Source organism: Photobacterium piscicola (assembly GCF_900166965.1).
Taxonomy (GTDB): domain Bacteria; phylum Pseudomonadota; class Gammaproteobacteria; order Enterobacterales; family Vibrionaceae; genus Photobacterium; species Photobacterium piscicola.
This window is the reverse complement of the sequence record NZ_FUZI01000014.1, coordinates 1-57,671: the sequence shown is the minus strand read 5'-3', so window position 1 is coordinate 57,671 and position 57,671 is coordinate 1. Positions and strand designations below refer to the sequence as shown.

Sequence of the window (57,671 nt, the reverse complement as noted above, 5' to 3'; positions counted from 1 at the left end):
TGACCTTAAATTGCCCTATGTAATACAATATTTGCTATCACTGGCACTAATTGACCTGTTTTTACCCTGCTATAAATACTATTTTGGCACTATCCATTGCAGCAATCGCGAACTTAATCATTCTAAAACTCATGTATAAGTTCGGTGAAATTTGATGTTTGATTAATGCGTACATATACCTATCACCGTGTTCAGTATTCATTGAATATAAAACATCAAATAATACGCCTACTGGTCATCATTCTAAGAATGAACCAGACTGTAATTTTAACGTTGATAAATTACACACTTTTGTAAATGTGTGGGTAAATAAATATCAAGAAAATCGCGAGCCGTTTCTGGGGTGGTTAAAATGATTTAAATAACCTACCATGGGGCGAGGCAGTTTTATTACTTATTACTCAATCATCATATAGTTACAGAGTCTTTTCAGTATGTCAGATAGTTGATATTTTTTAAATTATCAATAGTAATTCTCTATTTTTTAACACAATATGCAGCCCCTGATGGGCTTAATGTTTGTCCTATTGAAGTACAATAAGACGCTGTCTTTGAAATTTCCCAACTTTGCCCTTGATTAAAAGAAATAATCATTAAAATAGCAATGAAAAGACATAAAAGTAATATCTTCATTTTAAACGTCCTAATATTAATATTTGTTTATTTAAGTATTAATATCTTTTTATACAGAAAAAACAAGAATGTATATATAATTAATGACTATGAATAGATAAAAATGAGGCATTGTACTGCAATTCATAATAGTTCAGATTAGGATTCTAGCGTAAAATCCTATGATCAGTAACTCAATTGGGTCATTTTTACTCATTATCTGATATAGTCTAGTTGAGTAATTGACACTCGCAAACTTAATATTTCTGTATAAAAAGATATTAATAGTTAAATGTTGGCTGCGCGGACCCTGTAAATAATTCTGTGTAATTACCTTTTACAGGTGGTCATTTGTTCAGGCTTCATGTGGACAAGCATTGATAACGAAAAAGCGTGTTATCAACATATTGACCACAATCGCCAAATATCCCCTCAATATCACGTCACCTTTTCGCTCTGCGTTTAGCAACATTTCCCATTTTATTTTCTGTATTGCTCTCTGTTGCTTTTTACTATTTTGGCTTGCTTTATGTGGTTTTTTTATTTCATGTCAGCTACGGCTGTTTTAGGTGGGTTAAAATTGATTTTTGAGGTGTTAAATGGATCGGAATCTGAAAGATTTCTATCCATTAAGTACTGGCTAAGATAAAACATCATTTTGACCAGTTTCATTATGGATGAATTAAACAATGAGAATATTCGAACAGAATTGAAGCTATTTTGGTAATAAAAGCAGATTTTGGATAGATCTACCCTGACTACGGCCTTAAATTGGCCTCTGTAACACAATATTTTCTATCGCTGACACTAATTGACCTACTTTTAATCCTGCTATAAATTTTGTAAATACCATTCGAGCACCACACAAAATACATTTGAATGGATCAACCTTTAAAAAAGCTTTCATCATCGCTGCAAAACTAAAGGTTTTGGCTGCAACGATCTCTTGCCCTAGCTTGTTTATATATCAATGGCAATAAATGTCCCCGTAAACGATTTGATAAAAAACCAAAATAACGGATCATTTTGAAGTGCTTTTCAGGCACATGGCTTAATATTCTCAGCATCATTTCTGTTTGATTTAAAGTTAAATCTTTATAACGTTTACTTCTATGGTCTAGATAAGTAAACGTTACATCACCATCTGTATAATCAGCCAAACGCACTGCTGCGATCGGTGGCTTTTTTACGTAACTCCCTAAATATTTCGCGGTATGTGACTTATGACTGGTATTTGGGGCTATATCAACATTCTAATGGCTATTATAGTTCCTGTTTAAAAAGGCATTCCAGGATTAAAGGCTAGTGCCTTCAGTCTTCAATTCTGGCGGTAAAATCAATATGGGATAATGCGTTCTTAACAAATTAATGCCCCCATAACGCCATTGCTTCATTAGTAAACCGAACTTAAAGGAAAATGTTTTTAACTTACCCTGTTGATTTAAGCCGAATTCCGCTATTGATAAATGGATATGGCAATTAAAATTTATTTGTCGGCCATAGGTATGTAGGGCCGCAAAAATACTGACAGTTAAGCCTCTCTTTTTCGCAAGACTTATCAATGTGTTGGCGGAAAGGGAAAATAGATGATTCAATAACGCTCTGTTATATTGGAAAATAATCCAAAATTCTTTTGGCATTGTGAACGTAATATGCCGATATTTGCAATCAGGGAGGATGGAGTTGATGACAGTTATCCAGCATTCTGTGGCCTTTTGGCCACAATGACGTGCACAGCTTACTCTTACAGGTATTACATACCCGTTTCTCATGAGAACAATGAGTGTTGGTGCAACCATATGCTTTAGCACCTAACTTATGCGTTTTACACGACAATACTTTGATTACAGCTTCTAGCTCTGTTTTGCGAAAAACGTGTCCGTTTTTCAGCGCATTATGAAAGCATTTATCTAAGGTAAAAAGTGCATTAATACTATTCGGGTTATACATAGCAGATGCTAGCGTGATTCTGATGACATGATTATATTAGATGAACTTACAGCGGGAAAGTCGTAACCGCAGGTTGCTGTTCTTGACTGCCGCACAGGCAGCTTAGAAGGCTTTACACAACAATAAAGATAAGGGCTATCAATATTACTGCTGTAAATCATTACGATAAGGAACTTAATTCTAATTAGTCTGTCATATTTCATTATTAATTGGGATTTAATTATGCATAAAAAAAATCTTTTTGTTATTAGTGCATTAGCTTTAACTGTTAGTTCTTTTATGTTACCAATAACGGCTAATGCTGCATTACCTATTGCGGTAAATAATCAATCGATCCCTAGTCTTGCTCCCATGATTGAGCAAGTAACGCCTGCTGTGGTAAGTATTGCCGTTGAAGGTAAACAAATTTCAAAGCAACAACTTCCTGAAGCCTATCGCTTTTTCTTTGGTCCTGATTTTCCAACAGAACAAATTCAAGAACATCCTTTTCAAGGGTTAGGATCTGGCGTAATTATTGATGCTGACAAAGGGTATATTGTAACTAATCAGCATGTAATTAATAACGCTGATAAAATTATGGTTCAGCTCTCTAATGGACATGAGGTTACCGCTAAACTAATTGGTAGTGATAAGTCATCAGATATAGCACTACTACAAATCAAAACTCCACAAAAATTAACAGCCATTAAGTTAGCCAACTCCGATAAGTTGCGAGTGGGTGATTTTGCTGTTGCTATTGGTAACCCGTTTGGTCTTGGCCAGACAGTTACTTCTGGAATTATATCAGCTTTAGGCCGTAGTGGTTTAAACCTTGAAAACATAGAAAACTTCATTCAAACAGATGCTGCTATTAATAGTGGCAACTCCGGTGGCGCACTGATTAACCTTAATGGTGAATTAATCGGTATTAATACAGCAATACTGGCACCAAACAGAGGTAATGTTGGTATTGGGTTTGCAATTCCATCTAATATGGTTAATAACCTTACTGCGCAAATTATTAAGACTGGTCATGTCCAACGTGGCACATTAGGTGTGCAAGGACGCGAACTCACTGCTGAATTAGCTAAAACATTTGGTTATGACACTAATCAAGGTGCATTTGTAAATCAAGTCATGCCGGATTCAGCTGCGCAAAAAGCAGGGTTAAAAGCTGGTGATATTATTACTACAGTAAATGGTGAACCAATACGTTCATTTAGTGAGTTGAGAGCAAAAGTTGCGACTTTAGGTGCAGGTAAAACCTTAACTCTTCAAGCGATGCGTAATGGTACATTACAACAATTTACGGCAACTCTTGGTGCAAATGTTGATAGTATTGTTAACGCTGATGATCTTCATTCTAGCTTAATAGGCGCTCAATTAACTAATTCAACCAAGGATGGAAAAGATCATGGCGTTGAAGTTACACAACTAGCTAAAAATTCGCTTGCGGCACGCTCTGGATTGCTTAAAGGTGATGTTATTATTGGCCTTAATCGAACCGTGATTAATAATCTTGGTCAACTACGTAAAGCATTAGATCACCCACCTAAAGTTATTGCTCTCGAAATTCAACGTGGCAATAATGTGTTATATATAATTATTCGCTAACCATAACTAAATTAATGCGTTAATCGTGATAATTCATGTAAAGAGTTAGTTTGAATCATAATTAGAGGGAGCTAAGCTGTTTTATTAGCCCCTTTTATTCTTCTGTTACAAAAGCAGTACACTAAGCCTTTTACTCTATTGAACGATCACTTGCCAATTTCTTAGCAACCCGTATCACCGTTCTATTCGACACATTAGTCAATTTTGCTGTATCACTAATGCTTAGCTTATTAATAACCCGCAGCTGATATATTTTTTCATGTAAATCTAAGTCTGCTCGTCGCCCAAGGTATTTTCCTTCCTCTAGGGCTTTTTTTATTCCTTCTGCCTGACGACGACGGCGGTCTTGGTAGTCTTTTCTGGATATTGCAGCCAGCATGTCCATCATCATATTGTTAATGGCTTTGATCATTGAGCGAGTGAATTCATCTGTGATTTGAGGTGCAAAAGCAATATGGCTTGTCGGTAAATCCAGGCTAATGACTTTTAATTCTTTCTGGTACAGCATTTCTTTTAATTTAAACCAACTTTGCTCATCTAGACGAGAAAGTCGATCTATTTGCTCTATGATGATTGCATCTCCAATTGCTGCGTCTTCAAGTAAGCGAAGTAATTCAGGTCTTTGCAATGAAGCACCTGATTCATTTTCAATATACCAACCCGCGATACGGCACCCTTTGTCATGAACAAAGTTTTTTAACGTGTTTTGTGCTCGTTTTGCATTCTGGTCATTGGTTGATGCTCTTAGGTAACCAAATATGTACATAATATACTCTAGGTGACATTTAGATAATGATCTAATCTAGAGTGACATTTAAGTTATGACAAAGATAGATAAATCGCCAATTTTTGATAGTGACATTTAAGTATACCTAATTGTCTCACCCCCCTCCTATTGGATTAGCACCATTAATTATGCAAACCGATTAATCGGTTTTGGAAATTGATTTGCAAACATCGATTAGTAATGTCAACTGCCGTTCAATTGGACAGCGTTCAGCTATGGTTCAATATATCCCATAATTTTCGCCGTAGGATTTATGTATCCTCCAGCTATTGGGAATAATTATTATCATTATAAATTGGTTTGTTATAGATAGTTTCTTAAATACTACAATGCGAGGTGAGAAGGAATGTGAACTGGTTTCGATGGGGTATACCCTAAAGTGACAGAAGAAAAATGCTCACTTTTATCTAGGTGAACAAAAGTGAGCCTACCTTTTGTCAAATTCCTATAGGTGATTCTTTATTAATTTCAGATACGGCATCGATAGCATTATTTTTGTCATTATTAATATCAAAAGGCAACGACGGACGTGTAAGCGTTTTATCGTAGTTTAACCTGATACTCATATCTGAATGACAAAAGCCTAAATTAACGAGCATTTGATTATCTATATCTGAAAACCCTTCTAACTGAGTCCCTAGGTTACTAAGATGACTGTACTGCTCAGCTTCACTATTAGACAACAGAGGATCTATAATTTGGAAGTTTTTCACTTGGCTAGATATAGACCAATAACCACCGTTATATTCACCAGCAATGTAATTACGCATCAATGTTCGTTTGCGTAACGCTCTTTGCTGATTAATCATAATGTCAGTCATCCTAAGTGATAAACCAAACTTACTTTTCACAGCCTTAAGCCATCCCCCCCATGGCACAGGAAGCAGTGCTCCGGCATCACAACAGAATACTGAATCATATTCTTTGTCAGCTCCATGCTTCCATATCATCTCTAGTCCCATATTGTCATAGAGCCCCCCATCACATAAATCTAAGTGCTCACGAAACTGAGAAACTTGTTCAGCAGGGATACGGCTATAAGATATGTCACTCCATGTCCAATTCCTTCCGCATAACCTTATTGGTGCTAAAAATGGAGGGAATCCACTAGATATAGATATAGCTTGCGCTAAAGTAATACCGTGTTCTGAAGCAGAACCGATATGATAATCTCGAATTTCAAGTTTTGATATTCTAACACTGGCCCCAGTGTCGAGGTTCGTACCATAAAAAATAAACTCTGGAGCTAAAGGATGATCTGGAATATCACAAAGGCGGGTGCCACCAAACAACAAAGTTTCGTATTTCTTACGAACTTCTGTTGCTGCCGTTGTTTTTGGGTTTAGTGTGTGTAAGATTATCCGAGACATACTAGTGATTGTTTGAGAACAAAATGTAATAAGGGGGTCTGCGATTACTTCTTTAAAGTTAGTTGCACGATAACGCCCTTGGCTAGCATCTATCTCCTGAAAAGTTAGCTCTTCCCACTTCAACATTAATAAGCCAGCGGTAATAGAACCACCTGATACAGATGTGATTGTATCTAATTCAGTTAATAATCCATCTTCGTTCATCCGCCATAGAGAGCCTAATGCATAGAGTGTAGCTCTAAAGCCACCACCAGATAGAGCTAAGCCTTTTTTTAGTTTGTTACTCACTATCTAACACCTTCTCGTAAACTTTAGTCTCATTTTCACCAATAATCATTTGATATGCAGGCAACCCATCTTCAGATAAATTAATTGCAAGCTCTTCGAGTTGGTTAATATCTAGTTTACTCATGCGAGCAGAAGCACCTTTTGGGTGACTATGCCATTCACCAATGTAACCCACATTATTAGCTGTGCGAGTGGCAACCTCTTCTAACGTTACTATTACACCGTTAGTTCCTCGCTGAAATGAAGTAGGAGTACCAATACTGTCGTCTGGAGCTGATAATGCATCAACAATATAAACGCTCTTCTGAGTCATATCATGGTAACCAATCAAAATTCCGCCCGTTTCATTCGGTAAATTTTGAGATCTTAATTTTCTAATGCGATCTTCTATTCCTTCATCCCAGTGAACTTTAAATTTATTAAGATTGTGATTGTTATTCATGACATCTTTACGAGCGATAGCCCTATAAAATGCACGCTCTCCGGTTTCGACTTCATCATGCCAAATCATAATCATAGGGTCATCTTGACAGCTAGCTTTAATGATCTGCTCAGATAATAAGGACGAACATGCCATTACCCGAGAATGAGACATAACAAAAGAATTATCACGACAGCTGACACCAGAACGAAATTGGTCTGATGTACTTACAAGGTGCTTATCACCAATAGGTTCATTAATTAATACCCTGTAATACTGTGCTTCTAATGAAGCAAGACGGACTTTTCTTCGCTTGTCCTCAACAAGTAAAACTGCACCGCTGCCACTCGGAATAAAAAATGCCGACATATGCCTAGGAGCATACCTATTTAGACTAATGGCTCGCGGGTAGCTTAAAGATGCACTAGCATCAATAATAAGATCTGATTTGTTTAGGTATTCGTTGACTGTTGGTATGTTGAAATTTTTTGCATCAATATTAATACCAGTAAAATCACAGTCTTGAAAATAATAAGAATAATGGGCAGCTACAAATTTAGCCTTATTTTGCCCAACGGCTGATGATGGGATGACGTGCCTAGTAAAATTATGAGGTCGAAATGAATCGTTATCAACAACAGTCCATGAGCCCCAACCAGCTTTTGCCCAAAAATCAACAAGTGCTCCTCCTAATGCTCCTGCACCAATAATAGCTCCTTTACCAAAGGATTTTATAATCCCTGACTGAAGGCGACGTTCTTTTGCACTGGTCTCTTTAAGACACTCCATAAATTCAATATTTAAATCAACATTATCACTACAAATAGGGAGCAACTTTCCATTAGCATTTGTTCTAAGATACTTTGTGGTTTCATCAGTAACATCAAACATAACTGCTAGTTCAGCTAATGATTGAAAGGCTATGATAGCTATGGTTTGACGAGTTTCAATTGGACTATCAGGAGAACGTTGCATCGGAAATGTTAGAATAAAAACTGTAGCATTTACGTCTAAACGATATGAACTTGAATTGATGATTTCTAATAATTGCTGTCGTATTAGATCAATGATTTCAACCCCCAATGGTTTTAATAACTCATTGAGTTTTGATATCGTATTTACATTCCTATTAACAACACCATGAACAATAGAAGGGGTTATAATGGTAACAACATTTATCAATGCTCCGTGTCGTGAAAGACTCTTTCTTTTCCAATTAGTTACAATAAAAGCCCCCTCTTCTATTGTCTCTTTTTTGTTATGCATCACGGCATTTAACTGTTTTCCGTGGTTTGACTCATGATCGTAATCATACGGTAAGATAATTGTTGACGATGGATTGAAAAATAGCTGTTCAATACCTTGGTCATCATGATGTAGTTTTCCAAGAGCAGCCTGTGTCAACCACCAATTAGTTCGCTTCAAATGCTTTTCAGCTGTCCATGACGCTGCTACTACATCTGTAGGTTCTAAATATAAGCATAGAGATTTTTCAGCATCTTCAGACGGACTATTCTGATGCATAGTGATAGGAAAACCTTTGCGAAGGGCAAAAGTTGACGGTAACTCACTTTCTTTGGTAAACATGTAAACAATGCGCTCTTTATAACAAATACCAACCGAATTTCGAGAGGGCACATCGTCATTGCAAATATCAACAGAAATAAATTCAGCTCTTTTACCTGAATTCACTCTCGCACGCACGTCAATGAGTGTGGTATTACGATCTTTATTAATAGCTTTGATCATGGCAGTGGAGCCGTCTAACTTCACTTTGTTCTGATCAATTTCGTCAGCTTCTATAGGAAAAAAATCAGCCATGATAATTATCCCGCTCGCGCTGGAGTGGCAGCAGCAGTGGCTAACGCGGCTGTCATTTTATAACTTCTTTTTGATAAGCCTGAAGAAGTGAATTCTATAATTACAGGCTGTGGCTTAGTTTTGCTTTCATTTTCCATCGTGACGATTAGGCTACGTCCATTTACATCACGCAAGTAACGTTCATAGCAACGTTTTGCCTGTAAATGAGGTGGTTGAGTAGAATTTAATGCTTCAGAAGTTGACTCGTCGAAAGAATTGCTTGAACAAATCATATAAGCATCTTTGTTACCCAATAAGAGAAGCTCTGCAACTTTTTCTTTGGGTTCTGTTTCGTTATCACCTTTTTCATCAGACAAAGCGAGATAGCTACAATGATGGGGGATATTTAATAGGTCCCAACGTAAACGGTCTTCGTTTTTGTAGTACTTAGTAATAGACACAATGTCTTCTAGAACTTCCCACTCTGAATCACCAATAGCGAGGAAATCAAAAGCCTCTCCTCCTTCATTGAATCGAATATTGAATATAAGAGAGGCTTGGTTACGTACTTTTTTAACCTCTTTTCCAGCTTCTTCGCAATATTTCATAAAAGGTGAATGAACAAAGAATTCGACATTGTCATTTTCCAACGAAAATGTATCAACAATAGTACCAGCATCAACAATTAGATCAGAAAGCTCATCAATATTCATCTGCCAGCTTTCGATTAATTTTACTAGTTCATCCGGTTGTGAAAATACACGAATACCAGTTTTATTTTTTAAACGATAACGGGCTTCTGAACGCCAAATAGCAAATTCAGATGAGAGTTTGTCTCGATCAACAGACTCCAATAGCATCGCAGCAGGAACCCAAAGTTGATCGATTTTAATGCGTCCGTCCCCTTGATATTTAATTGCGTGCTCAAGGTGGAAAAACTCTGTACTTCCTTCTATATGATCTTTATCGGCATGAGTGAAAGCTAGAACTTCAAGACCATCTTTTTTAGCATCTACCAATGTTTTCTTGATATCAGAAGCTATATCGAATTGAGGTTTTGTACTATCAGTAGCACTACTATGTTGTCGATAGTCCATTAATATATGCTTGCCATTTTTTGAGGTAATTAGACTTGTATCACCGTTACCAACTGGATAAAACTTTACTGTTGCCATGACCGATATCCTTATTATTACCTATTATAAGTGTGGTTTTATATAAAAACCGGAATACAATATATGCGCAAGTAAATACAATCAAGCACAATATGTAGTATTCCTTGGAGGTGTTAGATTGATTCGATTTTTGTTAAAAGCTGAGTTGCTTGCTGTGTGTGATCACTAAGCGATTCTGTCACAACTAACTTCATTCCATATCAGAGAAATTAACCACCAATTTCACATAACATCTGTTATATGTCCCAACAAACAACAACAGATAAAACTTAAGAAGCCTCCAAATTTATAATATAATTTGGAGGCAATAGTTATAAAAAATCTTATAGGGTTTGTTTTATTAATGTTACAGGTATTGTTAGAACCCTAATTTTAGGACCATTGTCTTCAACGATGATCATTGCATTGTTATCGTCTAGTTGATAAATATCAGAATAAGCAGAACCTCCCTTGACTAATTGAATCGGTCCTTGCCAACTTGCTCCCTCATCAAAACTAAACCATAAACCAAGATCTGAACGGCCATTTGAACCAGCAGGGCTACCCATAGGGTTCGTAAATAATAAATAGCTTTCACCATTTGCTGGCTTAAAACGTGTAATGGAAGCATCTACTGTACTTGTGCTGAGTTTATTAAATAGAGAACTATTATTACCTTCTGGCATTGTCCATGTTTCACCACCATCAGAGCTGATGAATTGATGTCTAGGACCGTAATTAGTCCCATTGACGACTTTATTAAAATCTAGGCGGGCAGTAAGTAATAAATCACCATTATTTAATTCAACAAGATCTGCCTCACTTGGCTCTAGGGTTTCTAAGTTATTATTCCATCTGTAAGGGATAGGAAGTGCTGAGCCTGTTGTCCATGTCTGACCTTTATCATCGGAGAATGCGGAAACCACATTAAGAAAATATTTATCAAGTGTAATAGCAGGGTAAATTAACCGTTGATTATGATTGCCTTGAAGCTCGGTTTGCTTTGTAAGTTCAATACCATGGCCTGGCCCTGGATTGATACTCGCGACACCATAAAAGTTATAAGCTTTACCTGAATGTGCTTTTTGCCACCCTTGTGATTCAGGGCTATTGGGCGATACTGAAGGGTTTAACATGGCTAATGCACTAGCATCATAGTTAATTATTGTTGCAGTGTTTTTAGTAAGAGAGAGAGATTTTATATGTAATCTTCCTTCTTGTTGAGCATCAGTTTGGCCAAATCCTACGGTGTTGCTCGTTGAAGGCATACCCGTCCATTGAGCTAATTGAACATCATTAATTAACAAACGAGCGCTTTGATCTGCAGGAGAATATTGGATTGAAGAAGCAAAGATACTTCCTACATGGTCACCTTTATTTTTAATAATGATAGGATTTTCTTGACCATTAAGATGAGCAATTAATCGACCTTGATTATCATGGGTATAATTAACTCTGAATTCATATGATCCATTTGAAATAAATAATTCGTTTTTAGTTCCGCTATAAATACTTAATTGAGTAGAAAAATCCCAACTATCAGTAGAGGTTATTTGACTACTGCGTGTGTAATATTCATGGCCGCCCCAACCAATAATCTGTAATGTGCGTTCTTTAACATCCGAAGTAACATTAACGGGTTGTTCCCATGTGTTATTTGCTACGTCATAGATATTATAGAAAACCCCACTAGGCATCCAAGGTTTAATTCGATCACCATTTTGAGCAGCATTGGTTGGCCAACGGACGTAAGAGACTAATACTTTATTTTCATCAGCAAGGTAAATAGGACGAGGATCTGAAAAGTCAAAGTCATCGCTAATATTAATCTCTTCAGTTAAATTAAGCTCATTGCTCCATGTTCTGCCGAAGTCATGAGATGTTCGAGTAATAATATCATTAGTATTTGAGGTTGAACCAGGATCACCACCACCGACTCTCTTTTCGGCGAAAATTACGACTGTTCCCGGGGGGTTGTCACTAACTACAAGTGATGGAATTCTATTTGGGGAGGAAAAAACAGCATCTCCATTTACTTGAAATACGATAGATTTATAATACGCTTCTCCTGATATTGAAGATGAACCATTACCCCACGCAATTATATTTTGGTTACTTGCTGTCCCTACCCATTGATCGCGAATTAAACGGCCATCAAAATAAAAACTTGCTGTTTGAGTATCGCCTGGATGAAAAACAATATCATAACGATGATAGTCGTAAACTGTGCTGTTTGTCGTAAGTATTGTTTCTGTTGTTTCACCATCAAATGTAACTGTTAATTCATTATTTTGGTTGATGGATATAATAGGTAAAAACCGTTTACTACCATTAGAGTAATAATTTGTTATGTAACCACCGCTAGCGACACGCATTTGTGTTGTAAGTTGCCAGCCATAATTTTGTGCTTGGCTATTTATAATTGTATCGGGGGTGATTTTCCAATTAGCGCGGCCATTATTACCATTGACATACCACTCAATCAAATCCTCATTGACAATGCTTTGTCCATAACCATGACCACTTAAATAATTTACCCAACCTTGTTCGATTGGTTCATCATGAATAGGGTTAGTAGATGGAATAAACTCCATGACTTGTGCACTTACAGAACAAGATAACAATGATGTAATAAGGGTTAATAGGTATGTTTTCTTAAATGTCATATTACGGTCCTTAAATATTAAATATGAATAGATAAATATTTAATTTGATGAGGAGTTCATAACAGGAATGATTAGTTACTTATCCTTATCAGTAGTGAAGTTATACTCCGATTATGTGTTTTTTGTGAAATATAATTTCATTGATATATTAAGAACGATAACTTGATTACAGGAAGTAAATTAAAAGAATACTAATTATTCATTATTGTATGATCGTGGTTGCAAAAAATGCTTAAATATATTTCTGTTCTAAATGAATAATGCAGAAAATATGCCTCCAGATAAATATGTCACATAGTGTCAGGGGGCTTGTTGCAAATAATAAAAGCAGGTAAATGAGTCCTACAACTGACTCATTATTACTAGAAAACAACGTCAACATTTGTTATGAATACTGACATTGTAAGTTGATGAATATCTCTATTTTTTGTGATTATCCAGTAAATTATGTCCAAAGTGATAATTTAGGATCAGGTAACATCATTAACAAAATAATAACGTTATATTGAGTCTTCTTTAAGGTGACTTTCTTAGATAAAATGAGCTGTTTCAAGGGGAATTATCACGAACGCTGATCGCGAAGTACGTGATAGATGCATACTGTTAAATACAGCCGTTTTTAGCGAAAAGTCATACTACGAGCTGAATGAACGGTATTTATGGTCTTAAAATCGTTTCTAGGATCGATTTGACGAGTATTTTGATCTCATTAGATTGATAATAGGTCTGTTGCGAATATTTCGAATACTTGACAGGTTAATTAAATAAGCTAGTATGTAGTCATTGCGAATATTTCGAAAAAAATGATTTTTTCAAAATATTAATTTTAATTTTCGTTTTAACGAAAATACCCCCACTAAGAGTGCTAAGCACTCATTGAAACATAAACGTAAGCCATCTATGAGAGAGTGGCCATATCGTTTAAATATAGAGGAATTCGTATGTCAACTAAAGCAATCCAAAATCGGCTGCCTAATGCGGAAGAGATGGCAATTGCACAACTTGGAAGTAGAGAGCTTGCTGCTGTGCTTGCCATTAAAGGAGATAGTCAAAATATACAAATAACTACGCCAGAAGGAGACACAAAAAGGATAGAAATACCTGTATCTGCTTTAAAAATGATGATTGAAATATTAACCGTGTTAAGTGATGGTAATACTGTATCAATTACCCCTATACACGCCCAACTAACAACTCAAGAAGCGGCTGATATTCTTAATATGTCTCGTCCTACGCTTATAAAAATTCTTGATCAAAATGAGATCCCATATACTCGTACGGGTAACCGACGAAAAGTAGCTTTTGTGGATATTCAAAAATACAAAGAAGAATTATATAACAAGCGTATGGAGGCATTAGACGAATTGGCATCGCTTGATTATGAATTAGGATTATAAAAATATGCGAAAATTCACAGTAGTATTAGATGCCTGTACTTTATACCCTGCGCCATTAAGAAATATGTTGATGCATCTTATCATGACGGGATTATTCCAAGGACGTTGGAGTAATCAAATACATGATGAATGGATTCGTAATTTATTAATAAAACGACCTGACATTTCAGAAGAAAAGTTAGAACGAGTTCGATTTTTAATGGATAGTCATGTTCCTGATTGCTTAGTTACAGGCCATGAGTGCTTGATTTCAGGGCTCGATCTTCCTGATGTAGATGATCGACATGTTCTTGCCGCAGCAATAAAATCTAATGCTGAGCACATTATCACTTTTAATCTTAAGGATTTTCCTGACGACTATTTAAATAAATTTGGTATTTCAGCTGTTCACCCCGATGATTTTTTATCTGATATGTATGAGTTGTCTCCAAATAAATGTTTGGAGGCGATCTCAAAATATATGAGTCAAAATAAAAATCCAAAACTAACTTATCAAGAAATGATTGAAATGCTAGAGAAGCAAGGGTTAGTAAGATTTGCATCAAAGATGATCTCATTTAGAGCCATTTTTGAATAAATAAAATAAAGCCAGCAATAACAAAAAGCTAAAATAAGCATTAATATCTAGACCTTATTGCCTTAAATTAATTGGATATCAAAGCTTAATGATAATTAAATCAAATATTTTGTTAATGCTTAGTGGATTAGCGTAAAAAAGCTGGGATTTTATAGGAAAATAGTTAATCCTTATTGGATTAACTATTTTAAATGCGGGGAATCTTTACATAAGTACTCTGTCAGTACGGATAAAAATTTCTTACGTTAAATGACCGCCCATCGAGGCGGTCTTTTTTATGCATGAAACGTTACAGCGTATCGGATCGCAAAGATTCAATATGTTTTAGGTGTACTTTTTATGTTGAGTTACATCACCTTTTCCGTACTTTTTCAATGATGTCTATATCCCTCTTCCATATGCTCTGTTACAGATAACTTTAACCTAATATTACAGGTAGTTAATGGTATGGCTGAAGATATAGAGATTAGATTAAAATATGATGTTTTAGGGCGTAAATTAAAACTGAACAGGGGAATTAAATATCCCTATGAGAATGTAATTTTTTACTCTTGCGAATTTTTGAATAAAGCTTAGGTGTTGATTTATATGAAAGACATTTTACAAAATGAACTGTTAGCTTTAAAAGAACGGTATGAGTTAGAAAAAAAATTCTGGAATGAGAATGAGGATGAGAGCGCTCGATGGGATTCAGACTCAGATAGAGAGCTTATTGGTGTGGCTAAATTTATCAAACTTGTCGCGTATAAGTCAGATTATTTAGAGTTGCTCGGTATAGCGACAAAAATTGAATTGGATGTTCAACAAGATTTAGACCAAAAAATAGAAGATATGAATTTAGATTGGGTGTACGAAGATCCATATCCACATGCAGATATGGCAAGACTTTCTTGTATAGCTTGGTTCTATGAAGAAAATCGTTATGTTGTAGATATGAGCAAATATAAAAAGATAGTAGATGATAATGAAATCATCCTTAAAAATGCTGGCTTATACGACCGTTTAGTACGGTATGTAGATGAAAAAAAAGTACTAGATAAAATATATAATGAAGTAAAACATTCATTAATGCATAGTTCTAATGAGGGCTCTCCTGATGTTATTCAGGCTGATGAGTTATTTAGTGTAGAGCTACAAGAGATTTATAGAAAAGCAGATCTTCACCTTCAAAAACAATTAGAAAAAGCTAAGCAGTACGCATAAATAGATTTGATGTTAAATGAGACTAATTTGAAAGTATGAAGGTTGGGTGCTCATTGGCAATGTAACCAAACAAAACCTGAAATGGTGAGGCATTACTGCCCCACCATTTAGGCTAGATTATCTCACTTCGTAGGCAAGTACCGCCTTAAAGAGTTTAGTACCATCTTGGTACTGGACTTCACACAAGTCATCCCTGACGAGTGCCAATGCAACTAATAATGTGAGACACACAATTAGTAATCCTGTTGGGAAGTTTCTTTTTGGCATTTTTACTTGCCTCCTATAGTGAGAGGCACTAACATATGAATTGTCTAGAGTCATTTGTCGGCCTCGTTGATTTAAAATTAACGGGGCTTTCATCTATCTGGTCTATCACAAAACATATCTGTTTGTTGCTCAAGACTAGACAGCCAAGAGCACCCGCGCTGATTATACATTAACTCGCCTATCCCCTATCATTTTTTTGTCATTTCGCTTTAATCCCATAAATTAAGTAATTTCTGCTTTTAGGCCTCTAATACTTAAAAAGATCATAGTTATATTTAATTAAACCTATGTCACAAAAAATTACACCATAAGTCATGATTAAACCTTAAATGTGAATATTGAACCAATTAAGGTTTAATTGTTTTTTTGTTTGTATTATAATGATGGCTCATCAATTAGGAGGGCCTGCAATGATTATTAAAACGCTGGAACGTGTGTCAGGACAAATGCATGTTGAACAACAATCACTAAAAGAGCTTATTGAACATCAAAAATCAATAAGAGTGACAGATAAAGATGTTGATAGTGTTGATCGCTTAATTTACAACCACAGCTTAAAAAAAGGCGAATTACAAAAGTTGTTTGGCTTATCTCGCGTTACTTTTAATTCTCGTATTGATGAAGCTGAAAAAGAAGGTTTGATTGGTGAGCCTATTACCAATGGTAAAACTAAGTTGTATAACCGCTTTGATGTTGCTGCTTTCTGTGAGTATATGCAATTTCCGAAATACAAAGAAAATTATTCATCTATTGCGATTGCTGTTCAAAACCATAAAGGCGGAACCGGTAAATCAACTACAACAGCAACGTTAGCGACGGCGACTGCACTTGATATTAATTTGAATGCTCGGTGCTTAATCATTGACCTTGATCCACAAGGTTCAACAGGCCAATCACTCGTTCGCTCTCAGTCTGATGACTCCATATATATGACAGCTATAGATATGGCTCTTGCAAACAAAGAAGTGGGTGTTTTTAGTCAATACTTATCCGCTGGATACGAGCAGAGAGATCTCATATTGAAAGCACCATTTCAAACTCATTTACCCAATTTAGATGTGATCCCTGCTTTTCCAGACGACGAACGTTTTGTTGATCTTTTTTGGCAATCTGATGAATTAGAGCAGCAAAAGCTATTAACTAAGTTACGTGAAATTATGAATGTTTATAAAGATGAATATGATTTCATTTTTATAGATACGCCCCCACAAAACTCTCCTATCTTGTGGGCTGTAAATGAAGCTTCTGACGCAATTCTGATACCTGTAACGCCCCGTGAATATGACTTTGCATCTACAACGAACTACCTAAAAACACTTTCTGGAACTTTAGGTGAGTTACCAAGCAAAGGTGAAAATATTAAATGGCTAAAAATGTTACCTGTCAATTTTAATGATAAATCTAATAGTGAAGTTAGGGTGTTTGACAAGCTCTTACGCACTGCGGGATCTATATTATTATCGACTGCAATTGAACATAGCGAAGCTTTTGTTGCTACTGCTGAATTAAATAGAACTGTACTTGATATCGTGAAATCTGAGGATGTTTGCTCTGCAAAGCAACTAGATAAAGCGTTACTTTCGGTTAGTGCTGTTTATAAACAAATTACGAACGAATTAAAACTAATTTCAAATAAGGCTGTTTAACTATGAGCTTATCACATAAAAGAACAGGGTTTGGTCAGAGAACAAACAATCTACCATCACTAAGTACCAAAGAGCTTATATTTAAAAGTGGTGCAAAAGTTATAGCAACTCGCGTTGTTATAAAAGCAAATGAAATTGAAAATAAAACAGTAATTCATCATTTGAATATTCGTAATCAAACGAACTTAACTGCTGAATCTTTACGTGACATCCTACCGTCGATTAAATTAAGCGGTGTACATACTGAAGGCTTCGCAATTGAAAAGGATGGTAAATTTTTAATTATTGAATCTTCTCGCCGTCGGATGGCATGTATTTTAAGTAATAAAGATTTGCCTCTATATGTCTTTAAAGCAGATGAAATATCTGACAATGATTTGACTGCATTTATAGAATCAACATTTACTCAAAAGAAATTATCGTATCGAGAAATTGGGGCTGTTTATCCTACCCTTATGGAAAAAAATAATTGGTCAGCAATTCAATTAGCAGAACAATTAAATATAGGTAGAGAAACATGCAGAAAACGTCTTGTTGCAGCAAGTATTAATCAAAATCTAATTGATGTTTTTCCCGATCCTGAAGGTATTCCAAATAGCTTTTATTCTAAATTAGTGAAGGTTGAGAAATATCTAAAAACTAACAACATCAGTATGTCACAATTTATTAAACAATTAATGTTATTAGATATTGATAGCTCAGAAATAGATGAAATACAGCATTCTGTTATGAAAAGAATGCTAGATATTATTCAAACTAAGCAAGTATCAAAATGGATAATCAATGATATTCAGATATTTTCTGAAAAAGATAAGTACGCAAAAATCCATGAAACTGATGATCATAAAAAACTTACTATTGAGTTAAGTGGTTTAAATGATGATTTATACAAAGAAGTAATCAAATTCGTAAATGATAAAATAAACCATGAATCTTGATTACAACCCCCATTGTAAATTTTAATTACAATGGGGGTTGTAATATCAAATGACCAAAACAGCGAAGCAGAATCATTTTGAAATTTTATCGAAACTTCTCATTTTTCCAAACCTATTTTGAAAATGTTATGGTCAGTTATAGTATTTGTAAATCAGCTCAACTTACAAGTTGAGCTAAAATACATTACTGTTTTTGTAGTAATGACTACTGGATTAGAAGTTATAAATTAGCGTAAATTCAACTCGTGAGATATCATCGCTCGAGCTGCCTACCACATCACGGGTATAGTCGCTGTCTAGAGCGTAGTACATATTCACCTCCGACTTTAAGTTACCTGTAATGTAGTTATGGAATTGCAGATAAAACTGGCTATAAGCGTATTTTTCATCTGATTCAGCACCAAACAATACATCTTGATTTAACGTATAAATCGCATCATCGGTGTTTGCTCTCCATGTCGACATGAAGCCAGCAATGATTGACTGCTTTGGCTGATATTCAATGACGGTATACGAACCAACCTGCATGGCATTACCATATGCCCCATCATGTGCGAATCCTAATGGGTCACCGGTCCATAGCGGGTTAAAGGTATTGACCTTATCGCTATTTTTATCCGAACCTGAAGCATAGTGTAGGTTCAAACCTAAACGATAGTTCCGGTCTGCCTTCCAATTGTAATTCAAGTCTACGTAAGCCATATAAGCAGAAATATCTTTACCTGCATGGTCACCAAATTGGTACACACCATCAAACATGTAACCAAAGCCTTCACTTACGAAGTCATGAGCATGAATACCCAAAACTTGAATATCAACATCACCATCAGGAGCATTAACAAAGCTTTCGTTTGTCAGCTGATTACTCATTACGTAAGCTTGCATCGTGCCGAGATCTGTTTGCCAATTCGCGAATAAACCTGTTGATTTCTTACCGTTAGTTTTGTCATCCCAATTACCACTAAAGCTACCATCGCTATAGAGCGGGAAGACTTCTTCACCGTAATAAACATCAAAATTAATACCAGAAACACTATACTTCGCGCTTGCAGCATTCCAACTAGACTGTACCGGCGTTGGTTCACGGTTCATCATTTGCCATTCATTTAAGTAAATTTCTTGACGACCAAGTCGTGTACTTAAATATTGTTGGCCATCGTCAAGGAACTTAAATTCTGCGAACAATTGTTGGAAATCCGTACCAGCATCATCCACTGGCCCAGGATTATCTAGATTAGTGTAGTTAGTGCGAATCTCACCGAATAGGCGCATCCAATCTTGATACGTCACATCTGTCGCAAACTGCATACGAGTCCGAAGCTCATTTTTTTTACGATTTTCGCCATCGTACATATGGTTCCAACGGTTATCGAGAGCCACTTTTACATTACCACTAAAAGAAATTTTCCAGTCACCGCTTTCATCAATGTCTAAACGCTTTAATTTCTCAGAGAAGCTTTTTTGGCTCTCTTTCAAATCGTCAACATAGCTCCAATCTTCATTGGCTCTGTCTCCCCAGAACACCATAGGGCTTCGTTCTGGCCAATCCGCTATTGTATTTTCACTCGCATGTAGAACGCCAGAAATGCATAGAGAAAGTAAGGTGATCACATGTTTTATTATTGTTTTCATTTTTATAATATCCATATTTCAGGTGCATGAATCCCTTCCTGTGACGCGGGGTCACAGGAAAAATCATGAGTTATAAAGCTTGTAACTGTAGGGTTACATAAGGAAATACGTTGTTAGGAATCAATACCTAAGGCTTCTTTAATACCAGAGGCTATTGTTATGACATTAGCACCGTATATCACTTGAATACCTTTATTCATCCTTACTACTCCTATAGCGTTAAGTTCTTGTTTCCAAATTTTATCGCTTGCCGCTAAGGATTCATCATGCAATGAAACACGCAGTCTAGTGGCACAATTAGCTACGTTTTCAATATTGTAGGCACCGCCTAGTGCTTTAATAATTTCAGCAGGCAGGTCTTTTGAGGTTTGCTTTTTTTTCTTTTTAAAATCTTCTTTAGAGTACAGTGCTATATCACCATTATCTTCTTCACGACCCGGAGTTTTCGAGTCAAACTTCAAGATAAAGAACTTAAAGGTGTAGAAGTAAATAACGAAATACAGAGGAACTATCCATATCAGAGCCCATGCATGCACTTTCTCTGGTTGAAGTAAGTTAGGCACCATGAACAATAGCTGATTACCATGAATAGATACGCCCATCATTTCAGTTATCACATAAGCTAAACCATTTAGAGGCACATGAATGACAAAGAATAATAAAGGCTGAACAAATAAAAATGTGTACTCTAGAGGTTCAGTGATACCAATCACTGCCGCAGTGAACACCGCTGGCACCATGATGGCTGCAACTTTCTTGCGGTTTTGTGTTTTCGCTGTCACATACATCGCATAAGCCGCACCGGTTAAACCACCAATTTGAATTGGAATACGTCCGCTAGTGAAGTTATGGGTAATGTAGCTTGTTGCCTCTGGAGAGCTTAATTGGCCATTCATAATGTTACGAACACCTTCATAAACCACACCATTAATTTCCATTACGCCGCCTACTCGCGTGTACTCAATAGGGAAAGCGATCAAATGGTGCAAGCCAAATGGTAATAAGCCTTTATCAAACACCCCGAAAAGGAATGAACCAAAGATACCAGAGCTGGTAATAAGCGTTGTTATCGACTGTAAAGCACCAGCAATTGGTGGCCAAGCGTAGTAAACGAAGAGAGCAATTGGCATGATAGCAAAGTAAGTGAAAATCACTACCGCGCGTGGGCCAGAGAAAAAGCTGAGTAACGTAGGCATTTCAAATTTGTAAAAACGGTTGTGAATCCAAGCCGTAATGCAGCCCACAAGAATACCACTGAAGATACCCATGTTATAAGCGAAAATGCCTAGAGATTCTCCCCATAAAGAGTTGAAGTTTTGTGCAGCAACTTTGTCGTAACCAGCATTATCCATCAAAGATGCAACACTGGTGGTTTCAGTCGTCCAACCGTGAAATGCAGCAATCGAGCCGATAGCTACATTGAAACACATGAACGCAGTAAAACCGGTAAAGGCTGCCCATCCTTTTTCTGATTTAGCGAGTGCAAAAGCTAAACCAATCGCGAAGAATGGAGGTAGGTTGCGCATCACCATCAAACCTAGATCTAACATCAGTTTGAAGAATGCCCAAATAACAGAGTTAGTTGCAGACATTTGATTTACAATGCCTGCACCTATACCAATAAATATACCTGCGATAACCAGTACGATGATAGATACCATCATACCTCCAGCAAGTGCTTGAACCTTATCTCTCATAATTTACTCCTAAAGTGACACGAGAACTTTTACGTATATTGTTATTGCTCTTTTTAATGATTTGATATTGAGCCTTTCGTTGGGCTCATGAACACAAGTCACATCACCAGGAAAAGTAGGTCCGAATGCAACGCCGTTGTTTAATGCTCGCGCATACGAAGCTGCGCCTTTGCTAAAACATTGAGCGTCCGTTCTTGTAACTTCGGAATAAGCTTTTCCCATAACTTGGATAAGATCACTTTCGGGTGAGAGGTAAGATAGAGGTAAGTACTGCTGTTCAATCAATTTCACTCCATATTGTTGGGACAAGTATTGGAGTTGGGTACGAATTTCATCGATAGTCAGGCCTTTAGGAAACCGAAAATCAAAATCTAAGTTGTAACTATGTTGATCGAGGTTAATAGACGAAATACAACAAGTTGTTATTCCCATTTCATCATCTTGATACTTGAGTCCTAATTTGGAAGCATCGCTTGCTTGCGCAAAGCATCCATCCAATAATTCAATCAAGCTTTGAGAATGAGCATCTAAACCGTCAACATCTCGCATTTGAAGAACAAACTGATCCATACAGTTGTCAACTTTATGCGGATTGCGGGACTTCTCCCATGGCGTCGATAATTCAACGCAGTACAGCTCCTTTTGTGAGTTATCAATATCCGCTTTATTTTCCACGAGCGTTACTTTGGCAAAAGTTGCAAACCTTGCTGCAACTTCAGCTGCTTTTTTACCAGCTAAGTACACAGTTAATTGATAGCAAGTAGATGTTCTATCACGTTCACTTTCAATACTGATTATCTGGCAATTTCCTACGTCTGTGAGAGTTGGGAGTTCTCGTTGAAATGACGCATATAGGATTCCTTTTTCTCCATTGACGATTGGGAAGTCACCATCAGGGGAAAAACCATATTCTGGCTGAGGATTGTGCTTAAAATAATGTTCTACACATTCCCAAGTTGTCTCTTCTGCACCACCGATAATGAGTCGAATCGTTTTATCGAGCTTCACATCTAGTGCTTTAAACATCTTGAGGATGTACAGACTTGCCATCAAAGGGCCTTTGTTGTCTGTAACGCCTCGACCGTATAACTCATCACCTTGTTTATGCATTTCAAATGGCGGTGTATTCCATTCATTTAAATCACCGGCTTCAACGACATCAACGTGGTGCAAAATTGCTATTTCTTGCTCACCTTGACCAAAACAAATATCTAGCGCATAACCTTGATGATCTCTCACTTCAAAGCCTTCACGCTGTGCGAGTTCAATTAAGTAGTCGAAAGCCTGTCTAATTGAGCGGCCAAATGGTGCGCATTCTTCACTTGTGGTTAAGTCTCGCACAGACGGAATAGCAATTAACCCTGACAAATCATCCAAGAACGCTTGGTGATGTTGGTCAAGATAGCCCTGAAAACGGGGTGATAAATTGCTTTCCATCATGTTTAGTCCCTAATTAATCGTTACTGAGTAAGCCTTAAATAGACTTATTATTGAGGTTTCATTATCCTCGATAACCAATGTGTTCCTTCGCTATTTGAGAACGCCATGAAATCTGCTGAACGCTGCGCAAAGATGCCGTTTTCAACCACTCCAGCAATCGCATTTAATTCTCTTTCTCGACTTTTAGGCTCAGTAAGATCTAAGCCAGAAACATCAAGGATTATGTTGCCGTTATCAGTCAAGCAGCCTTCCCTTAGCACAGGCTCTCCACCTAAACTTCGTAAAGCGTTGAAAACCGCTTTCTGTGCAGCTGGCAGTACCTCCACTGGTAACGGAAATTGCCCTAGTTGATTGACTAAACGGCCGCTATCGGCAATAGTGATAAAGCTCATTGCTAATGTCGCGAGCACTTTTTCACGCGCTAACGCTGCGCCTCCACCTTTCACTGTAATGCCGTCGGCCATACCCTCATCTATGCCATCAATATAAAAATCGACACGGTCGCACTCCGCAATTGCCAACTCTTTCAAGCCAGCCTCTGCAATCGCCTTACTCGAACGTTCAGAACTCGATACACAGTGAGAAAACTCCGTTCCACTCTGTTTCAATAACTGTATAAAGACTTCGACGGTTGCACCTGTACCAATTCCAATGACACTTGAAGGCGTTAGCGCATCAATTACATGCTCTAAGGCTACTTTCGCAGCCTTAGTTCGCAGGCAGTCATGGCTGATGTTGTCAATAAAACGCGTTGTCATTGCCATACTATCTCTCCAGAACCGCTTTAGATTTCTCTACGATGTTTTCAACCGTAAACCCAAACATTTCAAATAACTCTTCTGCAGGCGCTGATTCACCAAAGCTTGTCATGCCCACGATGTCACCTCGTAGCCCTACATATTTGAACCAGTAGTCACGAATGCCGGCTTCTATTGCAACGCGTGCGGTGACATGACTAGGCAGCACTTGCTCTTGATATTCAGTTGATTGAGCATCAAACACATCTGTTGCTGGCATCGAAACTACTCGGCAGCGTACGTTTGCTAATTGCACTTTTGCTTTCATAGCCAGCGCCACCTCAGATCCCGTAGCAATCAAAATCAACTCAGGTTCACCTTTACAATCAGAAAGGATATATCCGCCTTTTGCTACATTGGCTAACATCGATTCATCACGTTCAAACTGCACAAGATTTTGGCGAGAGAAAATCAACGATGTTGGACCATCAAAGCGTTCGATCGCCGACTTCCAAGCCACAGCCGTTTCTACTTGGTCACAAGGGCGCCATGTACTCATGTTTGGTGTCAGACGTAATGATGCGATCTGCTCCACTGGCTGATGTGTTGGGCCGTCTTCCCCCAAACCAATTGAGTCATGGGTATAAACAAAGATGCTGCGTTGTTTCATCAATGCCGCCATACGCAGTGCGTTTCGAGCGTATTCCATGAACATCAAGAAAGTGCCGCCATAAGGAATAAAGCCGCCATGAAGTGCGATACCATTCATCATTGCTGACATCGCAAACTCACGTACGCCGTAACTTAAGTAATTACCAGAGGCATCTTGAGCCGAGATTGATTTTGAACCCGACCAATTCGTCAGGTTTGATGGTGTCAAATCTGCTGAACCACCCAAGAATTCTGGAAGTAACGGACTAAACGCTTCAATTGTATTTTGAGATGCTTTTCTAGTTGCAATCGTTTGCGGGTTTGCTTGCAAGGTCTGAATCAAGTCTTGCGTATACTGCTCCCAGTTTTCTGGTAATAAGTTTTGGCTACGGCGTGTAAACTCAGCCGCTAACTCAGGGTAAGCTTGTTGGTAAGTATCAAAACGAGCTTGCCAATTAAGTTCATCAGCCTTGCCTTGCTCTTTTCTATCCCACTTATTGTAAATATCTTGTGGTATTTCAAACTCTGGGTGCTTCCACCCCAAGTTTGAGCGAACAAGTGCGACTTCTTCAGTTCCTAGCGGAGCACCGTGGCAGTCATGGCTTGCTGATTTATTTGGAGAGCCGAAGCCAATGATTGTTTTGCAACAAATCAAGCTAGGTCTATCTGTTATCGATTTCGCTTCAGTAATTGCTTTATGGATACTTTCAGAATTATGACCATCAACATTTGCTATTACATGCCAGCCATAAGCTTCAAAGCGTTTTGGCGTATCATCAGAGAACCAACCATCAACTTCGCCATCAATTGAAATGCCATTGTCATCCCAAAATGCAACTAACTTTCCAAGCCCTAGTGTTCCCGCGAGTGAACAAGCTTCATGCGAAATCCCTTCCATCATGCAGCCATCACCCATGAACACATAAGTATGGTGATCTACGATGTTATGACCATCTCGATTAAATTGTTCGCCCAGAACTTTCTCCGCCAACGCCATTCCCACGCCGTTAGTGATGCCTTGTCCTAATGGGCCTGTTGTTGTCTCAATACCCGGCGCGTAACCATATTCAGGATGACCTGCGGTTTTACTGTGTAATTGACGGAAAGATTTAATATCGTTCATCGACAACTTGTACCCAGATAGGTGCAGCAAGCTGTAGATCAACATCGAACCATGACCATTCGATAGAATAAATCTATCTCGGTCAGTCCAATTCGGATTTGTTGGGTTGTGTTTTAGAAAGTCTCGCCATAGTACTTCAGCGATATCTGCCATTCCCATTGGAGCCCCTGGGTGGCCTGAGCCTGCTTTCTGCACTGCATCCATACTTAATACACGAATCGTATCAGCAAGTTTTGAACGTGAAATCATCATGCATCTCCTACAAGCGCGCTTCGATCATTGTTTCCAATTTGCCTTGGTCGACGGCAAAATTGCGAATACCTTCCGACAACTTTTCTGTTGCCATTGGGTCTTGGTTCATTTCCCATCGGAATTCAGCTTCTGTCATCGATGCAGGTGCAGTTTTAATCGCATCACGCGCTGAAAATAGCAGGCATTGCACATCGCCTTCTTGGGCGGCTAGTTGATCTAAGATTGCTGGACCAATCGTCAGGCGGTCACACCCTGTTAACGCTAAAACTTCTTCCGCGTTACGGAAGCTGGCACCCATGACGACTGTTTCGTAACCGTGGTCTTTGTAGTAGTTGTAGATATCTGATACTGAAACGACACCTGGGTCTTCATTAGGTAAGTACTCTTTTTTCTCTGTATTGGTTTTGTACCAATCAAGAATTCGCCCTACAAAAGGGGAAATTAAGAAAGCACCAGCTTCTGCACACGCTTTTGCTTGAGCGAAATTAAACAACAATGTCAAATTACAATTGATGCCTTCTTTCTCTAACACTTCAGCAGCTTTAATACCTTCCCAAGTGGAAGCCAGTTTGATTAAAATGCGCTCGTTATTAATACCGGCCTCGTTGTACATCGCAATCAGTTTGCGTGCCTTTGCTAAGCTTGCTTCTTTGTCAAATGACATGCGAGCATCCACTTCTGTAGAGATACGTCCCGGCACCGTTTTTAAAATCTCTAGGCCAATATTGACTGCCAACTTGTCTCCAACATCAATTAATTGCTGAGACTTATCATCGCTTTTAGATTTTGCCCACGTCACTGCATCAGCAATCAAGTGATCGTATTGAGGCATCTCAGCCGCTTTTAGCACCAAAGAAGGGTTAGTGGTGGCATCTTGAGGTTGAAAAGCCGCAATCGCATCAATGTCACCGGTATCCGCAACAACGGTAGTGTACTTTTTCAATTGTTCTAATTTATTCATCTTCATTTCTCATAAGTTGATTAAGCAATTGCGGTAAGGTTTGGTCATTCATAGAACTCATCACCACGTTGGCTAACGAGACATCGAGGTGACAAGTGAGCAAGTTAGTTACCGCTACTGTTGGTATTCCTGCCGATCGAGCCGCCTGAACACCAGGAGGAGAGTCTTCAAATGCGATGGCTTGATGGGCAGAAACACCTAATTGATTTAAGGCGGCTAAATATACATCTGGTTGAGGCTTACGTTTTGCTGGGACAATGTCTTCTGCACCGACAAAACAATCAAAGAAGTGGGTGAGATTTAATCGAGATAAAATTGGATGGTAATGCTTAAATTCAGAGCTTGTTGCTAGTGCAATTTTCCAATTTTTTGACTTTGCAAACTCAAGGTATTGACGAACACCTTCGCGCTCAGAAATAGTTTCAATCAAGCGATATGCTTTCTCCTCAACAAGTTGGCGAATGTCATAATTCGACAATGCTTGATGAGATGCTTGATTAAATAATTGATAGAGAGAAGTTGCTGGTACTGAGCTCCCAACTAGACCAGCAACCTGAAGAGGCGATACTTCAACATCATAGGTTTTTAACAAAGCTTCCCAAGCTTTAAACATACAAGTCTCGGTATCTACGAGAAGTCCATCGAAATCAAAAATCAATGCTTGAACATCACTGGCAATGAATTCCTCTCTTTCCAATTTCAGTGCTGTGTTATTCGAAGTAGTGATGCTTTTTTCCATGGTCTCGTCTCCATTTTCTTTATTAATTTATTTTTAAACTCAGAGGCTCTAAACCAAACTAGCGTGTAATATTTCTTTCATTTCATCACCGCTAGTCAGCGGTAAATCAAAGCAGAAAGCAGGCTCTAGCTTAAGAACATCTTCTTGATTTACCCCTACTTGAGTTAAATTCGACTCGAGGCCAATTCGCTCAAGAAACTTCACAATAAGTGCAGCCAATGATTGAGCTTTTTCTTCAATGCTTCCCACAGCACCAAAGAGCTCAGCTACTTGCGCAAAGCGCTCCGGCTGTTTTCGCCACTGAAGTTGCACATACGCTGGATAAACAACCGCGAGTGTTAAACCATGTGGTAAGTTCGTTTTACTACTACCTAAAATCTCTCCAAGAGGATGAGGCGCTCCAGCCCCACCATTTGCTAGTGAAATACCTCCTAATGTGTCGGCTTTTGCTAATTCACAACGGCCAACTAAATCTGCTCCGTTGTCTATAACATTTGGCAAGTTTTCAACTACCAGCTTCATGGCTTCTAACGCCATTGCATCCACAAAAGGAGATGGACGTGTGCCAGTGAATGATTCAAACGCATGAGAAAAAGCATCAAAACCCGTCATTGCAGTCATACGAGGTGGTAGTGTTAACATTAACTCTGGGTCAATCAGCGCTTCGCAAGGAAAGAACTCCGGATGAAACAAGGTCAGTTTTGCGTGCTGTTCTATGTCTGTAATCACTGCAGCTTGTGTTACTTGTGATCCTGTACCAGACGTTGTCGGTACTGCGATCAAAGGAACAACTTGAGCGGGTAAATCTTGAATGTCTCCAAACGGTGAGTCATAGGTTGCGAACCAATATGCCCAGTCCAAAGACTCTGCTTTGATAGCCGCAGAAATGATTTTTGCTGTATCAATCGAAGAGCCACCACCAATTGCTAACACCACATCACAATTTGCCGAAACCGCTATTTGGCGGCCAAGTTCCACAACAGTAGTTGGTGGGTTTGGTACCACACCATCAAAATGTGTTACTTCAATTCCCTGCTCTACTAACAAAGCAAAAATACAATCATAGGCAGGTTTCACAGCATCAAAAATTGGCTCACTGACCACTAGGCATCGTTTGCCATATTGAGCAACAAGCTGCCCAATCTTTTGAATTTCTCCCGCACCAAATGTCAATTTTGTCGGCTGATAATATTGAAATTGTGTCATGAATTAATCCTAGGTAGTGGTGCCAAGCTCGAGCATAACTAAGGGGGAAGCTCGACACCGTTATTAGATTTGAGCGCGACAACGATATAAATCACTGTTACGCCAAGTGACAAAGTTAAGCTGTTTCAGCTTCTTCTTATTTCACTTCTGCTTTGTCTTCGAGTTGGTCAATTGCAGCGCGGAAATCACGAACACCAGCAGTAATGCCATCTTTGTGACCAAATATATTGGTAGAGGCAACCATTACGTCGATGTCTTCATTAAGCAGCTCTTCGATATTGTGGTTACGGATACCACCATCAACACATAGTTCACAGTTAGGGTTACGTTCGTTAATGAGTTCACGTGCTTCACGGATCATTGCAATCGCTGATTTACGCCATAACCACTCATCATCGCCATCAGTAATACCGTGAATAACAATGTGTAAACGATCTAAGTAGTAGATAGATTCTTTAACGAATGACACTGGGGTTAATGCACCAACCGTTAAGCCAAATTTCATTCCGTAGTTTTGACAGTATTTAATGATGTAACACAGAGGAGCCCCGATAAAATGCTCTGCTGGTAGAATCAGCATGTTTGCACCTGCAGCTGCAATTTTATCGATAAATAATTTGTCGCAATCTTTGAAGTAAGCATGAACTTCAATTGGCTTTTCAGTGTAAGGACGAATACCTTCAACGATTTGATGTCCACCCATTAATTGCAGATTTTTCAGGTCATGCATATCTGCAGCATCACAGTGAATGTAGTCAGCCCCAGCGTCAGAGACTTCTTTCACTACATCAGCAATGTGCCCGTAATCTACGTGAGCTAGACCTGCTGCAATTTTTACTTTTTTCATGGTATTTCCTTAATAATTAAAAGAATGTTGGTATGTTTTCTGACCTTCTTGAACCATGAGGCGAAGATACTGGCCAATTCCACAACCGTTGTTATTAGTGACAATAAGGTTTGCTAACCCTTTTAAGGAAGGGCTAGCGTTATCCATAGCAACAGGCTCTCCGACGAGTCGGAACATAAAGGCATCGTTGTCCCCATCTCCAAAAGCTATGGTATTTTGAGCGGATATATTTTGTTGTTTTAGCCACTGAGTTAATGCATGACCTTTCGTGGCTGACGTTGATGTAATGTCGAGTTTTGTTGGTGCAGATAAATCAGCTTGGCAATGAATTTGCAAAGCATCCCTTAATTGATTCAAAGCGACTTTGTCCGAGCTTGAAACAAGAACTTTGTATACCTCTCCTGTCTGTTCAAGCAGTTCACTGATAGCAGGGATGACTTGAATTGATATGTCTGCGTTGATGACTTCTGCTTTTTTGATCAAGTCTTCCGTATGCTTTGACGCTTTTTGAGTAAACACGCCACGACTTGAATAAATAGTGAAAGCAAAGTGTCCTTCATTTAGCAAGCTCACTAAATCAATAAGGAAATCACGATCCAAAACTTGGGGGTTCATTATGTTCTGGGTGATTGGGTCAAAAAGGTATGCACCGTTACAGCAGATGATAGGTAAAGACAAACCAAGTTTTTTGACATAAGGCATCATTAACTGATGCGGTCGACCACTTGCGAGACTGACGCTATAACCACTCTTTACAGCAAGCGTGATAGCTTCTTTATTATTTGAGCAGATTTGCTCATCATCTCTTAACAATGTTCCATCTAAATCAATAATGACTGCTTGATACTTCATTTTGGCCTTTAATGACTTCTTGTGACGTAAAATGACCATAAACGATCAATTGCGGTCATGTAAAGTCGTTTTTGACTTTTTTGTGACCAAAATAAGCGTTTTATTACAATAAATGCGTCATTGGAGGTCAAAATTGGTCATGATTAGATTTTATTTGCCCAAAAGTTCATAGTGCGTCAAAATAAGTCAAAACAAATTAAAGGCATGAAGAATGAATGAAGCTCAACGTCATAGAAGCTTGCTTGACCATTTAAACAGTCACACTTTTATTACGACAAATGACTATATGAAAATGTTAGATATCTCATTATCAACAGCTCGTAGAGACATCACTAAACTGGCAGAAGAAGGTAAGCTAAAGAAGATTCGTAATGGTGCAGAAGTGATCAATCATGATATTCCATTGGTTATAACGCACGTTCCAAGTAGCTTTATTCCTGAAGAAAAAGATATTGAGTGCTACGCAGCCAAACAACGGATTGCCAAAGTAGCGGCAGATATGTGTGAGGAGCACGATAGTATTATCGTTAGTGGCAGTAATACCACCTTTCTGATGGGGGAGCACCTTCTCCACAGAGATGTTCAAGTTGTGACTAACTTTATGCCACTGGCCTACCAATTGATCAGCCAAGATCATCAGAGCATCATTATTTTGGGTGGTCAATATCTGCCTGAACGCCAGATCACTATTTCACCCGATGAAGAAGCCGCAGACGACCACAAGAGCCGCTTTGTGTTCTTTACCGGAACAGGTGTAACGGCAGCTGGTATCCATACATCTGATTTATTGGTGTATATGGCAGAGAAGAAGCTTCTAGAATATGGCGATCGTATTGTTGCGCTAATTGATAGTAGTAAGGTAGGTAAGTACGGTGGAAAATTACTTGCTTGTACATCCAAGTTAGACACTTTGATTACTGATGAGGGGGCCGATCAATCGACTCTTGAGTCATTACGTCAGCAAGGAGTTAATGTTGTCGTAGTCTGATGGCGAATAACCATCCAGAAAATAAAAAAGGATTGGCAGTAATACCAACCCTTTTCTATTGAAGTTGACCTATCCTAAATAAGGTTGTTTTACAGTATTAGTGTGGTTCCGAAAATATGGCCGACTCGATTGGTCTGGGGGCACGCCTCAATAATCAATAATCAATATTGAATTTAAATAGAAATACTTTGCCCCGTCATTACGTAATAAGTTACGTTGTCATTAGTTCATCACGATAGAATCTTCGTAACAGCTCAATGAAACATACGTCAAAGTGAAAGGAAAATGGTTTTATCTGTATCACGCTATTAATAAACAAGGTGAAACACTAGATTTCTATTTTTCGCCAAAGCGTAATAAAAAAGCCGTTTATCTATTTCTTTGGTGCTGCCTAAAATATTACAGTATTGATATCAGCTTAAAACGTTAAATACAGATAAGCTTTATCTTATGCTAATACGATTGCCAGTTTGAAGTAAGGAAGGGCGATTACGAGAGGATGTTGAACTGCGACAAATCAAATATTTTAATAATGGTATCGAGTCAGATCATACTATTACCAAAAAGCTCATTGTCGCCCTCGATGGATTTAAAATACGAAAACATACCAGCCCAACCTCTTCTGAAAATGTTATAACATCCATTCGGAGTAACCTATCTATCTTACAGGTAAAACTTAGCTAGCAACCGTCACCAAAGGGCAAACAACATTAAATTAATCTTAGTTTATTTCATTAAAAGTATTTGTATCGATTACAACCCCCATTGTAATCAATATTTACAATGGGGGTTGTAATCTCAAACTGGAAACTTTTCATCAGTCCAAGCGTCATTACCAATGTGTTTGCTGATTTACATGCAAAAGGTTTTCTGAAAAATTACCGTAAAGGTTATACGTTTGTATAATCATAATAGGGTAGAGTAGTTACTTACATCAATTGTAGAGTTGCTCAATTACACGAAGATAAAAAAGGTCAAACGATGGACGTGAAAGCGGCCATTAATAATGCTATTTGTGAGCTGGAAAAATTAAAAACAGCTGCAGTACGTGATGAACCAATAAATAAACATTAATGATTTGCAGCACCCCGCCGAGGCAACCATGTCCTATTTCACTAGTGAAACTCAGCCAGCAAGCGGTCTTCACCAAAGGTAACGGTCAGGGCTAAGAAATAACATTCAATATAAGCCTGGATAAAATTTGTTCTTCCTCGCAAGCGAGGACAAATTTTTACCAGGTTATATTTCACTAACCGCATTTATTCTCCTACCGTCGAACTCACAAAGCTAGAGCTTTCACTTCTACCTGATAAGTGCTTGTAATCGCGTTTATCTGCCTCGTTAGTCATTGTTCATCCTTTTGGACGTTTCAATCTTCAATCGCTTTCTTTTTTTAATCGTCACCTATCACAACCTAACCGGCAAGGGAGGCTTCACCGCTTCGCGCCCTTGCTGGTTAGAACGATGGTATGTGTACGAACAGTCAGGCGATGACGAAGATGAAAACTTAAACCAAAAGGACTCACGACCATGACTCACTTAACAGCTAACCACTCAACAATCACTAATCAGTTTGAAGCGACCAACGTATCCCCGTTGGAGCAGTCAGGCTCCAACAAAAATGAAATTCTTAACAGCTTTAAAGCTAGTAAACATGCGAAGCAAAAAATTGAAGGAGTTATAATTTCATGAAATTTTGCGCTGAAATTGAAGTTCTTCAAGGTGATGAATATATTACTTATTATGTGAAAGGTGCAAATAAATCCATGCGAGATAAAGCAATTGATAGATTGCTAGAGGATGGCGGAGAAATAACATTTGAAAAATATTGGATAGAATAAAAAGAGGTGATTTAAATTACTGCTTTCACCTTTAACTTGGCAATAAAAATTGTAGGGTTTTAGCCCTACAAAAGGTAGGGATCATTACTGATGAATATATTGGGAAAATTTAATTATCGAAAGGGGAGGTATTGCTTTTTTAAAAGTTTAGAGCATTTTTTTAAAGGGGTATCTTTACTCTCTTTGTTGCTTTTATTCATATCAAGAACAAAGAACGGAGGTGCAGTAATTATGATTGTTTTTATTGCTATTTGTTCGCTATGTAGACATTGGTTTTAAATTTTATAGTAATAATACATTAAGGACGGAATTACGGGAATGTAACCCGTCAGGCTTAACGGGTTAAAATGTTAGTTAAGATTAAATCAAAAAGTCTTCTAGATTTTTATCAACTAAAAATTTAGGTGTGCGACCTTGGCCTGTCCATGTTTTTTCTTGGCCATCTTCATCAACATATTTGTATTTGGCAGGGCGAGGTGGGCGAGTTGACTTTTTAGGTTTTGCACTCATTAAACCTAATAGTTCTTCTGGAGCTATTCCGTCAGCGATAAGCATTTCACGGTATGCTTCTAATTTATCATTACGTTCTTTATTTTCAGCATGAAGTTGTTCTTCTTCTTGAGTTCGCTCATTAACGACTTGTGTTAATTTTTCAAGTGATTCTTGAAGCTGATCCAGTGATATTTCACGACTAACTGCACGTAAAGAGCGTAAATTTAGAAGTAATTTAAATGTTTCTGACATTATATAAACCTTACTTATCTTGCTGATTAAAAAGATTTTGTAGACATTACTGATATGTAATCGAGTCTAGTCACAATAGTAATCAATATTGTATTGATTGTCATCATAACTACGTACACATGCAAGTTCTTTGATTATTCGTCCTTGTGGTGTTTTTTTGATGAAAATTAATAAATTAATTGTTTGGGCTATCACTTTTTTATTAACGTTGCTTGAGACCTCTTCTATGCATTGCTCAAGTCGTTCAAGACCAAGTAATGCAGAGTTTGCATGGATAGTCGCGACACCGCCTGGGTGTCCTGTGTTCCATGCTTTTAGTAGGTCGAGGGCTTCTCCACCTCGAACTTCACCAACGAGAATACGATCAGGACGATAACGTAGTGTAACCCTTAATAGTTTACCCATCGTCACATTGGCTTTTTCCGATGTTCGCATTATGACGCTATTTTCAGCGGTACATTGTATTTCATTAGTGTCCTCAATAATGATGATCCGATCATCAGAATTATATTTTATCATTGAATCAATAACGGCATTGGTCAGTGTGGTTTTTCCTGAGCCTGTTCCGCCCACAATCAATATATTTTGTCGGTTAGCGATAGCTGCTTGTATGATTTCGTATTGATGTTGAGTCATCGTTCCACCTTGGACATAATCATCCATAGTAAAAACTTTTGTAGCTTTCTTACGAATAGTAAAAGATGTTTGTGCGGTAAGGGGAGGAACAATCCCTTCAAAGCGGCTACCATCAGTAGGTAATTCGCATTCTAAAACAGGGCATTCTTTATCAATTAATTCATTGTGATAATGAGCGATGGAACGAATAATAATATTGGCATCGTCAGGTGTGATCATACAATGTTTGTACATTGGCTTACCAAAGGCTTCAACCCATAGCCAGCCGTCACTGTTTAGCATTATCTCAATAACCGTATCGTCATTTAATAATGCGAGTATTCCTGTTCGTTCTAAATGAGAGTTAAGTGATTTTATTGCTCTTTGTTTTGATTCTGGCATTAATACGATCATCCTGAAGGGGGCTTATGCACATATCCATAGGGGAGTGAAGACATTAAAGCCATCGCAGCGACCCTGTGGGTATGTGTATAAGCCGTAATTAATATTTAAAGGTTAATTAGATCATGTGAAAAATAATAAGGAGGAGGCTTAATACTGAAATACAAAACGTTCCAGCACTAAAAAAAAGAGGCCAGTCTTTTTTAGTTGTTTCTGATTCATGACAACTAATACCGTTATTAAATGCATTAGGTAGGTCATTTTCTATGATGTTTTTAATTTGAGCTATTTGTCTGCGTGTGATTTTCGAATGCTCATTAATTAATTCAGCCTGTAATTCAGATGTGTTTTTTCTTATGATAGCCGTCATGTTTTTTTCAAAAAACATTAATGTATTTTCTACATGAGTATTTATTTCACTATATTGTTCACTAACTTTGTATTGCTGTTGAGTAAAGTACTTTCTAAGTTCAATAGTCAGAAAATTAAGAGCGGCAGCGTTAGCAACGGCAGTATGAATAATGGGTTCTTCACAAGCAATAACGCCATATTTAGCGGCAAGTATATCTGAAATTATTTTAGCGTATTCGGCATCATTTATAGATAAATCTTCTTTATCAATCATCTTGTTCACCATTAGAAGTAAAGCAAGATAATTCGGTATCTTCTATTGATTGGAATATTTGTTCTTTCATTTGTTTTAGTCTGTTGCGACTAAATAACTTTGAGCTTGTCATTGCTTCATCAAAGGTATGTTTCGCTCCTAGCATTAATTCTAAATCGTTTTGAAATAACTGGCTGGTATTAAAATCAATGGGGATGATCCCTGATATAGCATCACTATTATTTTTGTATAGTGACCAGCCATTGAATTTTTTATTATTCATTAAAATGTCACCAAATTTGTAATTTAGCCAAACAATTACAGAGGTTGATTGAAAGTTTTCTAATATTGACTGCAAGCCTGCTGCGGTATCTTCAAGACCTTGACCACCAGTAATAACAGTATGAATATATATATTATGTCCAGCCTCATTAAGTGCATCTATTATTTCGTTATCAGTTAGATATTTCATTAACGGCATAAAAGAACTAGCACCATTATCAATGATAATGTTTTCGTTATTTGATTCATAAACAAATTCGGCCATTTGTTCAATAACGGTTTCATCAAGAAATGAGCTTTCAGGATTATAGATATTATATTTAATAACCTTAAATGACTTATATTGTGAAAAGGTATGATTAACTGAATCAGTATCAATACACAATACATCTTTACTAATTGATTTTAAATATTGAGTAGTAAAGCTACTAATTAGAGTTTTACCAACACCACCTTTACCTTGTAAAAAGAAATGTATATTACTCATGATGTAAATCCTTATCGTTAATTTATGTTTAGAAAAGTTCTTTTCGGCGTTCGTCAGTCATTGTTGGGTTATGAATGGGTTTTCTTTTTTTTCTAAATGGATCTGTATTATCCAATTTAGAATCAATATTATTTCGTTGTTGGTTTTTATGTTGAATGGATTTAACTTTAGGTTCGATATTTGTTGGCTTATTTTTTTTAATTATTTCTTTATTCATTAATTCATAGAATTGTGTTTTCTTTACACCTACCTTGTCAGAGAAACTTTCAAAAATATGAATTATTGGAAACCCTTTATCATACATTTCTTTTATTTCATCTTTGTATTGCCTGAAATTGACAAGGCCAATTCTTCTTTTTTTTGTCATACCGTACCTTTACTGGAAATAAGCGGAATTAGGCGGAAATTAGCGGAGCTTACAGTTGAAAAATACCTACTAATTGGAAATAAGCGGAATTAAACGGAACTAACTGGAATTAAACGGAACAGCTTTTTTTACTGTTAAATCGGGTATATAACAATGGCAAGATGGGTGTTTGGGGTCACACGCAGCAAGCTGCTATTACCCCAAACACACTTGTTCTGCGAAGCTGCGACTACCGTCTAAAAGATTTCACAATAAATTGCTCATGGGGTTGAAATGAAACGTACTTATATAAAAGCAAGAATTTCTAAAAATGAAAAAATAGCTATTGCGAAAAAAGCAGATAATGCTGGAATATCTGTTTCGGAATACATTCGCAAATCAGCTTTAAATGCAAAAATCCATTCTAAATATGATGATGACTTATTTGATGAATTGTTAAGAATGAACACTGATCTTAAAAGACTCGGTAATCTTTTTAGATTGTCATTGAAAGAGAGTGTTAGCTATACGCCATCGCAATTGAAATTAATTGAAGATAATTTGTTTTTTATTTCTAGTGAAATAAAAAGGAGGTTACTTAATGATAATTAAAGAAGTAACAAGTAAAAAAGCAACCAATAGCTTAAAAGGATTGGTTAATTATATGAATGATACTGAAAATGGCAATGAAAAAGTTGACTTTGTAAGTGTGACTAACTGCTTAGATGATGATTTAGAATTGGCTGTAAAGTCTATTGAAAAGTCGCAGAATAAGAACACAAGAACAAAAACGAATAAAACAATGCATTTGGTCGTTTCATTTATTCCTTTAAAGAAAACAAACATTCTCTTTAATTTCTAACCTTATTAATAATTACATAATGGCTTTTTACTAACTTTAGCCTGAGCTAAATATATGAACAATCATAAACACAGTATTCTTGAATATGTTAATTCAGATAGGCTTAGTTAATTTAGTATTTATAGAAAATGCAGTATTAAAAATACGGTATCAACAATAATTAGGTTTGGACTCCTGGTGAGTAATGTACGAATACAAGCAAAAGAGAGCACTTTAGGTTAACAAAAAGGTAAAATTGGTACGATTAAAGCTTGGTAATATTAAAATAAAATCAAAAAATATTGTTATCTATTGTGGGAAACTGTGTAAATCTTTGATTTTCCAGTTATCAACAATGACTATAAAGATCTATATAAACTATAAAGATCTATAAGAGCTATAAAGACTATAAGATCTATAGGTTCTGTAACTTATTGATAATAAAAAAGAAAAAAGCAATTAAATGACAAGTTTTAGGTGCTCAAGCAACATTTTTTAGGTGTTTATGATCCTATTTTAGGTGTTTATGATCTTATTTTAGGTGTATAGGTGACACATTTTAGGCGTTTATGATCTTATTTTAGGTATATAGGTGACACATTTTAGGTGTGATTCTTGTTTTTTTGGGGATAAATGGCTTTTTTAGGTTATTCGATTCAATGATGACTTTTTTAAGGCCATATTTATCAATAGATGACACATTTTAGGTTTTAAATCCTTTTTTTACCTAAAATGCGTCCTATATCTCATCAAAAAGTTCTAAACACTGTTGCTATCTCTTCCAATACCTAAAATGTGTTAGTTATTTAGTTCTAATCTAATATTCAGGATTACCACTGACTTCACTTAGCGTATCAATTTTATCTAAAAATGCATCAATATCGTCTGTTGGTTCAGTATCGGGGACTGGGGTGAAATGACGTTTAGCTAAGGTTTCTTCAATTTTTGTGGCTTTGTCATCTTTACCAACGTAGTGATAAGCAATAGCGAGCGTTTCTAGTTCACCATCAGATAACTTGACGTTATCTTGTAGGCGTTTGAGTTCGAGTTCTTTAATGGTTTTGATAGCGTCATGTTGGTTGAGTTCGTCTACTGTACCGAGTTTAAGCCAACGGAATAAAAAACGAATGCCAGTAATTGTTCGCCCTTTTTTTATTAACTCAAAACCAAAGTCACCTTTGTCACTGTCGATAAACAGTAACTCTTTTTTGATTTGTGGGTGTTCTGAAAGATCGGTAATACTTTGTCTAATACAACGTTTCATAAATACGCTGTTGTTCTTAAATGAACTTTTATCTTTCTTTATTTTTCCTGCTTCATCTAGTAATCCAAACACGCCTTTAAGCTCTTGTAAGCTTTGCGCATGCATTTCATAGCCTTTGCTTTTAAATCGGCTTAGAAGCTCATACAGACGTTTTGAGTATTCTTTCTTTACGTCGAAAAAGTTCCGTGTGTTGATTAGCGCAAAACCGTGGTTATATTCGATATATTCAGATTTGAGCATATCATTCGGAACCATAGTTAACACACCATTCTTGTAAGCGATATGTTTGAACAAAGGTCGATAATCAAATTCGATATCCCCTTTTGTATTTTCACGCTTAATACCAATTTTTCGGCTAGCAAGGCGGTTAGCTACAGGGCTTAAGTTACTGCCAATGTGTTTGGTATCAACGCCCAGCCAATCTGAAAGCTGGTTAGATGTGAACGCGTAATGAGGAGTACTGTGATCCCAGTCGTTACTTTTCATCTGTGCGATCATCAATGCAAACAGATCGGCTTCACGAGCAGATAGGTCTTGGCGACTGAATACGAGTTGATGACCTTTTTTGATGTGTTTTGGTAGGTTATCGCTAACAGCTGGATAGTAATATTCTTCGGTGCTCACAGGCTCTGTCCATAGATTACATGACGAAGCTAAGTATGACATAATTTAGGTGTTTCTTGTAGGTTAACACCTAAATTGTGTCATGTTTTTATTGATCTGTGTTGGTTAAGAATCTCAATATTAACTATCAAGAAAAAGCCACACAACCTTTGATGATTTTAGGTTACGTGGCTTTTTTGTTTTAAAAATATAAATGTAATTTAGCTATAAAATACATATACAACAATAAAATGGAACACAAAACCAACCAATACTGGTACTGAAGTGCGTTTGGCTACATCAAAAGGGCTTAACTTCGCTCCTGTTGCTGACGCGATAACAACCGCCGATACTGGAGACATTGAACGGCCAATTGCTGAAGCTTGTTGCATTGGCATTAACATCGCAGCTGTATTGGCTCCCATGCTCGATGCAATCGTTGGAATTAACTCAACAAACGCTAGGAATGGTGCATTACCTGATCCCATAATTACGGCTGCCATCAAGGTAACAACAGCAAAAACTAAAGTCATTGCGACACTTGGTAAACCAACCGACTCGGCAAGCATTATTAAATTAGAAATAGCGCCCGTAGCTTGGATCCCATAAGCAAAGACACCGGCTGCCACGAGTAAAACAACAACGCTACTAAACGCATTTCCCATTCCTTTTGAAAAGACACCAAAGCCATCAAATACAACCTTTAAGCTTCTTTTTGTTATGCATTCACACAACATAGCGATAAACATGGAAACAAAGACAATCGTTGTTACATCCATGTTAACAGTTGAAATCACTAATTTAGAAAAAAATACAGCCATAATAATAGGAAGCAAAGGTAGTATGACGTAGTAACTAGGTGCAGAACTTGCCTCTTTGGATTCTGCTAATGCGGCTTCTTCAAATTGCTCAGGGTGTTTTTTATCTACATGGGTTTGCCAGATAACATGCATAATCCCGATCACTACCATTGTCGTGATCGATGTCGGTGCTTGGTAATGATAAACGTAACTCATTAAATCCATGCCTAATGCCTCACTAGCACGAATGGCATCAACACCTGTTGGGGTAAAACTTACCGCCAACGAACTAGCTATAACCGCTGCAGCACTACCACGAGAAAGGCCTAAACCTAGCATTACCGGATACAGCGTCCCCATTAATAACACACCTAATCCAGTTGCTGATGGGATAGCAAGCTGAAGAGTGCTCGCCATACAATAAGCAAAGAACAGCATGATGTTTTTGTTTTTAATGCGGCTTAATGGTTTTGTAGCTAAGCGAACGACTACTGCGTTAGCGCCAATATGGCTCATATAATCAGCAAAGCCAACTAACGCCATTATCATCAAACCTAATGCACCCGCACGATACCCCATTAGAAATTGGATATACTTAAACGGATCAAATCCAGAGAAATTTGTTGACGATACTGAGGCTGGAAGCATCGGCCCCCAACCAAATATTCCAGTAGCAAAAATTAAAACTATACCTGACATCAATAAGGTGGGCTCAGCTTTATAGCCTTTTAGAATCATCCTGGCGGCAATAACAACAATAATAAGAACAAGTATTAACTGAACCATGTTTATACACCTTCATGTTCTGTTAAATTAATAATTATTGTTTTAACTACATTACTCGCAGCGATTAATGATGGAACAGGTAGATACTCAAATATCGAATGAAAGTTATGTGCTCCAGTAAAGATATTAGGGCACGGTAGTCCTTTTTCTGAAAGTACAGCTCCATCGTAACCACCACGCATAGGGATCACTTTTGGTTCTATGCCATTTTCTTTATAAGCCGCCATTGCTAAATCAACAGGTAATGTAGAGTCTTTTAAAAAGTTATGCACGTTGCTATAACGATCACTAATTTCAAGAACTGCTCTATTGTTATTAGCTTCATTAAAAAGACGAACTTGCTCAGTAATAAAGGCTTTTCGATATGCATAGCCTTCTTCCGTAAAATCTCGAATATCCATATTAAGAACGGTCTTCGCTGAGTTTCCTGCAAGCTTTTTCATCCAGTAATAACCTTCACGACCTTCTGTATACTCTGGTGTTTCTTTTGCTGGAAATTGGGTCATAAATGAATTGGCTAATAATAACGAATTGATCAAATTATCTTTTGAATTCATAGGATGTGCAGATTGTCCTGTGAATGTAACTACAGCATTACCTGCGTTCCAGTTCTCACAAACAAACTCACCAATTCCACAGCAGTCTAGTGTATAAGCAAAATCAGCACCAAACTCATTCACATCAAATGCATTTGCTCCCAAAAGCCCTTGCTCTTCATCAGGAACAAACCCCACCTTTATCGTTCCATGTTCAACTTCTGGGTTTTCGTGAAAAAACTGCAACGCATTTAAAATGGCTGCAATTGCCGCTTTATCATCAGCACCAAGTAATGATTGTCCATCACTCACGATGATTTCTTGCCCAACATAATTTGCAAGTTCTGGTTGTTCTTTTAGAGAAAGAATTGGACCAGTAGATAATGGAATATTTCCCCCTTTATAATGAACAACTTCAGCATGCGTATCTTCAGTTCGCTCTGAGCTAGTGTCAAGGTGCCCAAAGAAGGCAACGGTTGGTAACTGTTTTTTAGAGTTAGACGGTAAAGTAGCGGTAAGAATTGCGGTATTTCGAAGAACAATATCAACACAACCTAGAGCTTCTAATTGCTTTTTAACCAAACACGCTAATTCATATTGGCCGGTACTTGAAGGCATGATACCGGCTGCACCATTTGCTTGATTTGTGGTTGTATTAATTTTTGTATAACCTAAAAAACGTTCTACTATATTCATAGTTTTAATCCAAAATTACTTATAAAACAAAGATGTTATGATTTTTAGGTTTCTTTTTAAGTGACAATTTCCTCAATAACGATAACTTGAAAATAATTATTTACATTTCATTGATGGTGCGCAAATAAAACAGATAGAACAACTTATTCAATCGAATTCAAACATGATGTCTCAATAACGGTTACACAGTAGGAGTATGTAATGCCGTTGGTATCGGATAACACTTAGATCGAAATGACACTCTTCTATGTGGTGGGACACACTGTAAATCTTGATTACAATGGGGGTTGTAACTTCTAAGCCGCCTATGTGGCGGGATACAGCAAACCAATCTACAACCACCTCAATAGGCGGTCTTTTTTCTTAATCAGATTTTATGAGAAATTGCACGTGCTTAGCCCCCCTAGCGTGTTCACACCGCTGTTGCAGTTTATTTGCTATCTGGTTTGTCTTACTACCTTTGCTCCTCGGATAATTTTAAAATCGACTTATAAAGGTCTAATATCCAATAAGTATTGTTGCTCGTATTCTTGTGAAATTTGTTCTGATGTTTATAAAAGGAAAGGGATAGAAACTACTCCAGGATTTAGAACTTTTTATTAGAACGACATCATGAAACTCTCAAGACGAATCGTATTCAGCTGTCTGTAGATCCTGAAAAATTAGAACAATATAAATAAAAGCAGTGAGAGCGTTAGTGGTTAGTTGAAATAAGAGCTGATTGAGGGTAAATATATTTTAAAAGAGCTTATAAATTAAAGCTGTTAATTTATTCTTAAATGGCTGGTAGAAATAGAGAGCCTTTTTTTTTATATAGAAATCAGTATATTATTTTTAGAGTGTTCCCCGTATCCACGGGGATGAACCGATAGTGAGCTATTACGATTACTGGGGGAAAACAGATAAATCAGATCCATCTCATTATCATTTATTACCTTATCACAGCTTAGATGTTGCAGCTGTTGGACAACAACTGCTTTCAACTGATGCAATTCTAACGAGTGAATTATCTCAACTACTTGATATTGATGAAAAGCAGTTTTCTAACTTGGTTGTGTTTTTTATTGCTTTGCATGATTTAGGGAAACTTACCTCTGCTTTTCAAGCTCTTTCACCAAGCAATATAGGGTTTTCTGCGAAACAATATGATGCATCAAAAGCCAAGCATGATCGCTTAGGTGTGTATTTTTGGGACCAAATTTGTGATGAGGTTATTACGCTTTTAGCAGATGACTGCGATGAAGATGAAGAGGATATTCTCGATAATCTCAATATATTAATGAATGTGGTCTTAGGGCATCATGGCGCGCCTGTTGAAATAACCAAGCCTCGAGAATTAAAACAGTTTACTGAATCAAAAAATACTGATGATGTGCGTGACTATGTTCATGTGCTATATGAGCTATTGCAGCCTTGTTTACCTGAATTAATTGATACTAGACGCTTAGAACAGGCGAGTTGGCATTTAGCTGGGATCACTGTTTTGGCTGATTGGCTTGGTTCAAACACCGATTATTTTCCTTATAACAGAACCAAAATGCCTCTGTCTGACTATTGGAAACAAGCTCTGCAACAGGCGTCTAATGCTTTAATAAAGACCGGTTTTTCTTTACGTGCTAAACCGTCTAAATTTATTTCAATTCAACATCATTTTGGTTTTGAACCAACTCCGCTACAACAATGGGCACAAACTGTTCCGCTTTCTGATTCTCCTCAATTGTTTGTATTAGAAGATGTTACCGGAGCTGGTAAAACAGAGGCAGCTCTCGCATTAACTCATCGGTTAATGGCACAAGGTGTTGCTGATGGCTTTTATTTCGGTTTACCAACCATGGCGACGTCAAATGCGATGTTTAACCGTGTAACCGATCATTATTCCAATATGTTTGAGAATGATCACGATCGAATTATGCCCAGCATTGTACTAGCTCAAAGCAGCAGTGCTTTAAATGATCGTTTTCAAACGGTCAAATTGGCATCAGGAAAGTTAGATGATGATTATTATCAACAAGATCAAACCGCAACTGCATTATGTAATGCTTGGTTAGCTGATTCTCGTAAAAAAGCACTGCTTGCCACTGTTGGTGTTGGCACTATAGATCAAGCATTGTTAGCGGTATTGCCGAGAAAACATCAATCACTTAGATTATTAGGTTTACATCGTAAGATTTTGATTTTTGATGAGGTTCATGCCGCTGATGAATATATGTTTACGCTATTAGAATCTTTATTAGAACAACATCTACGTCATGGTGGCTCAGCCATTTTACTCACTGCGACATTATCAATTGAACAACGCCAAAACCTTTCAAATATTTGGTTAAAAGCTGGGCAATTACCGCTGAAAAAACTGACTTGCACCAGTGCTAATGATTTTCCACTGGCAACACAGGTTTGCTTAGAACCTTTAAATCCTGTCATTGAAACGGCACTTAAAAGTCGGGCTGATGTGTGTCGCGAAGTAACCGTTACCCAACTTCACACCGAAACGGCTTGTATTGAGAGAATTGTTCAAGCTGTTCTAGCGGGACAATGTGTAGCTTGGATAAGAAACTCGGTAGATGATGCACGCACTGCATATGATCTTGTCACTCAGGCGTTAGCAGAGGCTGAGTGTGATTTATCACCTCAAAAAGTTATGCTTTTTCATAGCCGATTTACGTTAGTTGATAGAAAACGTATTGAGCAACAAGTCTTAAATTGCCTCAGTAAAAAAACAGTCGATGGTGAGCTTATTACCGGTGAACAACGTCTGGGTACTGTACTTATTGCGACTCAGGTTTTCCAAGAAAGTTTAGATGCTGATGTGGATGTAATGATTTCTGATATTTGTCCGATAGATGACTTGATCCAGCATGCTGGTCGATTACACCGTCATACACGAGATATTAATGGGCAATATTATAGTGGTGTTGATCAGCGTTCTTCGCCAGTGCTGTATCTTCATGCGCCGAAATGGGAAGAAGAACCGCAGGTTGATTGGCTCAGTCGACATTTCCGTAATACTGAATATGTGTATCGCTCTCCTGGTCGATTATGGCTTGCTCAACGTAAGCTCATTGAGCTTGGTGCTATTCGTATGCCAAGCAAAGCCCGTGTTCTCATTGAGGCTGTTTATAGCGAAGAGTCCCAAGCTCAGATCCCTGCTGCATTAATTACGAAAGAAGATGAATTAATTGCAGAGCAAAGCTTAAAAACTGCCTCCGCAAAATCACAACTTATTGATTTCCAATATGGATATTGTGATGGTAGTCAAAAACACTGGTCAGAAGATCAGTATGATATCAGTACTCGTTTTTGTGATAGAGAAACGGCCCAAATTTTAGTGCTTAAATGCAATGAGGTAGGGGAATTAGTACCTTGGCAAGAAGGCTCTTGTCATGCGATCGCCCTTAGTACCTTGTCAGTAGCAAAGCTTAAATATGCAGATCATTTACAACCATTAACGGAACAACAAACCTTATCGTTAGCAAAACGTTATCCCAATATTAAATATATACAACCTTGGTATCCAGAGCAGGATCCCATGTTTGGTTATAGTGCGACGAGTGGCTTTTATCAGCGCAATCAATAAGATGAAAACAATGAATTTACTTCATGCGCCATGGTTACCCTTTCGACTTCGTAATGGTGATCAAGAATGGCGCCAACTAATAGCAATTACAGATCCTGATATTGTTGATTTTGCGTTACCTCGTGCTGATTTTCAGGGGGCTGCTTATCAATTAGTGATAGGGATATTACAAACGGCTTTTGCACCTAAAGATAAAAAGCAATGGCACCAGTATTACGCACATCAACCAACAAACGATGAACTAAAACTAGCTTTTAATACGATTGAACATGCGTTTGAGTTAACAGGTGATGGTCCCTTGTTTATGCAAGATCATGATCCATTATCTCAGCAAAAAATGAACTCAATTAGCGGTTTATTAATTGATGCACCAAGTTCTAAGGGTATTAAGGATAATACTGACTTTTTTGTTAAACGTGGTATCGGTGAAGTGATGTCACCAGCAATGGCGGCATTGGCATTATTTACGTTACAAATTAATGCTCCAGAAGGCGGTCGAGGACATAGAGCTGGTTTATGTGGTGGAGGGCCATTAGCCACGTTGGTGATGCCGAGTGATGAACAAAGTTCGTTATGGCACAAGCTCTGGCTCAATGTCATTAATCACGACATATGGCGTTATGATAAGCCTAATTTTCATGATGGCAGTGTTTTTCCGTGGTTAGCACCAACAATTGAAAGTAGTAAAGAAGGCAGTGAGATTTACCCATCAACAGAAGGGGTCCACCCGTTACATGTGTATTGGGCAATGCCGCGGCGGATTCGATTGGTGGTTGATGATGAGTCTACACAATGCTTGATAGGTGGCGAAAATAGCGAAAATAGCGAAAATAGCGAACATAGCGTTCGTCATTATCGTACTAAAACCTACGGTAATAACTATGTCGGCAATTGGGATCCACATCCATTTACACCATTTTAAATGGAACCCTAAAAAAACGAATGAAGGTCATCTATCCCAAAAAGGACAACCAGGTGGTATTAGCTATAAAAATTGGGATGTACTGACATTATCCAGTGATGGTAATGGCCATATTTGTGCGCGTGTTGTTGATCATTATAACGCCGTAGCGAGACGAAAATTACCTGAAAATCCGCAACTGTGGGTATTTGGTTATGATATGGAAAAAATGAAACCTCGTGGTTGGTACAGCATTATGATGCCGTTGTTTGATGTGGAACCAGAAAACCATGATGACATTATTTATGCGACAAAAGAATTACAAGATCTTGCTAATAACGCACTTAATCAAACCCGAAGCCAAATAAAAGCGGCATGGTTTGAATATCCAGAAGAACGAAAACTAAAAGAAAATAAAAAAAAGAAAGATAAAACTAAAGGCGATACCAGTTTTATTGATCTTGATTTTTGGCAACAAACAGAAGCGACGTTCTATTTAACGGTTTCTCATATCGCTCATAATCTCAATCAACAGCAACCCGCTTTAACCTCAGAGCAAGCTAAATATTGGCGCAATACCATCAATCAGTGAGCGAGCAATTATTTGATAGTTATGCCTTAGATGATTTGGGCGATATACGTTCAATGGCAAAGCGCATGGATGCGAGAGGAAAATTAATGGGGTGGTTATATGGCAGTAAAAATATTAAAGCATTTAACAATGATCATAACCTTATAGTCGCTAAGGATAAAAAACATGCTAAGTAACACAGAAGAAAAGGTACTTCGGGGTTGGTGGCAAAGTTTAGTGCTTTCTGAGGCTGAATTAAAAGAAAAGCATCTACTATCGGCACCAAGTGGTCATAAAGCAAAGTTAAAGCGGGCCGAATCAGTCGATGCGGTATTGATGCAAGATGCTTTTCGTACATTATGGTTAAGCCTTCCTGAGCAAGAATCACATTCCGCTAATGACATGGAATGTTGGGCTGTTATTGCTGCGTCGTTAATTCATGTATCTCCTGGTTATCAAGATGGGATAGCCGCAGCAGCAGGTAAGAAACCAGAAAAAGGCGATAAATCATTAGTCAGTGAAATGCGATTTTCCCAGTTACAAGCAGCTAAAACGCCAAATGAATTATTACGTACTTTGCGCCGTTTATTGAAATTAATGAAAGGGAAAGTAGAGCCATTAGCTCTAGCAAAGGATATCGAACAATGGTTTAGCGAATACCACCATTCAGGTTTAGTTCGAGCTAAAAATCGCATTAGCGTGAAATGAGCAATGGATTACTATCGCGCAGCAAAATAAGACTTCATTCTATTTTTATTTTTATGAGATCATCAATAATGAGCCAATTTATTCAGCTTCATACACTTACCTCTTACGCACCATCTAACTTAAACCGTGATGATTTAGGTCGTCCTAAAACAGCAAAAATGGGTGGTTTTGAGCGTTTGCGTGTCAGTTCTCAAAGTCAAAAACGTCATTGCGCACTTCTGATTTATTTGAACAAGCGATGGCTGGCAAGCTAGGTATTCGTACTAAACGTTTTGGACAAACTGTATTTGATGCATTGATTGCTTTAAATGTTAAAGAGAAAAACGCGATAAAATGGGCGGGATTAATTGCTGGTCAGTTTGGAAAATTGAAAAAAGACAGCTTAGACATTGAGTAATTAGCACATATTAGCCCTGTAGAAAAAGATTTAGCGTTATCGTTAGTTGCTGTTATTGCACAAGAAGATCGTGATCCAACTGCTGATGAATTAAAAGCATTAAAGTCACAACAAACGGCTGTTGATATTGCTTTATTTGGTCGCATGTTAGCTTCTGCACCAGAGTTTAATGTTGATGCTGCTTGTCAGGTGGCACATGCAATCAGTGTCCATCAAGTGACTATTGAAGATGATTATTTTACTGCTGTCGATGATCTTAACGACGGCAAAACAGATTCAGGCTCGGCGCATATTGGCGAAGCAGGGTTTGCATCTGCATTGTTTTATAACTATATCTGCATCAATAAAACCCTGTTAATTGAAAACCTTAGTGGTGATGAAGCTCTTGCTAATGCTGCGATTGCCGCTCTAACTGAAGCTGCAGTTAAAGTTTCACCTACGGGTAAGCAAAATAGTTTTGCGTCACGCGCTTATGCGAGTTACGTCATGGCAGAAAAAGGTCAGCAACAACCACGTTCATTATCGGTAGCATTTTTAAAACCAATTAATGACCAAGATATGGCAACGGCAGCGATTGATTCTATTTCAAAGCAAGCTGTTAATTTTGATAAAGTTTATGGCGCTTGTGCTGAAAGTCGTTATGAAGTTAATGCAATGATTGGTGAAGGATCATTTGCAGAGCTTTGTCAGTTTGTGACTGAGTAAGGGAGCAAATATGCAACCTTATTTAGTTTTTCGACTTTATGGTGCAATGGCGAGTTGGGGGCAACCGGCTGTTGGCGGTGATCGCCATACCGGCATTATTCCATCTCGTTCTGCATTATTAGGATTGTTAGGCGCAGGGCTTGGTATTAAACGTGATGATCAACCAACACTGACGATGCTACAAAAAAGCGTACAGTTTGCGATTAAGCAATTGGTACCAAGTTCATTGTTACGCGATTATCACACGACGCAAGTAGCTGCTAATAATAACAAAGTGCACTATCACACTCGTAAACAAGAGCTTGATATGGGCAAGTTGGCGACAGTGTTATCAAGTCGTGATTATCGCTGTGATGGGATCTGGGTTGTTGCAGTATCACTGACGAATGATGCTATGTTTTCATTTGAACAACTACAGCAAGCGTTATTAACACCAACCTACCCGTTGTGCCTTGGCCGTAAGTCGTGTCCGCCAGCGTTACCGTTAATGCCAACTATTTTAGAATCATGTTCATTAAAGCAAGCATTAGATACGCCATTTCCTGCTATTACGGGAAGTAAAAAAAGTGATCGTTATTGGTTTGGCTGTGTTGGTCAACATCGTGTTGCGACTTACTATTGGCCGGACGATAAAGCAGCGTTGGGTGACATTGACGATAACGTGGTGATCACAACTCAACCATGGGATGAACCTCTCAATCGTCAGCGGTGGCAGTTTACCCAGCGTATTATGCACCAAGTAACTTTGCCGATTTTAGAGGGTGAATAACAGTATGTATTTATCAAAAATAACGCTTGCACCGTCGGCAACATTAGCAGAAACATTGCTGATGCTACAACGTAACGATGCCTATGCTGCACACCAGTTACTATGGCAATTATTTCATCAACAATCAGAACGCCAATTTATTTATCGCCAAGAGCTAATGCCCAATGGATTACCCGTTTTTTGGGTATTATCGCAAGTTGCTCCTGATGAAACTAATGCGCAATGGTAAATACAGACCAAGCCGTTTACTCCGCAATTAAAAATCGGGCAGCGTTTAGCGTTTAAATTACGTGTAAATCCAACTGTTTGGAATAATACGACAAAAAAGCGTCATGATGTGATGATGCATGCTAAATACCAAGCTAAGCAACAAGGTATTGGTGCTGAAATGTTACCGCATTATATGCAGCAAGCGGCTCAACAATGGCTGTGTGATCCTAAACGTTTAGAACAATGGGGGATCAGCCTTGATGTTGTACCTGATATTGAAGCTTATACCCAGCATCAAAGTGACAAAAAAACGAAGCAGCGTATTCAATTTTCTAGTGTGGATTATCAAGGCGTCTTGACGATACAGGATCCTGAAAAATTCCTCACTCAATATCAACAAGGTTTTGGGCGAGCAAAAGCACTAGGTTGCGGTTTAATGTTAATTCGAGGTATCTAATGGCATTTATCCCACTGAAACCTATTCCAATTAAAGATCGCAATTCAATGATATTTGTTGGAATGGGGCGTATTGATGTTAGAGATGGCGCTTTTGTTGTTATTGATGATGTTAATGGCGAGCGTATGCATATACCAGTGGGATCTATTGCTTGTTTATTGTTAGATCCCGGAACGCGTATTAGTCATGCTGCGATAAAATTAGCGGCAACCACAGGGACATTATTAATTTGGGTTGGTGAGGCAGGTGTTCGAGTCTATTCTGTTGGACAACCTGGAGGCGCCCGCTCAGATAAGCTTCTTTATCAGGCTAAATTAGCGCTAGACCCTGATTTGCGCCTAAAAGTTGTTCGTAAAATGTTTGAATTACGTTTTGGCGATGTCGCCCCAGCTCGGCGTAGTGTTGATCAGTTACGTGGAATTGAAGGGGCACGAGTTCGTAAAACCTACCAAAAACTGGCTCTGAAATATGATGTGAAATGGAAAGGCCGCCGTTATGATCCAAAAGACTGGGAAAAAGGTGATGTAATCAATCAATGTATTAGTGCGGCGACAGCTTGCTTATATGGGGTAACAGAAGCAGCCATTCTAGCTGCGGGTTATGCACCTGCTATTGGCTTTTTACATACAGGTAAGCCGCTTTCCTTTGTCTATGATATGCAGACATCATCAAATTTGAAACTGTCGTACCAGTTGCATTTAAAGTTGCCTCATATCGGCCATTATCTCCTGATAGACAAGTTAGACTGGCGTGTAGAGAAGAATTCCGTAAACACCAGACGTTGAAAAAACTGATACCACTCATCGATGAAGTACTCAGTGCTGGGGATATTACACCTCCTGAACCTTATATAGATGCACAACCTCCTGCAATACCAGAGCCAATTGCGATTGGTGATAGTGGCCATAGGAGCAAATAGTTTATGAGTATGTTAGTGGTGGTTACTGAAGTGGTACCGCCTCGATTACGAGGACGTCTTGCTGTTTGGTTATTAGAAGTTAGGGCGGGTGTATATATAGGCAACGTTTCTCGAAAAATCAGGGAAATGATCTGGGAACAAATTGAATGTCTTGCTGAAGATGGCAATGTTGTAATGGCATGGGGAACCAATACCGAATCTGGCTTTGATTTTCAAACCTATGGTAAAAATCGTCGAGAGCCTGTTGATTTAGATGGGTTACGGTTAGTGAAATTTTTACCTGCTGACATGGTAACTGAATGAAAAAATGTTCTTTAAAATGTTGGTAGATTCTTATTGATGGTAATTTATCTTATAAATCAATGAAATAAATTTAGAGTATTCCCCGTATCCACGGGGATGAACCGCATTTTATCTAAGAAAGTCACCTCAAATAAGCTCCAATATGACGTTGTTATTTTGTTGATGATGTTACACGATCCTAAATTATCACTTTGGACCGATTTATAGGCTAATCATAAAAAAACAAGGGAATTCATTAGATTATAAATTTTGTCAGCCCTACTTTAAGATGTCACATTCCTCCAACTTAGAAATGTCACATTAGTGTATGATTCTTCCTATGGAAGAATCAGCCTACGGTGCTGGAATGTTACTCACGATGAGCACAAAAGAGCTTCAGAAACTCGAAATAATACAAAACGTTTGTGATAAGCGTATTAGACAAATTGATGCTTCTAAAATCCTGAATCTAAGCCGTAGGCATATTCAAAGATTGGTTAATCAATACCGACAGTTTGGGGCTAATGGTTTAATTTCAAAAAATCCAAGTAATCGTTAATTCAATGCCACATTGAAAAAACAAGTTATTGATTTAATTCAGACCCATTATTTTGATTTTGGTCCTACGCTAGCGACAGAAAAATCATCTGAAATACATGGCATTAGACTCTCTACTGAAACCATTAGAAAATGGATGATTTCGGTAAAACTCTGGAAACCAAAAGTTAAGAAAAGACGCAAGATTTATCAACCAAGAGCACGAAGAGATTGTATAGGCGAACTTATTCAGCTTGATGGTTCACCCCACGACTGGTTCGAAGGCCGAGCTGATAAATGTACATTGCTTGTTTTTATTGATGACGCAACAAGCGCCATTATGCATTTATATTTTTGTGATTCAGAATCGACGTTTTCATATATGGCTGCGACCAAACAGTATATACAACAACATGGTAAGCCTGTCGCGCTCTACACGGATAAACACGGTGTTTTCCGTGTTAACCATGCTAGCAACGAAGACCGCAATAAACTAACTCAATACGGTCGTGCACTAAAAGAATTAAACATTGAGTTAATTTGTGCCAATACTCCACAAACTAAAGGGCGCGTAGAACGCGCTAATTTAACGCTTCAAGACCGCTTAGTTAAAGAGATGAGGCTAGCCGGAATTAATGGGATAGAAGAAGCAAACGAGTGGTTATCAAGCTTTATAGATAACTATAATAAACGCTTTGCTAAGCCAGCTAAACGTCAATTGAATGTACACAGACCTATCTACGAAACCCCGCAAGAGCTATATGACATATTTTCTTGGCAAACCTCCCGAAAAGTAACTAAATCACTAACGCTACAGTATGACAAGGTAATGTATTTAATTGAAAAAACGATAGAAAATGAACATCTTGTGGGTAGAAGTATCATGATACATGATTATCCTGACGATCAAATAGATATTAAGCATTTAGGTCAATCATTAGGTTACAGTATTTTTGATAAATTGGAGCGAATAAATCAGGGAGAGATAGTTGAGAATAAGCGTTTAGACGTTGTTTTGAGATTCGCGATGGTAGAGCAAGAACGATTGGAATCAGAAGGTTTAAGAGAGCGTAGTCGTTCAGATACTCCAAGGCGACAAGAACAACGAAGGCAATCACGAATGAACCCAGTGATGTATGACCAAACTAAATAACAAAGTTCTGTCACTTAGAAAAAGTGACATTTCTAAATGGTTGCAACATGGGTTTACACTCAATGTTTTCTCTCTTTTAAAATGTCTCCTTTTAAGGTAGTTCATTGTGGTGAAATTGGGGTTATAGAGTAGGGAAGTCAGGACTTTTTTCTGGTGCTGGGTTTAAATTGTTCTGGGTGAACTAACACTGGATTGATGGCTTCAAGTTGACGGATTGCCCGTTGTTGGGCGGTACGTTTGGGGGCACTTTTACTGCGACTACGCTTTTGTTGTTGGTCATATTGTTGCTGTTTCGCTTGAGCAAATTTCAATACTGCGCCCAAGCGTTTGTTATCGACCACCTGACCTTGATCGACTTCTTCAAGCTTATCAAATACCTTAAATTCTAATTTACGATGGCCGTATTGAATGGCGATGGTGCCATCTGGGCGATCAATAACCTTAACGACTTGATGCACAAGCCGTTGATTTTCTTCGGTAGGATTAATTAAATAGATGACTTTATCATATTGAAATGTCAGTGATTTTGATACTTTTCTTGGCTCTTGCCATGCAAAAATATCGTGTAATTCATCTACTGATTCTCGTAATGGTCGATGCATGTCTTTAGGATATTGAGCAGCTTTAGCAAAACGTCGGTTAAAATCAGTGATAAAGTCGGGGAGCCACGCATTAGCTTGTTCAATATTATCAATGTGTTGTAAACGCATTTCTTTGACTAAGCGATCTTGTAAGGTTTTGTTGGCACGCTCAACACGACCTTTGGCTTGAGAGCTGTTTGCGCAAATCAATTCAATGTTTAAGTCATGCAATACACGACCAAACTGAGTCATACGGTTGGTTTTTGCATCCCGTTTACTGACATGAAATACCGCATGCCTATCACTATAAAAAGCAGTGGGTTTGCCATGGTGTTCAACATATTCACGCGTGGCGACCATGTAATCAAACGCAGATTCTGTTTCACTAAAACGTAAGTTCATCAGTTTGCCGGTGGCATCATCAATGAAAACCAACAAACAACATTTGTCGCTGCGGCCTTCAAACCAATCATGATGTGAGCCATCTATCTGAATTAACTCACCATAACAATCACGTCGATGACGTGGTTGATAAACACGAGGCTTACGTTTGAAATGTGGTACTCAAAGGCCATCAGCGATCATCCATTGGCGTAAGGTTTCTAATCCAATTTTAATGCCGTGGCGTTCAATCAGTTTTTCACGTGCTAACGTGGGTCCGAAGTCTGAGTAATATTCGTGGATGAGATTTAAACATTGATGTCGTATATCAGTCTTAATTTTATTGCCTGGTGATTGTCCACGACGTTGATGAACTAAACCAACAGCACCAAGATCTCGATAGCGTGTTATTAATCGTTGAACCTGACGAACGCTGACATTAAGAAGCTGTGCAGCATCTTTACGTTTGATTCGTTTTTCACAAACATCACGAATTGTACCTAAGCGAAATATCTCTTTGTCATTCATGGTAACCAACATATTTTGTTTAACTCACATTGATCAGCAGATACTGATCACTATAGAAAAACAGGACATTTTAGCTTTGCAAAAAAGAGACACTTTACCTTGGGAGCTACACTCAATACGCATAAAATACATCATATGTTAAATAGAGGCCAAAAAGCAGAAATTTACTTAATTTATGGGTTTAGAACGAAATGACAAAAAAATGATAGGGGATAGGCAAGTTAATGTATAATCAGCTCGGGTGCTCTTGGCTGTCTGTCAGGAGCATAACAACTGTCACTGGTTTTCTATGACTGGCAGGATAGAAAAAAGCCCCATTAATTTCAATCAACGAGGCTCTATCGTGAAACTAGACAGTTCTATTCTATGTGAAAGCCTCTATTTAACTAAGATGCAAGTTGTATGCTATATGAATAACCAAATAGATGACCAAGTGAACCTATTTGATTAGGAATCATTACAAAAGTAATTACACATAATTATTTACAGAGACATATTCAGCAATGATTCTTGAGAAAAAAGACCACTTTCTAGCCTGCTATTAACAAACCATTGGCAAAAATAACTCTCTTTACATAAGCCGTCTTTCCCTTTATAACTTTCTGTAATTACTTCATTTACAGTCATATTTGGACCGCCAGATCTTAACACAACAATATCGCCAACCACATAAACTTCTTTACTAACCATAAAAACCTCATATGAAACAAGTTACCAGTGGCGATATTAGAGTGATAATTAAATATTTCAAGCGATTAATATCAATATACAACTTTTTTTCTATAATATAGAAAAAAATACACAGTAGCTAACAAATACAATGCAATTTAAAAACATGTTACACACCAATATGAAACATATTATCATTTGCTGTGCCACATCTTTAAAATATATGAAAATAACAAATTAAAACATCTAATATTTTCATTATATATGACGACTACTTTTCCTATAAAAACTAATACTAAATCCAAACTCACTCATAAAAACTCTATTCGCTGTCGCTATAGAGTTAAAGCCTGATTTAATCGCTAAATACTCATTATTAAAAGATGGCTGAGTATCTATAAGTAACTTAAGATATCTAACACGCTTTTGTTGAATATGCGCATATAATTTAATTCCATATAACAAACTTTTATTCTGAATCGTTCGTTCAGACACACCCATTTTTCTAGCTATAAATGATAAATTAAAATCTTGATTTTTAAATCCATCATTAATAATTTGATAAAGATCATTAATAAAATTTATTTGTTCTACTTTTTTAGTATTATTTTTAATTTTCTCAATTTCATATGATACCAAATTAGAAATAAGAGAAAATGTTCTCTCTAAAAACAAATCTGAATGAGGGTGATATAATTGCTGAATAGTATTATCAATAATACTTCCGGACTCTAATCGGTCAGATTTTTTCCATAAAAATTGATCAAGTATATAATAGTCATTTGATGATGCTATATTTTGCCGGTTTAAAAACAAAGACAACGAACGACGTTTTGTTTTTGATTCTATATTAAACTGATTATTTGATGGTAAAAATACCGATGTTCCATTCTGAGAGAAAGCATGACTACCACTACCACTATATAACAATGACGATATTGAATTAACAATAAAAAATGTATTGTTAGTATTACCCGTGAATTTAAGCTGACTAATATACGGAGAAGAATGTATATTAACTAGTTTAGATCCACAATTAAACTCATGCATTTGAATGCTACTATCACTAATACTACCCATAAAATCATTGATGCATTTAAACTCTAACTCTCGAATAAATACATCCCATTTTTTCTTATCTGCATCTAATAAAACATCTAATTTTTTCAAAATACAAACTCATATATTGTTAACTTATCATTAATAAATGCCCAGTTTTACAGGCAAAAACAAATAGCTCAAATTGATATTTATCAATATCTCAATAGAACTTGAAACACACTAATTAATTTTATTAATATTTACTATTAAATATCAGAGCCTCACATTTAACATAATAAATATAATGTGCAGCAATATTTATATGTTTAAAATCAATATTATAACCCCATTAGTTATTGTTAATGCGTATATGTAAGGGGGGGTTAATTTAATTATTAATATTAAAACAAAATAACTTATCACAATAAAAACTAGAAGTGCTTGTTAATAGTGGATAATATTACTTAAATAAAAAACAAACTAAACAGGGGAGGGGAGGCATAATATTTAATACGTATTTTATTTATTATGTTAAATGTGAGGCTCTGATATTTAATAGTAAATATTAATAAAATTAATTAGTGTGTTTCAAGTTCTATTGAGATATTGATAAATATCAATTTGAGCTATTTGTTTTTGCCTGTAAA

Annotated in this window: 44 protein-coding genes and 7 pseudogenes; 22 read left to right on the top strand and 29 right to left on the bottom strand. The window is 37.5% G+C overall.

Features of this window, described 5'->3' with window-relative positions; all coding sequences use genetic code 11:
- Positions 1-94: 94 nt before the first annotated feature.
- Positions 95-398, bottom strand: a pseudogene (locus CZ809_RS21430) (Rpn family recombination-promoting nuclease/putative transposase); the annotation flags it as partial.
- A 980-nt stretch (positions 399-1,378) separates the two neighbouring features.
- Positions 1,379-2,562, bottom strand: a pseudogene (locus CZ809_RS19200) (IS91 family transposase).
- A gap of 222 nt (positions 2,563-2,784) precedes the next feature.
- Here CZ809_RS19200 and CZ809_RS19195 point away from each other — a divergent pair.
- Positions 2,785-4,155 carry a Do family serine endopeptidase gene (locus tag CZ809_RS19195; protein WP_080159132.1) on the top strand — a complete coding sequence of 457 codons (1,371 nt, stop codon included), beginning with the start codon at positions 2,785-2,787 and terminating at the stop codon, positions 4,153-4,155.
- 130 nt (positions 4,156-4,285) lie between these two features.
- On the opposite strand, the gene CZ809_RS19190 is transcribed toward CZ809_RS19195, so the two are convergent.
- The 5 genes from CZ809_RS19190 to CZ809_RS19170 all read right to left on the bottom strand — a co-directional run bounded on the left by CZ809_RS19190 (position 4,286) and on the right by CZ809_RS19170 (position 12,641).
- The gene (locus CZ809_RS19190; protein ID WP_080159131.1) at positions 4,286-4,921 is read right to left on the bottom strand and encodes a recombinase family protein; all 636 of its coding nucleotides are present in this window, start codon (positions 4,919-4,921) and stop codon (positions 4,286-4,288) included.
- A gap of 458 nt (positions 4,922-5,379) precedes the next feature.
- Positions 5,380-6,600 carry a patatin-like phospholipase family protein gene (locus CZ809_RS19185; protein WP_159447958.1) on the bottom strand — a complete coding sequence of 407 codons (1,221 nt, stop codon included), beginning with the start codon at positions 6,598-6,600 and terminating at the stop codon, positions 5,380-5,382.
- Entirely contained in the window at positions 6,593-8,842 is a 2,250-nt protein-coding gene (cap2-3, locus tag CZ809_RS19180; RefSeq protein WP_080159129.1) for an anti-phage 6A-MBL system cap2_3 protein, read from the bottom strand. The genes CZ809_RS19185 and cap2-3 overlap by 8 nt, the downstream gene beginning before the upstream one ends.
- Positions 8,843-8,847: 5 nt before the next feature.
- A complete protein-coding gene (gene mblB / locus CZ809_RS19175; RefSeq protein WP_080159128.1) occupies positions 8,848-9,996 on the bottom strand; it encodes an anti-phage 6A-MBL system MBL-fold protein in 1,149 nt (382 codons plus the stop codon).
- A 323-nt stretch (positions 9,997-10,319) separates the two neighbouring features.
- Positions 10,320-12,641: an exo-alpha-sialidase gene (locus CZ809_RS19170; protein WP_080159127.1), complete on the bottom strand. Its 2,322-nt coding sequence runs from the start codon at positions 12,639-12,641 to the stop codon at positions 10,320-10,322.
- A gap of 941 nt (positions 12,642-13,582) precedes the next feature.
- Between CZ809_RS19170 and CZ809_RS19165 the strand changes: the two genes are divergently transcribed.
- The 3 genes from CZ809_RS19165 (at position 13,583) to CZ809_RS19155 (ending at position 15,818) form a co-directional block, all read left to right on the top strand.
- Positions 13,583-14,038 (top strand): excisionase family DNA-binding protein, encoded by a 456-nt coding sequence (locus CZ809_RS19165; RefSeq protein WP_080159126.1) that lies wholly within the window; start codon positions 13,583-13,585, stop codon positions 14,036-14,038.
- 4 nt (positions 14,039-14,042) lie between these two features.
- Complete coding sequence (locus CZ809_RS19160; RefSeq protein ID WP_080159125.1) at positions 14,043-14,615, top strand: PIN domain-containing protein; 573 nt, start codon at positions 14,043-14,045, stop codon at positions 14,613-14,615.
- Between the two features lie 588 nt (positions 14,616-15,203).
- Positions 15,204-15,818, top strand: a complete 615-nt coding sequence (locus tag CZ809_RS19155; protein ID WP_080159124.1) for a hypothetical protein — start codon at positions 15,204-15,206, stop codon at positions 15,816-15,818.
- A gap of 117 nt (positions 15,819-15,935) precedes the next feature.
- Here CZ809_RS19155 and CZ809_RS19150 read toward each other — a convergent pair whose 3' ends face one another.
- Complete coding sequence (locus tag CZ809_RS19150; RefSeq protein ID WP_043128471.1) at positions 15,936-16,085, bottom strand: Hok/Gef family protein; 150 nt, start codon at positions 16,083-16,085, stop codon at positions 15,936-15,938.
- 410 nt (positions 16,086-16,495) lie between these two features.
- Between CZ809_RS19150 and CZ809_RS19145 the strand changes: the two genes are divergently transcribed.
- The gene (locus CZ809_RS19145) at positions 16,496-17,731 is read left to right on the top strand and encodes a ParA family protein (protein WP_080159148.1); all 1,236 of its coding nucleotides are present in this window, start codon (positions 16,496-16,498) and stop codon (positions 17,729-17,731) included.
- 2 nt (positions 17,732-17,733) lie between these two features.
- Entirely contained in the window at positions 17,734-18,669 is a 936-nt protein-coding gene (locus CZ809_RS19140) for a ParB family protein (protein WP_080159123.1), read from the top strand.
- Positions 18,670-18,882: 213 nt separating this feature from the next.
- Here CZ809_RS19140 and CZ809_RS19135 read toward each other — a convergent pair whose 3' ends face one another.
- The 10 genes from CZ809_RS19135 to CZ809_RS19090 all read right to left on the bottom strand — a co-directional run bounded on the left by CZ809_RS19135 (position 18,883) and on the right by CZ809_RS19090 (position 30,806).
- On the bottom strand, positions 18,883-20,301 hold the full coding sequence (locus tag CZ809_RS19135) for an alginate export family protein (RefSeq protein ID WP_080159122.1): 1,419 nt from the start codon (positions 20,299-20,301) through the stop codon (positions 18,883-18,885).
- Between the two features lie 113 nt (positions 20,302-20,414).
- The gene (locus tag CZ809_RS19130; protein ID WP_080159121.1) at positions 20,415-21,998 is read right to left on the bottom strand and encodes a PTS transporter subunit EIIC; all 1,584 of its coding nucleotides are present in this window, start codon (positions 21,996-21,998) and stop codon (positions 20,415-20,417) included.
- Between the two features lie 9 nt (positions 21,999-22,007).
- Positions 22,008-23,438, bottom strand: a complete 1,431-nt coding sequence (locus CZ809_RS19125; RefSeq protein WP_080159120.1) for a Sapep family Mn(2+)-dependent dipeptidase — start codon at positions 23,436-23,438, stop codon at positions 22,008-22,010.
- A gap of 47 nt (positions 23,439-23,485) precedes the next feature.
- A complete protein-coding gene (gene rpiA / locus CZ809_RS19120; RefSeq protein ID WP_080159119.1) occupies positions 23,486-24,202 on the bottom strand; it encodes a ribose-5-phosphate isomerase RpiA in 717 nt (238 codons plus the stop codon).
- A 1-nt stretch (position 24,203) separates the two neighbouring features.
- Positions 24,204-26,198: a transketolase gene (tkt, locus tag CZ809_RS19115; RefSeq protein ID WP_080159118.1), complete on the bottom strand. Its 1,995-nt coding sequence runs from the start codon at positions 26,196-26,198 to the stop codon at positions 24,204-24,206.
- Between the two features lie 10 nt (positions 26,199-26,208).
- The gene (gene tal / locus CZ809_RS19110) at positions 26,209-27,162 is read right to left on the bottom strand and encodes a transaldolase (protein ID WP_080159117.1); all 954 of its coding nucleotides are present in this window, start codon (positions 27,160-27,162) and stop codon (positions 26,209-26,211) included.
- Positions 27,155-27,901 (bottom strand): HAD family hydrolase, encoded by a 747-nt coding sequence (locus CZ809_RS19105; protein ID WP_080159116.1) that lies wholly within the window; start codon positions 27,899-27,901, stop codon positions 27,155-27,157. The genes tal and CZ809_RS19105 overlap by 8 nt, the downstream gene beginning before the upstream one ends.
- A 48-nt stretch (positions 27,902-27,949) precedes the next feature.
- Positions 27,950-29,107: an iron-containing alcohol dehydrogenase gene (locus CZ809_RS19100; protein WP_080159115.1), complete on the bottom strand. Its 1,158-nt coding sequence runs from the start codon at positions 29,105-29,107 to the stop codon at positions 27,950-27,952.
- Positions 29,108-29,243: 136 nt separating this feature from the next.
- Entirely contained in the window at positions 29,244-29,954 is a 711-nt protein-coding gene (locus CZ809_RS19095) for a ribulose-phosphate 3-epimerase (protein ID WP_080159114.1), read from the bottom strand.
- A 9-nt stretch (positions 29,955-29,963) separates the two neighbouring features.
- Positions 29,964-30,806: a Cof-type HAD-IIB family hydrolase gene (locus tag CZ809_RS19090; protein WP_080159147.1), complete on the bottom strand. Its 843-nt coding sequence runs from the start codon at positions 30,804-30,806 to the stop codon at positions 29,964-29,966.
- 211 nt (positions 30,807-31,017) lie between these two features.
- On the opposite strand from CZ809_RS19090, the gene ulaR reads away from it, so the two are divergent.
- The 3 genes and pseudogenes from ulaR (at position 31,018) to CZ809_RS21200 (ending at position 33,635) form a co-directional block, all read left to right on the top strand.
- Entirely contained in the window at positions 31,018-31,794 is a 777-nt protein-coding gene (gene ulaR, locus CZ809_RS19085) for an HTH-type transcriptional regulator UlaR (protein WP_080159113.1), read from the top strand.
- Between the two features lie 250 nt (positions 31,795-32,044).
- A pseudogene (locus CZ809_RS21425) lies at positions 32,045-32,412 on the top strand (DDE-type integrase/transposase/recombinase); the annotation flags it as partial.
- Between the two features lie 1,070 nt (positions 32,413-33,482).
- The gene (locus tag CZ809_RS21200; RefSeq protein ID WP_159447957.1) at positions 33,483-33,635 is read left to right on the top strand and encodes a hypothetical protein; all 153 of its coding nucleotides are present in this window, start codon (positions 33,483-33,485) and stop codon (positions 33,633-33,635) included.
- Positions 33,636-33,995: 360 nt separating this feature from the next.
- Here CZ809_RS21200 and CZ809_RS19075 read toward each other — a convergent pair whose 3' ends face one another.
- The 5 genes from CZ809_RS19075 to CZ809_RS19055 all read right to left on the bottom strand — a co-directional run bounded on the left by CZ809_RS19075 (position 33,996) and on the right by CZ809_RS19055 (position 37,136).
- Positions 33,996-34,379 carry an H-NS family histone-like protein gene (locus CZ809_RS19075; protein WP_080159111.1) on the bottom strand — a complete coding sequence of 128 codons (384 nt, stop codon included), beginning with the start codon at positions 34,377-34,379 and terminating at the stop codon, positions 33,996-33,998.
- A 66-nt stretch (positions 34,380-34,445) separates the two neighbouring features.
- A complete protein-coding gene (gene trbB, locus CZ809_RS19070) occupies positions 34,446-35,396 on the bottom strand; it encodes a P-type conjugative transfer ATPase TrbB (protein WP_080159146.1) in 951 nt (316 codons plus the stop codon).
- A gap of 118 nt (positions 35,397-35,514) precedes the next feature.
- Positions 35,515-36,021, bottom strand: coding sequence for a hypothetical protein (locus CZ809_RS19065; protein WP_080159110.1), 507 nt, complete (start codon positions 36,019-36,021; stop codon positions 35,515-35,517).
- Positions 36,014-36,769 (bottom strand): nucleotide-binding protein, encoded by a 756-nt coding sequence (locus CZ809_RS19060; RefSeq protein WP_080159109.1) that lies wholly within the window; start codon positions 36,767-36,769, stop codon positions 36,014-36,016. The genes CZ809_RS19065 and CZ809_RS19060 overlap by 8 nt, the downstream gene beginning before the upstream one ends.
- A gap of 28 nt (positions 36,770-36,797) precedes the next feature.
- Positions 36,798-37,136: a hypothetical protein gene (locus tag CZ809_RS19055; protein WP_080159108.1), complete on the bottom strand. Its 339-nt coding sequence runs from the start codon at positions 37,134-37,136 to the stop codon at positions 36,798-36,800.
- 273 nt (positions 37,137-37,409) lie between these two features.
- Between CZ809_RS19055 and CZ809_RS19050 the strand changes: the two genes are divergently transcribed.
- The gene (locus tag CZ809_RS19050) at positions 37,410-37,727 is read left to right on the top strand and encodes a plasmid mobilization protein (protein WP_080159107.1); all 318 of its coding nucleotides are present in this window, start codon (positions 37,410-37,412) and stop codon (positions 37,725-37,727) included.
- Positions 37,717-37,977 carry a relaxase/mobilization nuclease domain-containing protein gene (locus tag CZ809_RS19045; protein WP_080159106.1) on the top strand — a complete coding sequence of 87 codons (261 nt, stop codon included), beginning with the start codon at positions 37,717-37,719 and terminating at the stop codon, positions 37,975-37,977. The genes CZ809_RS19050 and CZ809_RS19045 overlap by 11 nt, the downstream gene beginning before the upstream one ends.
- A gap of 796 nt (positions 37,978-38,773) precedes the next feature.
- Here CZ809_RS19045 and CZ809_RS19040 read toward each other — a convergent pair.
- From CZ809_RS19040 to pepT, 3 genes are all read right to left on the bottom strand, one after another.
- Complete coding sequence (locus tag CZ809_RS19040) at positions 38,774-39,844, bottom strand: replication initiation protein (protein WP_080159105.1); 1,071 nt, start codon at positions 39,842-39,844, stop codon at positions 38,774-38,776.
- Between the two features lie 200 nt (positions 39,845-40,044).
- Positions 40,045-41,409, bottom strand: a complete 1,365-nt coding sequence (dcuC, locus tag CZ809_RS19035; RefSeq protein WP_080159104.1) for a C4-dicarboxylate transporter DcuC — start codon at positions 41,407-41,409, stop codon at positions 40,045-40,047.
- A gap of 2 nt (positions 41,410-41,411) precedes the next feature.
- A complete protein-coding gene (gene pepT, locus CZ809_RS19030) occupies positions 41,412-42,641 on the bottom strand; it encodes a peptidase T (protein WP_080159103.1) in 1,230 nt (409 codons plus the stop codon).
- A gap of 871 nt (positions 42,642-43,512) precedes the next feature.
- Between pepT and cas3 the strand changes: the two genes are divergently transcribed.
- The 11 genes and pseudogenes from cas3 to CZ809_RS18985 all read left to right on the top strand — a co-directional run bounded on the left by cas3 (position 43,513) and on the right by CZ809_RS18985 (position 53,824).
- Positions 43,513-46,215 carry a CRISPR-associated helicase Cas3' gene (cas3, locus tag CZ809_RS19025; RefSeq protein WP_210434302.1) on the top strand — a complete coding sequence of 901 codons (2,703 nt, stop codon included), beginning with the start codon at positions 43,513-43,515 and terminating at the stop codon, positions 46,213-46,215.
- Position 46,216: 1 nt separating this feature from the next.
- Positions 46,217-47,708 (top strand): annotated as a pseudogene (gene casA, locus CZ809_RS21565) (type I-E CRISPR-associated protein Cse1/CasA).
- A gap of 165 nt (positions 47,709-47,873) precedes the next feature.
- A complete protein-coding gene (casB, locus tag CZ809_RS19015) occupies positions 47,874-48,395 on the top strand; it encodes a type I-E CRISPR-associated protein Cse2/CasB (RefSeq protein ID WP_080159101.1) in 522 nt (173 codons plus the stop codon).
- A 68-nt stretch (positions 48,396-48,463) separates the two neighbouring features.
- A complete protein-coding gene (locus CZ809_RS21420) occupies positions 48,464-48,649 on the top strand; it encodes a type I-E CRISPR-associated protein Cas7/Cse4/CasC (protein WP_235865980.1) in 186 nt (61 codons plus the stop codon).
- Positions 48,634-48,792, top strand: a complete 159-nt coding sequence (locus tag CZ809_RS21415; RefSeq protein ID WP_235865979.1) for a hypothetical protein — start codon at positions 48,634-48,636, stop codon at positions 48,790-48,792. The genes CZ809_RS21420 and CZ809_RS21415 overlap by 16 nt, the downstream gene beginning before the upstream one ends.
- 9 nt (positions 48,793-48,801) lie before the next feature.
- A complete protein-coding gene (cas7e, locus tag CZ809_RS21410) occupies positions 48,802-49,497 on the top strand; it encodes a type I-E CRISPR-associated protein Cas7/Cse4/CasC (protein WP_306341433.1) in 696 nt (231 codons plus the stop codon).
- 10 nt (positions 49,498-49,507) lie between these two features.
- A complete protein-coding gene (gene cas5e, locus CZ809_RS19005; protein ID WP_080159100.1) occupies positions 49,508-50,266 on the top strand; it encodes a type I-E CRISPR-associated protein Cas5/CasD in 759 nt (252 codons plus the stop codon).
- A 4-nt stretch (positions 50,267-50,270) separates the two neighbouring features.
- Positions 50,271-50,933 (top strand): annotated as a pseudogene (cas6e, locus tag CZ809_RS19000) (type I-E CRISPR-associated protein Cas6/Cse3/CasE).
- Positions 50,933-51,718 (top strand): type I-E CRISPR-associated endonuclease Cas1e, encoded by a 786-nt coding sequence (gene cas1e / locus CZ809_RS18995; protein ID WP_235865978.1) that lies wholly within the window; start codon positions 50,933-50,935, stop codon positions 51,716-51,718. Before cas6e ends, cas1e begins: the two are co-directional and overlap by 1 nt.
- Before the next feature lie 137 nt (positions 51,719-51,855).
- Positions 51,856-52,155, top strand: a complete 300-nt coding sequence (gene cas2e / locus CZ809_RS18990; protein WP_080159099.1) for a type I-E CRISPR-associated endoribonuclease Cas2e — start codon at positions 51,856-51,858, stop codon at positions 52,153-52,155.
- A 358-nt stretch (positions 52,156-52,513) separates the two neighbouring features.
- Positions 52,514-53,824: pseudogene (locus CZ809_RS18985) on the top strand (ISNCY family transposase).
- Between the two features lie 137 nt (positions 53,825-53,961).
- Here the strand turns inward: CZ809_RS18985 and CZ809_RS18980 are convergent.
- The 3 genes and pseudogenes from CZ809_RS18980 to CZ809_RS18970 form a co-directional block, all read right to left on the bottom strand.
- Positions 53,962-55,314, bottom strand: a pseudogene (locus CZ809_RS18980) (ISNCY family transposase).
- Positions 55,315-55,797: 483 nt separating this feature from the next.
- Positions 55,798-56,004 carry a DUF2158 domain-containing protein gene (locus tag CZ809_RS18975; RefSeq protein WP_080159098.1) on the bottom strand — a complete coding sequence of 69 codons (207 nt, stop codon included), beginning with the start codon at positions 56,002-56,004 and terminating at the stop codon, positions 55,798-55,800.
- Positions 56,005-56,241: 237 nt separating this feature from the next.
- The gene (locus CZ809_RS18970; RefSeq protein ID WP_080159097.1) at positions 56,242-57,153 is read right to left on the bottom strand and encodes a helix-turn-helix domain-containing protein; all 912 of its coding nucleotides are present in this window, start codon (positions 57,151-57,153) and stop codon (positions 56,242-56,244) included.
- Positions 57,154-57,671 lie beyond the last annotated feature (518 nt).

Coding starts and splice junctions, on each gene's coding strand:
- dcuC (WP_080159104.1), bottom strand. CDS start 41,409: ATGGTTCAGTTAATACTTGTTCTTATTATTGTTGTTATTGCCGCCAGG.
- CZ809_RS19195 (WP_080159132.1), top strand. CDS start 2,785: ATGCATAAAAAAAATCTTTTTGTTATTAGTGCATTAGCTTTAACTGTT.
- CZ809_RS19135 (WP_080159122.1), bottom strand. CDS start 20,301: ATGAAAACAATAATAAAACATGTGATCACCTTACTTTCTCTATGCATT.
- CZ809_RS18975 (WP_080159098.1), bottom strand. CDS start 56,004: ATGGTTAGTAAAGAAGTTTATGTGGTTGGCGATATTGTTGTGTTAAGA.
- CZ809_RS19055 (WP_080159108.1), bottom strand. CDS start 37,136: ATGACAAAAAAAAGAAGAATTGGCCTTGTCAATTTCAGGCAATACAAA.
- cap2-3 (WP_080159129.1), bottom strand. CDS start 8,842: ATGGCTGATTTTTTTCCTATAGAAGCTGACGAAATTGATCAGAACAAA.
- ulaR (WP_080159113.1), top strand. CDS start 31,018: ATGAATGAAGCTCAACGTCATAGAAGCTTGCTTGACCATTTAAACAGT.
- CZ809_RS19130 (WP_080159121.1), bottom strand. CDS start 21,998: ATGAGAGATAAGGTTCAAGCACTTGCTGGAGGTATGATGGTATCTATC.
- CZ809_RS19150 (WP_043128471.1), bottom strand. CDS start 16,085: ATGCCAAAAAGAAACTTCCCAACAGGATTACTAATTGTGTGTCTCACA.
- CZ809_RS19140 (WP_080159123.1), top strand. CDS start 17,734: ATGAGCTTATCACATAAAAGAACAGGGTTTGGTCAGAGAACAAACAAT.
- rpiA (WP_080159119.1), bottom strand. CDS start 24,202: ATGGCAATGACAACGCGTTTTATTGACAACATCAGCCATGACTGCCTG.
- CZ809_RS19095 (WP_080159114.1), bottom strand. CDS start 29,954: ATGAAAAAAGTAAAAATTGCAGCAGGTCTAGCTCACGTAGATTACGGG.
- CZ809_RS19125 (WP_080159120.1), bottom strand. CDS start 23,438: ATGATGGAAAGCAATTTATCACCCCGTTTTCAGGGCTATCTTGACCAA.
- trbB (WP_080159146.1), bottom strand. CDS start 35,396: ATGCCAGAATCAAAACAAAGAGCAATAAAATCACTTAACTCTCATTTA.
- CZ809_RS21420 (WP_235865980.1), top strand. CDS start 48,464: ATGAGCCAATTTATTCAGCTTCATACACTTACCTCTTACGCACCATCT.
- CZ809_RS19045 (WP_080159106.1), top strand. CDS start 37,717: ATGATAATTAAAGAAGTAACAAGTAAAAAAGCAACCAATAGCTTAAAA.
- CZ809_RS19160 (WP_080159125.1), top strand. CDS start 14,043: ATGCGAAAATTCACAGTAGTATTAGATGCCTGTACTTTATACCCTGCG.
- cas2e (WP_080159099.1), top strand. CDS start 51,856: ATGAGTATGTTAGTGGTGGTTACTGAAGTGGTACCGCCTCGATTACGA.
- CZ809_RS19170 (WP_080159127.1), bottom strand. CDS start 12,641: ATGACATTTAAGAAAACATACCTATTAACCCTTATTACATCATTGTTA.
- CZ809_RS19190 (WP_080159131.1), bottom strand. CDS start 4,921: ATGTACATATTTGGTTACCTAAGAGCATCAACCAATGACCAGAATGCA.
- CZ809_RS19050 (WP_080159107.1), top strand. CDS start 37,410: ATGAAACGTACTTATATAAAAGCAAGAATTTCTAAAAATGAAAAAATA.
- CZ809_RS19145 (WP_080159148.1), top strand. CDS start 16,496: ATGATTATTAAAACGCTGGAACGTGTGTCAGGACAAATGCATGTTGAA.
- CZ809_RS19165 (WP_080159126.1), top strand. CDS start 13,583: ATGTCAACTAAAGCAATCCAAAATCGGCTGCCTAATGCGGAAGAGATG.
- CZ809_RS19075 (WP_080159111.1), bottom strand. CDS start 34,379: ATGTCAGAAACATTTAAATTACTTCTAAATTTACGCTCTTTACGTGCA.
- CZ809_RS19105 (WP_080159116.1), bottom strand. CDS start 27,901: ATGGAAAAAAGCATCACTACTTCGAATAACACAGCACTGAAATTGGAA.
- CZ809_RS21200 (WP_159447957.1), top strand. CDS start 33,483: ATGAAATTTTGCGCTGAAATTGAAGTTCTTCAAGGTGATGAATATATT.
- CZ809_RS19065 (WP_080159110.1), bottom strand. CDS start 36,021: ATGATTGATAAAGAAGATTTATCTATAAATGATGCCGAATACGCTAAA.
- cas5e (WP_080159100.1), top strand. CDS start 49,508: ATGCAACCTTATTTAGTTTTTCGACTTTATGGTGCAATGGCGAGTTGG.
- cas1e (WP_235865978.1), top strand. CDS start 50,933: ATGGCATTTATCCCACTGAAACCTATTCCAATTAAAGATCGCAATTCA.
- CZ809_RS19060 (WP_080159109.1), bottom strand. CDS start 36,769: ATGAGTAATATACATTTCTTTTTACAAGGTAAAGGTGGTGTTGGTAAA.
- CZ809_RS19100 (WP_080159115.1), bottom strand. CDS start 29,107: ATGACACAATTTCAATATTATCAGCCGACAAAATTGACATTTGGTGCG.
- CZ809_RS19090 (WP_080159147.1), bottom strand. CDS start 30,806: ATGAAGTATCAAGCAGTCATTATTGATTTAGATGGAACATTGTTAAGA.
- CZ809_RS19155 (WP_080159124.1), top strand. CDS start 15,204: ATGAAAGACATTTTACAAAATGAACTGTTAGCTTTAAAAGAACGGTAT.
- casB (WP_080159101.1), top strand. CDS start 47,874: ATGCTAAGTAACACAGAAGAAAAGGTACTTCGGGGTTGGTGGCAAAGT.
- mblB (WP_080159128.1), bottom strand. CDS start 9,996: ATGGCAACAGTAAAGTTTTATCCAGTTGGTAACGGTGATACAAGTCTA.
- tkt (WP_080159118.1), bottom strand. CDS start 26,198: ATGATTTCACGTTCAAAACTTGCTGATACGATTCGTGTATTAAGTATG.
- pepT (WP_080159103.1), bottom strand. CDS start 42,641: ATGAATATAGTAGAACGTTTTTTAGGTTATACAAAAATTAATACAACC.
- tal (WP_080159117.1), bottom strand. CDS start 27,162: ATGAATAAATTAGAACAATTGAAAAAGTACACTACCGTTGTTGCGGAT.
- CZ809_RS21415 (WP_235865979.1), top strand. CDS start 48,634: ATGGCTGGCAAGCTAGGTATTCGTACTAAACGTTTTGGACAAACTGTA.